The 54441-nt window shown below is 63.1% G+C and carries 58 protein-coding genes and 2 pseudogenes (1 of these 60 only partly in view); 37 read left to right on the forward strand and 23 right to left on the reverse strand.

All coding sequences use genetic code 11. The features are described 5' to 3' along the window. The 3 genes from AC3A5Z_RS21435 to AC3A5Z_RS21445 form a co-directional block, all read left to right on the forward strand. On the forward strand, positions 1 to 528 hold a 528-nt coding region (locus tag AC3A5Z_RS21435), incomplete at its 5' end, for a nitric oxide reductase activation protein NorD (protein ID WP_487521309.1). A 2-nt stretch (positions 529 to 530) separates the two neighbouring features. Then, entirely contained in the window at positions 531 to 704 is a 174-nt protein-coding gene (locus AC3A5Z_RS21440; protein WP_487521310.1) for a hypothetical protein, read from the forward strand. Beyond that, on the forward strand, positions 701 to 928 hold the full coding sequence (locus AC3A5Z_RS21445; protein ID WP_487521311.1) for an NnrT protein: 228 nt from the start codon (positions 701 to 703) through the stop codon (positions 926 to 928). Before AC3A5Z_RS21440 ends, AC3A5Z_RS21445 begins: the two co-directional genes overlap by 4 nt. Positions 929 to 1073: 145 nt before the next feature. Here AC3A5Z_RS21445 and cobA read toward each other — a convergent pair whose 3' ends face one another. The 5 genes from cobA to AC3A5Z_RS21470 form a co-directional block, all read right to left on the reverse strand. Then, complete coding sequence (cobA, locus tag AC3A5Z_RS21450) at positions 1074 to 1883, reverse strand: uroporphyrinogen-III C-methyltransferase (RefSeq protein WP_487521312.1); 810 nt, start codon at positions 1881 to 1883, stop codon at positions 1074 to 1076. Continuing rightward, on the reverse strand, positions 1880 to 2215 hold the full coding sequence (gene nirD / locus AC3A5Z_RS21455; RefSeq protein WP_487521313.1) for a nitrite reductase small subunit NirD: 336 nt from the start codon (positions 2213 to 2215) through the stop codon (positions 1880 to 1882). The genes cobA and nirD overlap by 4 nt, the downstream gene beginning before the upstream one ends. Continuing rightward, on the reverse strand, positions 2212 to 4644 hold the full coding sequence (nirB, locus tag AC3A5Z_RS21460) for a nitrite reductase large subunit NirB (RefSeq protein ID WP_487521314.1): 2433 nt from the start codon (positions 4642 to 4644) through the stop codon (positions 2212 to 2214). Before nirB ends, nirD begins: the two co-directional genes overlap by 4 nt. 250 nt (positions 4645 to 4894) lie before the next feature. Further along, positions 4895 to 6046 carry an ABC transporter substrate-binding protein gene (locus AC3A5Z_RS21465; RefSeq protein WP_487521315.1) on the reverse strand — a complete coding sequence of 384 codons (1152 nt, stop codon included), beginning with the start codon at positions 6044 to 6046 and terminating at the stop codon, positions 4895 to 4897. Beyond that, positions 6043 to 6624, reverse strand: a complete 582-nt coding sequence (locus tag AC3A5Z_RS21470; RefSeq protein WP_487521316.1) for an ANTAR domain-containing response regulator — start codon at positions 6622 to 6624, stop codon at positions 6043 to 6045. Before AC3A5Z_RS21470 ends, AC3A5Z_RS21465 begins: the two co-directional genes overlap by 4 nt. 398 nt (positions 6625 to 7022) lie before the next feature. Between AC3A5Z_RS21470 and AC3A5Z_RS21475 the strand changes: the two genes are divergently transcribed. Next, on the forward strand, positions 7023 to 7862 hold the full coding sequence (locus tag AC3A5Z_RS21475; protein ID WP_487521317.1) for a formate/nitrite transporter family protein: 840 nt from the start codon (positions 7023 to 7025) through the stop codon (positions 7860 to 7862). Positions 7863 to 8333: 471 nt separating this feature from the next. Here AC3A5Z_RS21475 and AC3A5Z_RS21480 read toward each other — a convergent pair whose 3' ends face one another. From AC3A5Z_RS21480 to AC3A5Z_RS21500, 5 genes are all read right to left on the reverse strand, one after another. Continuing rightward, on the reverse strand, positions 8334 to 8615 hold the full coding sequence (locus tag AC3A5Z_RS21480) for a nitric oxide reductase F protein (RefSeq protein WP_487521318.1): 282 nt from the start codon (positions 8613 to 8615) through the stop codon (positions 8334 to 8336). A gap of 3 nt (positions 8616 to 8618) precedes the next feature. Next, entirely contained in the window at positions 8619 to 9140 is a 522-nt protein-coding gene (locus AC3A5Z_RS21485) for a cytochrome c oxidase subunit 3 (protein ID WP_487521398.1), read from the reverse strand. Between the two features lie 228 nt (positions 9141 to 9368). Continuing rightward, positions 9369 to 9524: a hypothetical protein gene (locus AC3A5Z_RS21490; RefSeq protein ID WP_487521319.1), complete on the reverse strand. Its 156-nt coding sequence runs from the start codon at positions 9522 to 9524 to the stop codon at positions 9369 to 9371. Between the two features lie 460 nt (positions 9525 to 9984). Continuing rightward, a complete protein-coding gene (locus AC3A5Z_RS21495; RefSeq protein WP_487521320.1) occupies positions 9985 to 10140 on the reverse strand; it encodes a hypothetical protein in 156 nt (51 codons plus the stop codon). Positions 10141 to 10232: 92 nt separating this feature from the next. Continuing rightward, positions 10233 to 10694, reverse strand: coding sequence for an RrF2 family transcriptional regulator (locus tag AC3A5Z_RS21500; protein ID WP_487521321.1), 462 nt, complete (start codon positions 10692 to 10694; stop codon positions 10233 to 10235). Between AC3A5Z_RS21500 and AC3A5Z_RS21505 the strand changes: the two genes are divergently transcribed. From AC3A5Z_RS21505 to AC3A5Z_RS21515, 3 genes are read left to right on the forward strand one after another with little or no spacing between them, the layout of a single operon-like run. Continuing rightward, entirely contained in the window at positions 10675 to 11226 is a 552-nt protein-coding gene (locus AC3A5Z_RS21505) for a group III truncated hemoglobin (RefSeq protein WP_487521322.1), read from the forward strand. The genes AC3A5Z_RS21500 and AC3A5Z_RS21505 overlap by 20 nt on opposite strands. 24 nt (positions 11227 to 11250) lie before the next feature. Next, positions 11251 to 11946 (forward strand): 5-formyltetrahydrofolate cyclo-ligase, encoded by a 696-nt coding sequence (locus AC3A5Z_RS21510; RefSeq protein WP_487521323.1) that lies wholly within the window; start codon positions 11251 to 11253, stop codon positions 11944 to 11946. A 40-nt stretch (positions 11947 to 11986) separates the two neighbouring features. After that, a complete protein-coding gene (locus AC3A5Z_RS21515) occupies positions 11987 to 12799 on the forward strand; it encodes a cobalamin B12-binding domain-containing protein (protein ID WP_487521324.1) in 813 nt (270 codons plus the stop codon). A 184-nt stretch (positions 12800 to 12983) separates the two neighbouring features. On the opposite strand, the gene AC3A5Z_RS21520 is transcribed toward AC3A5Z_RS21515, so the two are convergent. Then, entirely contained in the window at positions 12984 to 13301 is a 318-nt protein-coding gene (locus tag AC3A5Z_RS21520) for a DUF6968 family protein (protein ID WP_487521325.1), read from the reverse strand. Positions 13302 to 13493: 192 nt separating this feature from the next. Here AC3A5Z_RS21520 and AC3A5Z_RS21525 point away from each other — a divergent pair, with 192 nt between their 5' ends. Further along, positions 13494 to 13976 carry a DUF411 domain-containing protein gene (locus AC3A5Z_RS21525; RefSeq protein WP_487521326.1) on the forward strand — a complete coding sequence of 161 codons (483 nt, stop codon included), beginning with the start codon at positions 13494 to 13496 and terminating at the stop codon, positions 13974 to 13976. 55 nt (positions 13977 to 14031) lie between these two features. Here the strand turns inward: AC3A5Z_RS21525 and AC3A5Z_RS21530 are convergent, their stop codons facing one another. Beyond that, entirely contained in the window at positions 14032 to 14772 is a 741-nt protein-coding gene (locus AC3A5Z_RS21530; protein WP_487521399.1) for a sulfite exporter TauE/SafE family protein, read from the reverse strand. Between the two features lie 451 nt (positions 14773 to 15223). Here AC3A5Z_RS21530 and AC3A5Z_RS21535 point away from each other — a divergent pair, with 451 nt between their 5' ends. The 3 genes from AC3A5Z_RS21535 to AC3A5Z_RS21545 all read left to right on the forward strand — a co-directional run bounded on the left by AC3A5Z_RS21535 (position 15224) and on the right by AC3A5Z_RS21545 (position 17084). Continuing rightward, positions 15224 to 15514 (forward strand): DUF1127 domain-containing protein, encoded by a 291-nt coding sequence (locus tag AC3A5Z_RS21535; RefSeq protein ID WP_487521327.1) that lies wholly within the window; start codon positions 15224 to 15226, stop codon positions 15512 to 15514. A 151-nt stretch (positions 15515 to 15665) separates the two neighbouring features. Next, on the forward strand, positions 15666 to 16076 hold the full coding sequence (rnk, locus tag AC3A5Z_RS21540) for a nucleoside diphosphate kinase regulator (protein WP_487521328.1): 411 nt from the start codon (positions 15666 to 15668) through the stop codon (positions 16074 to 16076). Positions 16077 to 16160: 84 nt separating this feature from the next. After that, entirely contained in the window at positions 16161 to 17084 is a 924-nt protein-coding gene (locus AC3A5Z_RS21545; RefSeq protein ID WP_487521329.1) for a DMT family transporter, read from the forward strand. A 238-nt stretch (positions 17085 to 17322) separates the two neighbouring features. On the opposite strand, the gene AC3A5Z_RS21550 is transcribed toward AC3A5Z_RS21545, so the two are convergent. The 4 genes from AC3A5Z_RS21550 to AC3A5Z_RS21565 all read right to left on the reverse strand — a co-directional run bounded on the left by AC3A5Z_RS21550 (position 17323) and on the right by AC3A5Z_RS21565 (position 20822). Continuing rightward, complete coding sequence (locus AC3A5Z_RS21550) at positions 17323 to 18108, reverse strand: putative bifunctional diguanylate cyclase/phosphodiesterase (protein ID WP_487521400.1); 786 nt, start codon at positions 18106 to 18108, stop codon at positions 17323 to 17325. Between the two features lie 45 nt (positions 18109 to 18153). After that, positions 18154 to 18911 (reverse strand): IS5 family transposase gene (locus AC3A5Z_RS21555; RefSeq protein WP_487521330.1). Its coding sequence is split into 2 segments (ribosomal slippage): positions 18154 to 18587 and positions 18587 to 18911, totalling 759 coding nucleotides; the frame shifts between segments, so codons are not numbered across the junction. A 277-nt stretch (positions 18912 to 19188) separates the two neighbouring features. After that, entirely contained in the window at positions 19189 to 19473 is a 285-nt protein-coding gene (locus tag AC3A5Z_RS21560) for an HU family DNA-binding protein (RefSeq protein ID WP_487521331.1), read from the reverse strand. A gap of 131 nt (positions 19474 to 19604) precedes the next feature. Next, on the reverse strand, positions 19605 to 20822 hold the full coding sequence (locus tag AC3A5Z_RS21565) for a hypothetical protein (protein WP_487521332.1): 1218 nt from the start codon (positions 20820 to 20822) through the stop codon (positions 19605 to 19607). A 317-nt stretch (positions 20823 to 21139) separates the two neighbouring features. On the opposite strand from AC3A5Z_RS21565, the gene AC3A5Z_RS21570 reads away from it, so the two are divergent. The 7 genes from AC3A5Z_RS21570 (at position 21140) to AC3A5Z_RS21600 (ending at position 29125) form a co-directional block, all read left to right on the forward strand. After that, positions 21140 to 22024 (forward strand): recombinase family protein, encoded by an 885-nt coding sequence (locus AC3A5Z_RS21570; RefSeq protein ID WP_487521333.1) that lies wholly within the window; start codon positions 21140 to 21142, stop codon positions 22022 to 22024. A gap of 293 nt (positions 22025 to 22317) precedes the next feature. Then, a complete protein-coding gene (gene repA, locus AC3A5Z_RS21575; RefSeq protein ID WP_487521334.1) occupies positions 22318 to 23463 on the forward strand; it encodes a plasmid partitioning protein RepA in 1146 nt (381 codons plus the stop codon). Next, positions 23453 to 24382: a ParB/RepB/Spo0J family partition protein gene (locus AC3A5Z_RS21580; RefSeq protein ID WP_487521335.1), complete on the forward strand. Its 930-nt coding sequence runs from the start codon at positions 23453 to 23455 to the stop codon at positions 24380 to 24382. The genes repA and AC3A5Z_RS21580 overlap by 11 nt, the downstream gene beginning before the upstream one ends. A 203-nt stretch (positions 24383 to 24585) precedes the next feature. Next, positions 24586 to 25698 carry a helix-turn-helix domain-containing protein gene (locus tag AC3A5Z_RS21585; protein ID WP_487521336.1) on the forward strand — a complete coding sequence of 371 codons (1113 nt, stop codon included), beginning with the start codon at positions 24586 to 24588 and terminating at the stop codon, positions 25696 to 25698. Positions 25699 to 25825: 127 nt separating this feature from the next. Continuing rightward, positions 25826 to 27997 (forward strand): ParB/RepB/Spo0J family partition protein, encoded by a 2172-nt coding sequence (locus AC3A5Z_RS21590; RefSeq protein ID WP_487521401.1) that lies wholly within the window; start codon positions 25826 to 25828, stop codon positions 27995 to 27997. Positions 27998 to 28096: 99 nt separating this feature from the next. Then, positions 28097 to 28570 (forward strand): hypothetical protein, encoded by a 474-nt coding sequence (locus AC3A5Z_RS21595; protein ID WP_487521337.1) that lies wholly within the window; start codon positions 28097 to 28099, stop codon positions 28568 to 28570. Between the two features lie 390 nt (positions 28571 to 28960). Continuing rightward, positions 28961 to 29125, forward strand: a complete 165-nt coding sequence (locus tag AC3A5Z_RS21600) for a hypothetical protein (RefSeq protein ID WP_018065899.1) — start codon at positions 28961 to 28963, stop codon at positions 29123 to 29125. Positions 29126 to 29382: 257 nt separating this feature from the next. Here AC3A5Z_RS21600 and AC3A5Z_RS21605 read toward each other — a convergent pair whose 3' ends face one another. From AC3A5Z_RS21605 to AC3A5Z_RS21625, 5 genes are all read right to left on the reverse strand, one after another. Then, positions 29383 to 31317, reverse strand: coding sequence for a nuclease-related domain-containing DEAD/DEAH box helicase (locus AC3A5Z_RS21605; protein ID WP_487521338.1), 1935 nt, complete (start codon positions 31315 to 31317; stop codon positions 29383 to 29385). Between the two features lie 72 nt (positions 31318 to 31389). After that, the gene (locus tag AC3A5Z_RS21610; RefSeq protein ID WP_487521339.1) at positions 31390 to 31815 is read right to left on the reverse strand and encodes a hypothetical protein; all 426 of its coding nucleotides are present in this window, start codon (positions 31813 to 31815) and stop codon (positions 31390 to 31392) included. Between the two features lie 25 nt (positions 31816 to 31840). Continuing rightward, entirely contained in the window at positions 31841 to 32158 is a 318-nt protein-coding gene (locus tag AC3A5Z_RS21615; RefSeq protein WP_010398640.1) for a DUF4258 domain-containing protein, read from the reverse strand. Continuing rightward, positions 32158 to 33309 carry a helix-turn-helix domain-containing protein gene (locus AC3A5Z_RS21620; protein ID WP_487521340.1) on the reverse strand — a complete coding sequence of 384 codons (1152 nt, stop codon included), beginning with the start codon at positions 33307 to 33309 and terminating at the stop codon, positions 32158 to 32160. Before AC3A5Z_RS21620 ends, AC3A5Z_RS21615 begins: the two co-directional genes overlap by 1 nt. 500 nt (positions 33310 to 33809) lie before the next feature. Continuing rightward, a complete protein-coding gene (locus AC3A5Z_RS21625) occupies positions 33810 to 34130 on the reverse strand; it encodes an H-NS histone family protein (RefSeq protein ID WP_487521341.1) in 321 nt (106 codons plus the stop codon). 425 nt (positions 34131 to 34555) lie between these two features. Between AC3A5Z_RS21625 and AC3A5Z_RS21630 the strand changes: the two genes are divergently transcribed. Continuing rightward, positions 34556 to 34960 carry a single-stranded DNA-binding protein gene (locus AC3A5Z_RS21630; RefSeq protein ID WP_090271194.1) on the forward strand — a complete coding sequence of 135 codons (405 nt, stop codon included), beginning with the start codon at positions 34556 to 34558 and terminating at the stop codon, positions 34958 to 34960. 218 nt (positions 34961 to 35178) lie between these two features. Here AC3A5Z_RS21630 and AC3A5Z_RS21635 read toward each other — a convergent pair whose 3' ends face one another. Continuing rightward, positions 35179 to 35958, reverse strand: a complete 780-nt coding sequence (locus tag AC3A5Z_RS21635) for a hypothetical protein (RefSeq protein ID WP_487521342.1) — start codon at positions 35956 to 35958, stop codon at positions 35179 to 35181. A gap of 207 nt (positions 35959 to 36165) precedes the next feature. Between AC3A5Z_RS21635 and AC3A5Z_RS21640 the strand changes: the two are divergent. The 11 genes and pseudogenes from AC3A5Z_RS21640 (at position 36166) to AC3A5Z_RS21690 (ending at position 44024) form a co-directional block, all read left to right on the forward strand. Then, positions 36166 to 37364 (forward strand): annotated as a pseudogene (locus tag AC3A5Z_RS21640) (DUF932 domain-containing protein). Positions 37365 to 37490: 126 nt separating this feature from the next. Then, positions 37491 to 37931 carry a JAB domain-containing protein gene (locus tag AC3A5Z_RS21645; protein ID WP_487521343.1) on the forward strand — a complete coding sequence of 147 codons (441 nt, stop codon included), beginning with the start codon at positions 37491 to 37493 and terminating at the stop codon, positions 37929 to 37931. A 107-nt stretch (positions 37932 to 38038) separates the two neighbouring features. Continuing rightward, positions 38039 to 38557: a DNA repair protein RadC gene (locus tag AC3A5Z_RS21650; protein WP_487521344.1), complete on the forward strand. Its 519-nt coding sequence runs from the start codon at positions 38039 to 38041 to the stop codon at positions 38555 to 38557. Positions 38558 to 38658: 101 nt separating this feature from the next. Continuing rightward, positions 38659 to 39150: a DUF6878 family protein gene (locus tag AC3A5Z_RS21655; RefSeq protein WP_487521345.1), complete on the forward strand. Its 492-nt coding sequence runs from the start codon at positions 38659 to 38661 to the stop codon at positions 39148 to 39150. A gap of 10 nt (positions 39151 to 39160) precedes the next feature. Further along, entirely contained in the window at positions 39161 to 39538 is a 378-nt protein-coding gene (locus AC3A5Z_RS21660; protein WP_487521346.1) for a DUF6915 family protein, read from the forward strand. Between the two features lies 1 nt (position 39539). Then, positions 39540 to 39737 carry a hypothetical protein gene (locus AC3A5Z_RS21665; RefSeq protein ID WP_487521347.1) on the forward strand — a complete coding sequence of 66 codons (198 nt, stop codon included), beginning with the start codon at positions 39540 to 39542 and terminating at the stop codon, positions 39735 to 39737. Positions 39738 to 39811: 74 nt separating this feature from the next. Beyond that, positions 39812 to 40231, forward strand: coding sequence for a hypothetical protein (locus AC3A5Z_RS21670; protein ID WP_487521348.1), 420 nt, complete (start codon positions 39812 to 39814; stop codon positions 40229 to 40231). Then, positions 40224 to 40868: an antitoxin of toxin-antitoxin stability system gene (locus tag AC3A5Z_RS21675; RefSeq protein ID WP_487521349.1), complete on the forward strand. Its 645-nt coding sequence runs from the start codon at positions 40224 to 40226 to the stop codon at positions 40866 to 40868. The genes AC3A5Z_RS21670 and AC3A5Z_RS21675 overlap by 8 nt, the downstream gene beginning before the upstream one ends. Before the next feature lie 57 nt (positions 40869 to 40925). After that, positions 40926 to 41519 (forward strand): DUF6088 family protein, encoded by a 594-nt coding sequence (locus AC3A5Z_RS21680; RefSeq protein WP_487521350.1) that lies wholly within the window; start codon positions 40926 to 40928, stop codon positions 41517 to 41519. After that, entirely contained in the window at positions 41512 to 42534 is a 1023-nt protein-coding gene (locus tag AC3A5Z_RS21685; RefSeq protein WP_487521351.1) for a nucleotidyl transferase AbiEii/AbiGii toxin family protein, read from the forward strand. Before AC3A5Z_RS21680 ends, AC3A5Z_RS21685 begins: the two co-directional genes overlap by 8 nt. Positions 42535 to 42671: 137 nt before the next feature. Then, on the forward strand, positions 42672 to 44024 hold the full coding sequence (locus AC3A5Z_RS21690) for a hypothetical protein (protein ID WP_487521352.1): 1353 nt from the start codon (positions 42672 to 42674) through the stop codon (positions 44022 to 44024). Positions 44025 to 44051: 27 nt separating this feature from the next. On the opposite strand, the gene AC3A5Z_RS21695 is transcribed toward AC3A5Z_RS21690, so the two are convergent. After that, positions 44052 to 44348, reverse strand: a complete 297-nt coding sequence (locus AC3A5Z_RS21695; RefSeq protein WP_487521353.1) for a hypothetical protein — start codon at positions 44346 to 44348, stop codon at positions 44052 to 44054. 176 nt (positions 44349 to 44524) lie between these two features. Between AC3A5Z_RS21695 and AC3A5Z_RS21700 the strand changes: the two are divergent. The 7 genes and pseudogenes from AC3A5Z_RS21700 to AC3A5Z_RS21730 all read left to right on the forward strand — a co-directional run. Continuing rightward, positions 44525 to 48891: pseudogene (locus tag AC3A5Z_RS21700) on the forward strand (strawberry notch-like NTP hydrolase domain-containing protein). Positions 48892 to 48894: 3 nt separating this feature from the next. Continuing rightward, a complete protein-coding gene (locus AC3A5Z_RS21705; protein ID WP_487521354.1) occupies positions 48895 to 49926 on the forward strand; it encodes a DUF7146 domain-containing protein in 1032 nt (343 codons plus the stop codon). Positions 49927 to 50295: 369 nt separating this feature from the next. Continuing rightward, positions 50296 to 51228 carry a DUF2493 domain-containing protein gene (locus tag AC3A5Z_RS21710; protein WP_487521355.1) on the forward strand — a complete coding sequence of 311 codons (933 nt, stop codon included), beginning with the start codon at positions 50296 to 50298 and terminating at the stop codon, positions 51226 to 51228. Between the two features lie 143 nt (positions 51229 to 51371). Next, the gene (locus tag AC3A5Z_RS21715) at positions 51372 to 51584 is read left to right on the forward strand and encodes an AbrB/MazE/SpoVT family DNA-binding domain-containing protein (protein ID WP_487521356.1); all 213 of its coding nucleotides are present in this window, start codon (positions 51372 to 51374) and stop codon (positions 51582 to 51584) included. Continuing rightward, a complete protein-coding gene (locus tag AC3A5Z_RS21720) occupies positions 51584 to 51964 on the forward strand; it encodes a PIN domain-containing protein (RefSeq protein WP_487521357.1) in 381 nt (126 codons plus the stop codon). The genes AC3A5Z_RS21715 and AC3A5Z_RS21720 overlap by 1 nt, the downstream gene beginning before the upstream one ends. Positions 51965 to 52532: 568 nt before the next feature. After that, on the forward strand, positions 52533 to 53114 hold the full coding sequence (locus tag AC3A5Z_RS21725) for a helix-turn-helix domain-containing protein (protein ID WP_487521358.1): 582 nt from the start codon (positions 52533 to 52535) through the stop codon (positions 53112 to 53114). Beyond that, positions 53101 to 54441, forward strand: partial view of a relaxase/mobilization nuclease domain-containing protein gene (locus AC3A5Z_RS21730; RefSeq protein WP_487521359.1) — the 5' portion only. It continues 993 nt past the right edge of the window; the window shows 1341 of its 2334 coding nt (coding positions 1-1341); it begins with the start codon at positions 53101 to 53103; its stop codon lies off the right edge, out of view. The genes AC3A5Z_RS21725 and AC3A5Z_RS21730 overlap by 14 nt, the downstream gene beginning before the upstream one ends.

Raw genomic sequence — 54441 nt, forward strand, 5'->3', positions numbered from 1 at the left:
GGCGACCGCTCGGTGATCGACACCATGCGCGAGGCGCTGGCGGCCTTGGCCGGCGGCATCAATGTGGCGGGGGACCGGCTGGGCATCTGGGGCTTCTCGTCGCTGAAGCGCGACCGGGTGTTCCTGACCCGCTGCAAGGGCTTCGAGGGTCGCATGACGCCCGAGGTCACCGCCCGCATCGGCAGCCTGAAACCCGGCCATTACACCCGGCTCGGCACCGCGATCCGCCACACCTCGGCGATGTTGGCCAAGGAGCCCTCGGCCCGCAAGCTGCTCTTGGTGCTGACCGACGGCAAACCGAACGACCTCGACCATTACGAGGGGATCCACGGCATCGAGGACAGCCGCATGGCGGTGCGCGAGGCCAAGGGCCGGTGCCAGGCGGTGCATGGCGTGGTGGTCGATGCCGACGGGCAGGACTGGTTCGCCCGCATCTTCGGCCGCTCCGGCTTCACCCTGCTGCCCGACCCCGCCCGCCTGTCGCGGGCCTTGCCCGACATCTACCGATCCCTCACACAGGAGACCTGACCATGCGTTCCCTCACCGCCCTGCTGGTGCTGCTCCCCGCGAGCGTCCAGGCCGCTGCCTTCGACCGTCCCGTGCCGCAAGCCCAGACCGACACCGCCGAGTTCTGGTTCGCCATCGCTTCGGGAGCCCTCATCGTCAGCCTCATTGCCGTGCAATGGCTGGTCAGCCGTAGATGACCCGACAGGCGCGCCTGACCCTGCTGCTCTACCCATTCGGCGCAGGCGCAGCGGCGGTGAACCTGTTCTTTGCCTCGCTCATCCTGTCATGGGCAGGGATGCCGGTGCTTTCTCCGGCGTGGGCAGTGCTCGGGGGCGCGGCGCTCGGATGGCCGGCCACGGCGCTATTTGCGAGGCATATCGGCAGGCTGATGGAGGAAGCCGAGCTCAACGAGCGAACGTGAGCCCTTCCAGCACCAAAAAACTTGCGGCTAGGTTAGGCGATACTACAGCAAGCAATATTCGCAAATGGACAGAACCTGCCGCAGTTTAACAATCAGGAAAACCGGTGGTTGCAGGATCTTTATTGCAGAGAGAAATTTAGATCTGCTACCTGCCTTCAAGCACCACACGCCGGCTAATGCAGGCCGGCGAATAGTCATGATCAGCCCGCGCCCGCGCCTTTGCCACGGTCCAGCGCACCAGCACGACTGCCGGGTTTCCCATTCCCGCAGAAGCAGCCGCCCGGGACATCCCCTGCAAATTGGTCCGCACGCGGCGTTCGTGAGCGGTTTCGACGTGTTGAACGATGTCCACTTCACAATCGGCGGGCGCTCCAGCGTCCAGCAGTTCTGCTTCGACTTCAGCCAAGCGATGCATGGCCATGTAGAGGACCAGCGTCGAGCCTGACGAGAATCCCGCGGCGACGTCGGCCACGGCGCCCGGGCGGCAGGTAGCCGTTGCGATCAGCAGGCGCTCGGTCTGGCCGCGCTCGGTCAGCGGGCGGCTGAGGCTCGCGGCGGCGGCACTGGCTGCGGTGATGCCGGGAACGATCTCGACCGGAATGCCCGCGAGACGGGCCACCTCCAGCTCTTCGCCGGCGCGGCCGAAGACCGATGGGTCGCCGGATTTCAGTCGCACGACGCGCAGCCCTTCTAGCGCCGCGGCAACAATGACGGCGTTGATGCGGGATTGCGGCCATGAGTTGGTACCCACTTCCTTTCCGACAAAGACCGTGCGGGCGGGCGTCAGCGCCAGCACGGCAGGGTCGACAAGTCGGTCGTAGAACACGACGTCGGCGGTGCGCAGCCGCTCCAACGCCCGCAAGGTCAGGAGATCGGCGGTGCCCGGACCCGCGCCGACGAGGGCGATCCGGCCCAGCGGGCGACCCGAGGGCGTATCGGCGGGAAGGAAGCTCATGCTGCCGCCCTCCGCGCCAGAAAGGCGCTGTCGATCAGGATGCGCCCGGCCTCCAGCCGGATGCCATAGGTCTGCACGGACCCCTCGTCCATCCCGGTAGCTAGTCCTGTGTTCAGATCGAACACCCGGTTGTGCAACGGGCAGGTGACCGAGGTGCCGTGGACGATGCCCTCGGACAGCGGGCCGCCCTTGTGCGGGCAGCGGTCATCCAGCGCGAACAGCCGGTCGTCGGCGGTGCGGAACACGGCGATGCAGCCCTGCGCCGTGCGGATCAACCGGGCACCCTGCGCGGGGATGTCGTCCAGCGCGCCGATGTCGATGTATGGACTCATTCCGCGGCCTCCAGCGACAGGTCGGCCATCGGAGCCCATTTCGGAGTTTCGTCCGGTGTCGAAAGGTCCGCCCAGGGGTCTCGGCGGTAGACTGACTGGCTCAGCTCGAACCGAGCGACGAGCGCACGGCGGTTGTCCAGATTGTCGACGACCTGCGTCTTGACCCAGTCGAGCCCGACCTTCGCCACCCATTTCCAAGCGCGGTCCAGATAGCGGGCGTTCTCGCGGTAGATCTGGGTGAAGGCGAGGATAATCTCGATCGCCTCCGCTTCGGTCGCGGCATGGGCCAGAGCCTCGGTCTGCTTCACCTCCATGCCCGCCGCCCCCGCCACGCTGACCTGATAGCCGCTGTCGACGCAAACGACGCCAATGTCCTTGCAGGTCGCCTCGGCACAGTTGCGCGGGCAGCCGGAAACGCCCAGTTTCAGCTTGTGCGGCGTCCAGCTGCCCCACATCAGCTTCTCCAGCCGGATGCCGAGCCCTGTGCTGTCCTGGGTGCCGAAGCGGCAGAACTCGGTGCCGACGCAGGTCTTCACCGTGCGCAGCCCCTTGGAGTATGCATGCCCCGACACAAGCCCCGCCGCATTCAGGTCCGACCACATCAGCGGCAGATCCTCCTTCCGGACGCCCAGCAGGTCGATCCGCTGGCCGCCGGTCACCTTCACCATCGGCACGCTGTATTTGTCGGCGGCATCGGCAATCGCACGCAGCTCCGCCGGGGTGGTGACGCCGCCCCACATGCGCGGCACCACGGAATAGGTGCCGTCCTTCTGGATATTCGCGTGGTTGCGCTCGTTCACGAAGCGGCTCTGCCGGTCATCGCGATACTCCAGCGGCCATTCCGCCAGCAAATAGTAGTTCAGCGCCGGACGACAGGAATGGCAGCCGCCGGAGGTCTTCCACCCCAGATCCTGCATCACCGCCGGAATCGACTTCAGCCCCATCGACTTGATCAGGCGGCGCACGTCCTCATGGGTGTGGTCGCAGCAGGGGCAGAGCGGCTGGGACGTCGGTTTCTCGAAGGCATCGCCGAGGGTGAGGGCCATGACCTGCTCCACCAGCCCGGTGCAGGTGCCGCAGGAAGCCGAGGCCTTCGTCGCGGCACGCACAAGGGCGAGAGTGGTGGCGCCGCCTGCCACCGCCTGTGCAATGCGTCCCTTGCATACCCCGTTGCAACCGCAGATCTCGGCACTGTCGGGCAATGCGGCCACCGCGGCCAGCGGATCGGCTGTGCCAGCGCCTGCCGGGCCGAAGATCAGCGTTTCGCGTAGCCCCGAGATATCGGTCCGGTCCTTGATCAGGCCGAAGAACCATGGCCCGTCGCCGGTCTCGCCATACAGCACCGCGCCGACCAGCCGATCGGCTTCCAGCACCAGACGCTTGTAGACGCCGCGCCCCGGATCGCGGAACACGATATCCTCGCGTCCGGGCTTGTCGGCGAAGTCGCCGGCGGAATAGAGATCGCAGCCGGTGACCTTCAGCTTGGTCGCCGTCTCCACCGGCATAAAGGCCGCGGGGCGGCCCAGCAGGTTCTGTGCCAGCACCTTCGCCTGATCATATAGTGGTGCGACGAGACCGAAGAGCTGGCCGTCATGCTCCACGCATTCGCCGAGCGCAGAGATCGACGGGTCCGAGGTTGCCATGGTTCCCGAGACGATCACGCCGCGCCCGACCTCCAGCCCGGCGTCGGTGGCGACGCGGGTCTCGGGGCGGATGCCCACGGCCATGCAGACCAGATCGGCGGGATAGGTGGTGCCATCCTCCAGCAGCACCGCCTCGACCCGGTCGGTCCCGAGAATGGCCTTGGTGGCCCCCTTGCAATGGATGCGGATGCCGCGCCGCTCCAGTTCCTTCTGCAGCAGGTATCCGGCAGCAGGGTCAAGCTGGCGTTCCATCAGGTGCCCCATCAGATGGATGACGGTCACATCCATGCCGAGGATCCGCAGACCCGCAGCCGCCTCCAGCCCCAGAAGCCCGCCGCCGATCACCACCGCCGACCCGCCCCGCAGAGCTGCGGCGGTCATCGCGCTGGTATCGTCCAGATCGCGATAGGTCACGACCCCCGGCAGATCGCGCCCCGGCACCGGGATGAGGAAGGGGGCGGAGCCAGTGGCGATGACCAGCTTGTCATAGGGTGCGCCGCCCTCCCCCGAATAAACGATCTTCCCCTGCCGGTCGATGCGCGTGACGCTTTCGCCAAAGCGGCAGTCGATCCCCTGCGCGGCATACCAAGCGGTGTCATGGGTGATGATCTCGGCATAGGTCTTCTCCGCCGAGAGCACCGGCGACAGCATCAGCCGGTTGTAGTTGCCACGCGGCTCGGCGTTGAAGAGGGTGATGTTGAAGGCGCCGGGGGCGTCTTCCGTCAGATGTTCGAGCAACCTACCCGAGGCCATACCGGCCCCGATCACCACGAGGTTCTGGGTCATTTCACCTGTCCTTGGCGGTCCCCGCGAGGGGAGTGCTGAATGGAAAAAGGCCGACGACGGCAGGGCTTGGACCATGCTGTCGAGCGGCTTTGCTCTGATGTGGGGGAGCCCCTGACGTCGGGGGGAGCAGGGGTGCGGAACATCGTTGTCCGGCACCGTCACCTTCTTAGATGAACCGCACCCTCGCTCGGGTCAAGCGAGTTGCAAGGCCCCGAACTGCCGGGCCGTCATCTGCCCGATATTTGCGCGCCTAGCGTAGGTCGGGATCAAAAATGGTACCGTCGAAGAAGGCATCTGGCAGCAACATCACCCGGCCCTGCGCCGCCGGGTGCAGGCCGCGCTCCTTCACAGCCCCCTCCAGCCGCGACGAGGCCGCGGGCAGATCGGCCCCCGCCGGTCCGAGATGCTGGCGGTAGAGATCGCTGCGGAACACCTCGCGGGCGATTCTGCGGGCGGCGACAGGCTCCAGCCCATGCCGGGCGGCAAGCCGGCTGCCGATCCATTCAGCCTGACTGCGCCAGGGAAAGGTGGCACAGCCGGAGAAGAACTCGACGATCCGGTCCGCGCTGCGCTCATCGCCGTCCGGTGAGACGACGACGCGGGCGGACAGGATGCGCTCGATGATCTCGGAGGAGAGGTCGAGATAGGTCGGGCGAGCAAGGATCTCCGAAGTGGCCAGCCGGTTTTCCGGCAAGGCCAGCCAGCGACAGGCCCGCCAGACCGCGCGCATCAGCCGACCCGTCAGATCGGGGTCGGCCTCGACCTGGTCGTGCCGCATCGCCAACACCTTGTTGGGCGAGGCGCGCCAGATCGCCGTGCCGGGCAGCAGAAGCTGTGCGACGCCGCGTTCGACCGCGACCGATCCCCAGGGCTCGCCGATGATGAACAGATCGACATCCCCCGCAGCAACCGCCTCCGCCATCATCGGCGGCGGCACGGTGTGGACCTCGATCGTCTCACCCAGCCAGCGATACAGCAGTTCGGCATGCATGGAGAAGGGGAACGGGATGCCGATGCGCAGCGGCTCGCCGACAGCCTGCAAGCTGGCGCGCGCCGCAGTCGCATCCGCGAAATCGAAGGTATAGCCCGTCGTCCGCATCTTCGCCGCCAGCGTCCTCGACACCGCCACCGCCTCGCCCCCCAGCGAGGTTACCATCAGCGCGTCGATCCGCGCAGGCAGCCCGCCCAGCCCCAGCGCGCTCGCCACCGGCACCGGCGACAGCATCGACGCCGCATCGACCTGTCCGAAGGCCAAGAGATCGCGCAGTGCCGACCAGGACGGCGCACGGGTCAGCGAAAGCGCCAGCCCCTCCTCCTCGGCAAAGCCCAGTTCCAGCGCCACGATCAGCGGGGCTGCATCGACCAGCGGCAGGAACCCTGCCGAAACGGCGCTGCTGCTCATCGCAAGAGCTCCGAAGCCGTGAGGATGGCCTGCGCGATCTCGGCGATCTTGCGTTTCTGGTCCATCGCGGTTCGGCGCAGCAGGGCGTAGGCCTCGTCCTCCGTGATGCCCCGCACCTTCATCAGGATGCCCTTGGCGCGGTCGACGATCTTGCGCTCTTCCAGGGCCGCGCGTGTGGCGGCAAGTTCGGCGCGCATCCGCTGGAACATGTGGAAGCGCGCAATCGCCGCATCGAGCACCGGGGTGATGCGTTCCGCCCGCAGCCCGTTCACCACATAGGCCGAAACGCCCGCCTCGATCGCGGCATGTGTCAGCCCACGGTCGGACCGGTCGACGAAGATGGCCACCGGACGCTCCATCGGCGAGGAGGCGAGGCTCAGCTCCTCCAGCATGTCGCGTGATGGGTTGGCGATGTCGATCAGCACGAGGTCCGGGGCAAGCTCGGCGATCCGCCGGGCCAGCGAGGTATCGCTGTCGATCACCGTCAGATCGTAATCCCCCTCCTGCCGCAGCGCCTCGGTGATCAGCGCCGCGCGCTCCGGGATCATTTCGACGAGGACGATGGAGAGGCGTTTCATAGGATATCGGTCCGGGAGGTGTGCTTTCGTCAGGCCATGGAACGCGCAACGGTGCAAGTGGCGGGGCCTGCACACCGCGCGCTGTGCCTTAAATCAGGTCGTTGCTGCCCGAGTTCCGCCTGTTCTGCGGTCGATTTGGGCACGGCAGGTCTGGAGACGGATCGGAGACGAGTTTTAGCTTGCCCGAGGCAGCTGCGTGAGGCCCGCTTATTCAAGACGCCCCGCAAGCTGGCTGTCCCCTTGTCGCAATGGCGCGACACCTTCTCCCGAATCTGCCGCAAGGCAATCAGCAACGGCGCTGTGTGAACGTGGTCCTCCCCGGTTCCGGCGCACGTCCGTTCACGCAGTTCCAGACCCAGTCCGCGCCTCAGCCGCGCCTGACCGAAAGGAATGCAGCCATGTCCTATGTCACCCCGCCCGATTTCGTGAGGAAGATGATCGACGCCGGAGAATCCAAGGTCCACATGGGCACGGTCAACACCCTGATCCGTGCCTATATGGCGGGGGCAATCCTCGCCCTTGCCGCAGCCTTTGCCGTGACGGTGACCGTGCAGACCGGCCAGCCGCTGGTTGGCGCGATGCTCTTTCCGGTCGGGTTCATCCTGCTTTACCTGATGGGTTTCGACCTTCTGACCGGGGTCTTCACCCTGACGCCGCTGGCGCTCCTCGATCGTCGGCCGGGCGTGACGGTCAGCGGCATCCTGCGCAACTGGGGCCTCGTCTTCACCGGCAACTTCGGCGGGGCGCTTACCGTGGCGCTGTTCATGTCAATCATCTTCACCTTCGGTTTCAGCGAGGAGCCGAACGAGGTCGGCCAGAGGATCGGCCACATCGGCGAGGGACGCACGCTGGGCTACGCCGCGCATGGCTCCGCCGGGATGCTGACGCTCTTCGTGCGCGGGGTGATGTGCAACTGGATGGTCTCGACCGGCGTGGTTGCCGCGATGATGTCGACCAGCGTGAGCGGCAAGGTGATCGGAATGTGGATGCCGATCATGGTGTTCTTCTACATGGGCTTCGAGCATTCGGTGGTGAACATGTTCCTGTTTCCCTCCGGCCTGATGTTGGGCGGCCAGTTTTCGTTCATGGATTACATGATCTGGAACGAGATCCCGACCGTCATCGGCAATCTGGTGGGCGGGTTGGTCTTCGTCGGCCTCGCGCTCTATGCCACGCATCACCGTCGCGAGGTAGGCGATTCCGGGGAATCACGGGCCTTCGCCGTTCCGGCCGAGTGACGCTTTTGCGGGTGCGCAGACATCCAACAGGTTGCCGCGCCAAAGCCCACGCCGATTAAGTAAGGTTCGGCAGTGTGTAGGATAGTTGCGTTGCCAAGGCCAATCCAGGACCGCCTGTGCGAACGAATAGCAATTTATGTCAGGCCCTCAGCTTGTTTCCGAATATAGCCCGTTTCGCCGGCCACCACTGACGTTCACAAGCCCGTCTGGTCGATGTGTAATGACCGTCAGCCCTGGATGACCCGGAAGCTGCGCCTCACGTTCATGCTCTCCCCCGTCGCCACGCGCGCGGCGGCGGTGAACCTATTCTTTGCCTCGCTCATCCTGTCTTGGCTAGGTATGCCGGTCCTTTCACCGGGCGTGGCGGTGCTCGGGGGCGCCGTGCTTGGATGGCCAGCCACGGCGGTCTTCGCAAAGCACATCGGTCGATTGATGCATGAGGCAGAGTGCGCCGAACGAGAGTAACTACCGTCAGGTGAGAAGTGGAACCATATAGAGGCCTGCCAGGAGAACCATGTAAAGCAGGAGTATGACGGTGGACCCGCGCAGGACAGGCGGCACCTGTGCGAGTCCAAGGTAGCGGGCCAGGATGATGCGGGCCTTTGCAAGTGCCAGCAACAGGAGCAGGACACCGACAGCCATCCTTGCCGTCTTAGTCAGATCCGCACCTCCCGTGGATACGGCAGTCAACGCCGTGATGCCGGTAAGCCCGACGAGAAACAGCCAGGGTCGCAGCAATGGGGAATGGAACATGCATCACCTCAGGAGATAAATTACCGGGAGCAGGAGCACCCATACGAGATCTACCATATGCCAAAAGGCGGCTCCCATCTCGACACCGGCGGGCGAACAGTTCCATCCGACCACCACGAAGAGCACGATACCGGCGACGACATGGGCCGCGTGGAACCCGGTTAGCAGGTAGTAAAACATGAAGAATGGATGGGTCTCTGTGCCAATGCCCGACTGGATCAGTTCTGCATACTCGCTCGACTTGATGAGAAGAAAGCCGATCCCAAGCAGGGCTGCGAGTGCCAGGAAAGCCCTGGTGCGCTTAGATTGATGAGCCTCTGCGGCTCTTGCTGCAACGGCTGCGAAAAGGCCGGAGGTGACGAGAAGCAAGGTGTTGATCCCCGCCGCACCACGGTGAAGTTGGTCCTGGGCCGCAGCGAAACCTGCAGGGTCCGTCAGTCGGACAGCCATGAAGCCCGCAAGACCAGCACCGAACACCAAGAGTTCGGAGACGATCAGGATCCACATCATCAGATCACCGGGCATCTGATGCAGGATAGAGGGCGCGCGCTTGCTGTCAGGCACTTCCCGCCATTCGGCAGGCCAATCTTCAGGCCAGTCGTCAAGCCGGCCCTCCGGCGGTGGTGATGTGGGCAAGGCGAAATCCTTTCTCGGAAACTCCGCCCATACTGCCTGAAGTTCCTGTGCATCAAGTTGCTGTAAAGCAACCTCGGGAGAGAATGTCAGACCTCAGAGGACACGCAGCATTGAAGATCACGCCCGGCGCGGCCCCCTACCCGGGATGGTGACACCGTCCAGTTCGAAATCCTGCTTGATCGTGTCGCTGTAGCGCAGGATCTCGAGGGTCTGCGTCAGGCGCCGGATGTCCTGCTCGTCCGGGATCTTCTCCGCAGAGATGTGAAGCAGCATCGTGCCGTCGAGTTCCCCACCGGCACACGGTCAGACGTCGGCCAGGAATAGAGCGGGGGTGTCGATTTATTGCGGCTGCGCGGGCATTGCCATCACCGCAGGATCGAAGCGCGCGGTATCAGGATTGGCGAGGATGATGTCCAGCACACCTTGGGGCCGTCGAGCGTCCGATCCTGATCGGCCGACAGCGGAAAGTCATCGGCCTAGCGGTTCCGGAGGCGCTCGCGCGCAACCACATGGTGGCGCCGGTAAATGGCTGCAGGACCGCGCGTCCGGGAACTACACTCATGGTCGCTTTTTGGGTCCAAGGGCACGACTCGGCAGCGCAAAGCCCACGGCTGGATGGTCACCTACGCCAACAGCCCATCGCGAGCCTTTTATTCATCGCCGGCAGTGGCCATTTAACGCGCGGCGTTAACCCCCTTCAACACAGGACCGCCTACCAACCTCCTCGGCCTCGTCAAACCGCCACGATCCAGACCACAGTCAAGCTGACCACAAGATAGACGAGTGTGTTAACCATCCAGCGAATGAGGCAAGCTTCGCCTTCAGGGTCGACCCCAAGACGTTCACAGGCTTTGGTTCCCGGCCACAGAAATGCTTGGGACAATGTCATTCTGAGCTCCTTTAATTGCGCGGTATTTCGCACGGCGTCATTGCCTAGCGCGTTGTTTAAAAGTCAGCACACGGCGGCTCTGTGGGATTTACTCATGTCGAGTTGATGGGTTTTGAGGCTTGTGCCCCTTTGGAAACTAGGGAGACAGACGCGTCAGGCAGCGCGATATCCCGGAGTGTGGAACGGTCGAGGTCGGCCATAAACGCGTTCTTTGCGCTTTGAAGCCGGGTTCTGAGGCGGCAGCATGGGGTGAGGGTGCAGTTGCCCCCGTTAGCGGCAAAACACTCAACGAGCGCCTGACCGTCTTCCAGAAGGCGCACGACGGCACCCAAGCTAATGTCCTGCGGTGCACGAGCCAGAACCGCGCCACCACCGCCACCACGCCGGGTGGACACGATCCCTCCCTGTGCCAACCGCTGCATGATCTTGATCAGGTGATGCCGCGAGAGACTGAACTCATCTGCCAGTTCGGCTGTGGAGAAGGCGCGGCTGGGCGTGCTGGCCATCCGCATCAGCATTCTCAGGCCATAGTCAGTGAAAGATGTCAGCCGCATCGAGGATCCTAATCAGTATTTACAATACCTATTAAACTATCTAGAGCTGAACGCAACCCAGACAGATGGATTCACCATGTCTCCCGATGTGCAGCCCCAGCCGATCCGCTCAGCACGACCTGCGATGACAGCATCCTTGATGGCTGACACCGGACTGGACGAGGCGTTGCTGACCACGCTGGTGCACCGTTTCTACGACAAGGTGCGGGTGGATCCTTTGCTTGGCCCCATCTTTGTCGCGCGCATCACGGATTGGCAGCCGCACCTTGCGCGTATGGTCGAATTCTGGTCGTCCGTTGCATTGATGACAGGCTGTTACCACGGTTCGCCGGTGACCAAACATGCAGACTTGCCGGTGACCTGGGCGCACTTCGAACGCTGGCTCGTGTTGTTTCGCGAAACTGCCGGCGAGGTCTGCCCACCGGCGGGTGCCGACCATGTCATCGCCCGCGCCGAACGCATCGCCAGGTCACTGAACTTCGCCATCGATGACGCTGCACGCGCCCGCAACGGTGCCGTCCCGAAACTATGACAAGGCATTGGCCCGGAACAGATCATGATACCAGATGACACCATAACATACGGCTATGCCTCGCCGCCGTGCTTCGCTCATGAGGTCGACCAGAACCATTTCGATCCCCTTGCGGTCGATCCACAGCAGGAAGAAGACGTAGCGCGATGGCGTAAGGCAGTGCGGGCACGCTTACTGGCTGAACGTGCTGCCCTGCCCGTATCGGAACGTCAGGCGGTAGCAGAAACAATCTCGGGCCGCCTCGACGCCCTCCTGGCCGCTCGCTACCAGAGTATTGAGGGGCTGACGATTTCCGCCTGGTGGCCGATCAAAGCCGAACTGAACCTTCGGCATTGGATGGAAAATCTGCTCGAACGTGGCGCGCGCGTCGCCCTACCAGTCGTGGTGGTGCCCGCGGCTCCGCTCGTGTTCCGCCTTTGGACACCCGATTGCAAAATGGTGCAGGGTTTCTGGAAGATCCCGGTCCCGGCCGATGGGCCGGAGGTCGTGCCGGACGTCACATTGGCTCCTGTAGTGGGTTGGGACAGGGCAGGTTATCGGCTCGGCTATGGTGGGGGGTATTTCGACCGAACGTTGCAAGCACCTGCAATGCGTCCTCTGACCGTTGGCGTTGGGCTCGGTTCTGCGCAGCTTGCAACCATTTTCTCCCAGGAACATGACATCCCAATGGATGCTATCGTGACTGAGGCAAGCACCTTCGTTTTGCGTAGTTGGACTTGAGAGCCTTCCGCGTGTCGCCGACAACCGATCGCCGGCGTCGATGCAGGTAGATGAACTGTGCGCAGGTCGCTGCTTGGTCTCTGTTGATGGTAAGCGTGAATTGGCGCGTCCCGCCATGCTTCAAGAGGCCGCGCCAATGCTAACCCATCACCAAGCTAATCTGGTATTCGCTCCTGCAACCCGTTTCGAACGGCAGGTTGACATGCTTTGCGGTGCCGCACTGGCCGGTGACCCTGACGCCTGCAAGCGGGCGGCCGAGCGGTTGGAACGGCTCGGCGTGACGGCAGAGCAGATCACCGACCTCCACATCCCCGCCTCCGCACGACAGATCGGCGAGCAGTGGGTTCGTGACGAAACCAGCTTTGCCGGCGTGACAATCGCAGTATCAAGACTGCAAGCCCTGCTGCGTTACCTCGAACAAGGCGGGTGTTGCGTCCGACTGGGTGATGCTCATGGTCCCTCCATCCTTCTTTTGACTGCAAATGAAAATGATCACACCCTAGGGGCTATGATCGTCGTGAGTCAGCTACGTCGCTTCGGTTGTTCCGTGCGACTGATCCTCGCGGCGCATCCTGAAGAGGTGAGCGAGGAGACGGGCAGAACACGTTTTGACGTTGTCATGATTTCTGCGGCTCAAGGTGACAGCCTAAAGCCGCTGCGTCGCCTGGTGCAAACCATCCGGCGGTCAACTTCTAGCGATGCTCCGATCGTCATTGGCGGAGGCATGCTCGATAGTGAACCTGACGTCCTGCGTCTGACAGGGGCTGACTATGCCGAGAAAGATCCTCAGCGCGCACTTGCCCTGTGCCGCCTCAGCTTGAAAAAGCGACGATCAGCAAAATTGGCAATGTAGCGATACCTGTTTTTGCAGTTCTCATGCGAGCTTGCGGGAGATCCGGACGACGTTTCAATATTACGCAGAATGGCATCGTCGCAAGGTGGCGGGGATACGGTTCACGAATGCGCACTGTAGCCTCTTCGCGGCACCGGAGCACCGGAGCATGCAATCATCCGGATAGGCCCGATACGATCAGAAATCAAATTCTGTCCGGAATGAAATAGAGCGGCCCGGCACCCCATGTCGGCGGAAGATCCAGGTCCGCCTGCTCCCACAATGTGAGCTTCCCGCTCCGATAGGCATCGCTTTCGACGAGCTGAAGGTGGACGTATTTCATAGCAAGCATCAGGGCCTGAACACCGTCCTCGCCGCAGACTTTTCCGCTGAGCTGACGATCCGGCCAGTCAAGGAACCATTGGCACCGATACTCGCCGCTCGGGCCCTGAGCGGGCATATGGAACCGGGCAACTACTTTGCCGTCGTCTAGCTCAAATCGGCGTTCGACAAAAGGTGTCATCTCAGTCCCGGCGGCGGATGCGGCGTGTCCCTTATGCCCCCGGAGGCGTGCGGCCGCAATTGGCCGGCGGTCCTCGCCGGCCGGAGATTCCCTATCATTTCCGCACGACTGTGCGCATCTCGCGCATTGTGGATCATGCGGAAGTGGTGGAAGCTCAATCACCCATGCAACCGATCCGAACGAGGCTTGCCGATGTCAGAGACCTTGATCGACCGCCGCGCAGCCCTTGCTCTGTTAGCCTCGGCACTGGCGGTCGCATTGATGCCAGCCCCGCTCCGCGCTGCGTCAATCTCCCTGCATGTGGTCAAGGATCCAAACTGTAGCTGCTGCGCGGCCTGGATCAAATATCTCGAACCCCATGGCTTCACCGCGGAGGTCGAGTTGATGGAGTATGAGGCCCTGCAGGCGCACAAGGCCGAGAGCGGTATCCCGGAGACCATGGCCTCCTGCCATACCGCGCACGTCGAGGGCTACGTCATCGAGGGCCACGTGCCGCCGGACGACATTCGTCGCCTGCTGGCCGAGCAGCCCGACGCGGTCGGATTGGCAGTCCCGGGCATGCCTTATGGGTCGCCCGGCATGGGGCCCGAGTCTGAACGTGAGGCCTATGAAGTCCACCTGATCCGTCGGGATGGCAGCACAGAGATTTTTTCGTCATACGACGCTGCTGCATGATTGACGGGGCCTAAGCGCTTCGGATGACCTCCGCTGGCACCTCCCGCGCACGCGCTCAGGCAGGCGCAAAGAGCCGCCAGAAGAACACCGCGCTCATGCTGAAGCCGACTGCGGCTATGACGCCCCTCACCACCGCCTTCGGCAAAGCCTTTGCCAGCGGGGCACCTGTGTAGCCGCCCGCAGTGGCCGCTATCATCATGACCAATGCTTGAGGCCATGCGACCAGACCCGCGGCAGCAAAGACCGCCACCGAAATGGCTGACAGCAGAAAGCTGAGCCCGGTCTTCAGGGCGTTCATGCGGTTCAGGTCCGTCATGCCCCACAGCGCAAACAGCGCCAACAGCACGATCCCGAGCCCACCGTTGAAATAGCCGCCATAGAGCGACACCGCGAATAGGCCGAAGGCCCCTTCCGGCGTCATGGATCGAGCTTTCGCGGCGGCCCATGTGCGCACCCTGTCCCCGAAGAGGAAAGCGAGTGTTGCCCCCGTTAGCAGGAAGGGCACAACTACGGAGAAGGCCTCATTCGACGATACGAGCAGCAGCCCGGACCCGACCAGACCGCCTGCGAGGGTAATCACGATCAGTCGGCGCAGCCTCGCACGGTCAAAGCTGAGTATTTCCTCGCGAAACCCGATGGCTCCGCCCAAGTATCCCGGAAAGACCGCGACGGTGCTGGTCGCATTGGCCGTGACCGGGGGCAAACCGCTGAAGACCAGGGCCGGAAAGGTCAGGAAGGTGCCGCCACCAGCGACTGTGTTCAGAACGCCCGCCCCGAAGGCGGCCACGACCAACATCAAAAGTTCCACGTCACAGCCCTCTGCAGTCAGGTCGACGCCGACCCGGGTGGGGGGCTACTTCAAGGACTGGACGAAGCCAACCCTCGACTAAGGGCGCGCTGGATACCCATCCGCCGATTGGCCGTGGGTCTGCCAGAGGACCTGCCCTTCAACCTGACGCCTGGATTTAGCACACAGGCTTGCAACTCTCGGCCCGAACGGCCATATCAACCCTATGTCGATGTTCTGCATCCATAAGAGGTTCCTGCGTTACGCTGGAAATCTACTGAACCGCCGGTAACCCCGGGCGGTCGAGCGTGTCTGCACGCTTACGCCACGGGGGATGTCTATCACGCCGGTCAAATCTGCCGCCGTCCCGTCATTCGAGCTTCATACCCGCGGGCACTCCTGTCCGAGGCGGGAGCTTTTGCGCGTTCACGCGGCATCAGTAGTCTCGAAGGAGAAGATAATGTCTGCAATTCACCCACGCAAAGCTAATGCCGTTCCGGCACAGAGCGATACCTTCGCCGGCCTGCTGCAGCGCTGGCTTGCGCGTGTCATCACAAGCTGGCAGCGGCGCAAGACTGTTGCTGCCCTCGCAGCCTTGGATGACAGGATGCTGCTGGACATCGGCCTTGAACGAGGTGCCCTTGAGGACTTCGCCAATGTTCTGGTTGAGCGGGAGCGCTGGTTGGCTTCTCCCCCCGTAGAACGGCAATCGGCTCCTGCGGCGGCCGAGACCCTTCGCCAAGCCGCATAGGCGAACCTCTCCCTTAATGAGCGTGCATACCTGCGCCGCCAATACCGAAAGCCCGGGCGAGCACCTTCGGTGCGCGTGCCGGGCACGATCTTTCTCCTGCCCCTGATTGCACCGCAAGGCGCGGCCTCCCTGAATTTGAACTGGAAACCTCATGACCTCCGTGATCAACGCCACACGACTCCCGAAAATCCATCTGGACAAGTCACTTGTCGGGCGGCTTGAAGCCCTCGCCACCTCGATGATGCGGCGCTCTCCGCAAATTGGGGAGCGGCTGATGGACGAGATTGCCAGAGCGAAGCTGGTCGCTCCCGAGAAACTGCGCGGCGACATCGTGACGATCGGCAGTGAGGTCACCTACCGCGACCTTGGCAACGGCAGGGTGCAGACCGTCATCCTCACCTACCCGGAAGACGCAGACATCGATCTGCATCGCGTCTCCGTGCTGACCCCGATCGGCGTCGCCCTTCTCGGTCTCAGCGCAGGCTCCTCCATATCCTGGGTCACGCGGGACGATGAGACCCGGACGCTGGAAGTCGTGAAGGTCATGCCCGCGAATTCGTAACCTCGGCCTGAGCCGTATCCAGATCATCTGCTGAGCCAAAATGCGCGCGGCGCAGGCGCAAAAGCCACTTCCGAGAGCAAGACCATGACAGATAACCCAACACCGCGCCTCAGCTTGCCCGGGACTTCATTCGCCCAAGGGCTGATCTGGATGGGCTTCAGTATGGTCGCGTTCATCGCCATGTCCGTCGGCTCGCGGGAGATGGCGGAAACGCTCTCGATCCAGCAAATCCTGTTCTTCCGCGCCTTGGTCGGGCTTGGTGTCATTCTTGCCGTCGGTCGGTCCCTGCTGCCGGAGGTGCGGCGCATGCAGGCGGTGCCGTTGCATCTGGCGCGTAACATCGTGCACTTCACCGCCCAGTATTTCTGGACCATCGGCGTGGTGCTTCTGCCTTTGGCCTCGGTCTTTGCGCTGGAGTTCACGATGCCGATCTGGGTGACACTTTTCGCCTGGCTTCTGCTCCGCGAGAAGGTTAGCCGATCTCGCCTTTTTGCCACGGTCGGGGGTTTCATCGGTGTCATGGTCATCGTCCGCCCCGGGGCAGGAATGATCGATCCCGCAGCGGGCCTGGTCCTGCTTGCGGCAGCAGGATACGGGCTGTCTCTGATCATGGTGAAGCGGCTCACCGGGCACTGCTCCCCCGGTGCGATCGTCGTATGGATGATCCTGATACAGCTACCGCTGGGTTTCATTGCATCGCTAACGGACTGGCGCCCGGTCAGCTTGACTGACGCGCCATGGATGCTGGTGGCCGGGATCGGTGCGCTCAGCGCGCATTTCTGCCAGGCGCAGGCCCTGAAGCGACTAGAAGCGTCAGTGGTGATCCCCGTCGACTTCCTGCGTGTCCCAATGGCCGCCGTTGTCGGCTATTACGCCTACGGCGAGGCCATCGATCTATGGGTGTTTCTTGGCGGCGGGATCATCCTCTTGTCAAACTTCCAAGCGGTAATGGCGGAGAGGCGCAAGGCTGAGGTCACCGCATCGTTGGGCAGTCCATCGGTTCGCTAATCCCTGGTTTTTGACAGCCGAAACGCGCAAGGTTACCCACCGCCTGTCGAGAGGGTTTCACGTCGGTTTGGTTATTCCGGCCCCTGCCCCGCGCGGCAGGATCCTGTCGTGCCTCGTCACGAACCTGCGACATCAACCTTTATTGGATGATGGCGTCATGCCCGGGCTCCGCCCTGCCCATGCATCGGCGGCAGGAAATGAAAGCGCGCTCTTTCTTACCGGACGGCGAGAATGCATATTAGACCACTTGAAACGGATAGAAGGAGCCGGCCTGATCCGCCGTTGACCTTTTGCCCGCGAGCAGGTCAGGGATACGGTCAACCGGAACTGGGCGACAGATGAGATACCCTTGGATCTCATCGCACCGGGTCTGCAGCCAATCGAACTGGTCTCGTGTCTCGACCCCTTCCGCGGTCACCCGGATCGACAGGGCATGCGCCATGCCACAGATCGCAGACACAATCGCCCGGCTTGACTCGCTGTCCGGTAACCCGGTGATAAAAGAACGGTCGATCTTCAGCTTGGCGAAGGGGAACTTCTGCAGGTAGCTGAGCGCAGAGTAGCCGGTGCCAAAGTCATCAAGTGCCACGCGAATACCCATCTTGTTCAGCTGAACGAAGATGTCCAGATTGCTCCCGCTGTCATCGAGCAGCGCGGCCTCGGTGACCTCCAACTCGAGCCGGTCCGGCCGCAGCCCGGTCTCCTCAAGGACCCGAGCGACCATCGTCGGCAGTTCGAGATCCCTGAACTGCCGCGTAGAAAGGTTCACTGCGACGCAGACGTTGGCAGGCCAATCTGCTGCCGCCGTACAGGCGGTTCGCAGCACCCACGCTCCGATCTGGTGGATAAGCCCAGTTTCTTCCGCGATCGGGATAAAGATCTCCGGCGATACCAGCCCCCTGAGCGGATGCGTCCAGCGCAGTAGCGCCTCGAACCCGCAGATGCGGTGGGAAGCCAGATCATACAGGGGCTGGTAATGAACGGCGAACTCTTCATTTCCCAAGGCGGCGGTGAGGTCCGCGATAAGCGCGGTGCGCTCTTTGAGCCTAGGTTCAGGACTCGTTCTTGATCATAGCCAGAACAAGACAATGGCGGCGAGGATGACGGCGGAGAAGAAGGTTTGCGGGCACCGGTCGTATCGGGTGGCGACCCGCCTCCAATCCTTCAACCGCCCGAACATGATCTCGATGCGATTGCGCCGTTTGTAGCGCCGCTTGTCGTATTTTACGGCTTTCTTGCGCGACTTCCGGCCGGGGATGCAGACCTTTATCCCCTTGTCTTTCAACGCTTCCCTGAACCAGTCAGCGTCATAGCCCCGATCTGCCAGCAGCCAACCCGCCTTCGGCAGGCTGCTCAGCATAGCCGTCGCGCCGGTGTAATCGCTGACCTGTCCGGCCGACAGGTAGAACCCAATCGGTCGCCCCTTGGCATCCGCGACGGCGTGCAACTTGGTGTTCATGCCACCTTTGGTTCGGCCTATCTGGCGTCCGCGCCCCCCTTTTTCACCCCAAGGCTCGATGCCGTGCGGTGTGCCTTGAGATAGGTCGCGTCGATCATGATAGTCTTGTGCTCGGCGCTCTCGGCGGCAAGGCTCATCATGATCCGGGCGAAGACCCCGTTGTCGCTCCAGCGCTTCCAGCGGTTGTAGAGGGTCTTCGCCGGGCCATACTCCCTTGGTGCGTCGCACCACCGCAAGCCGTTGCGATTGACGAAGATTATGCCGCTCAAGACGCGCCGATCGTCGACGCGAGGCTTGCCATGGCTCTTGGGAAAGAACGGCTTGAGGCGCTCCATCTGGGCGTCGGTCAGCCAATAAAGGTTGCTCATAGATCTGGTCTCCTTGCGGAGCCTGAATCACGCAAGCGAGCCGAAATCAATGGGTCTGGAGCCTAGCCGCGGACCTGGCTCCATGCCTCTCCCACGCAGTGGCAAAGGATCGGGTAGCTATAAAAATGCCGGTGCTACTTTTGTACTTGGGGCGCCGTCAGGGCGGGTGTACGTCTGCAAAGGCACGACCGGCTTTAAAATCGAGACGGCAAGCATAACGGTGCCTGGCATTCGCGCCTCCTATCCTGACGCCCTCCGGCCCGGCATCGACGCCACCTCATGCGTTGACGGTGTCCTTCAGCGCCTTGGCGATGGTGAACTTCACCGCCTTGTCGGCAGGCTTCTGCATTTGCTCGCCCGTCGCCGGGTTGCGGACCATGCGCTCGGCGCGCTCACGACACGCCAGTTTGCCCAGTCCCGGCAGCGTCAGAGCACCACCTTGCGCCATGGTTTCTGAGGCGACGTCGGTCAGAGCCGCGAGCACGGCATCAACGTCCTTCTTCGCCAGACCCGATTTGTCGGAGAGCGCCGTCACCAGCTCGGTCTTGGTCATCGTCTTCATGCAGTCTTCCTTTGCTTCAGTTGGCCTTGCGTTGAGTCATGGATACCGGTTGCCCACCCTGGTTGCCACCCGGCCCCCGGGACTGATGAGAGCCATGTCGCCACGCAGGCAAGGAATGCACAGTTATCCGCTCAGTTCCGCGGCCTGATCCCGGCCAGGATGTCGTCGGCCTCAGTCATCAACCTGTCGAGATCCGCCATGGCCAGGTCCATGCCTTCCTTGCTGTCCGCGCGGAGCGACGTCCGGCTGGCGGGATCCGCCGTGCGCAACCCGGCGAAGTCCGCTGCAGCCTCGGGAGCAATCGGACCCTTGGTCGATTGCAGGGCGGGACGAACCTCCTCTGCCGGCCGGGACCGCGTCGAGCGGACTCTCAGCCGATCAGAGAGCGAAGCAGTCGCCCACAGGCGGGCGGAGCGCCGCGGCGTGATCGAGGCGACGACGCCCTGCCCCACGAAGTCCTCGATCAATGCCAGCGCCGTTCGCCGCGTGACGCCGATGCCGTCCATGATCATCGCCGAAGAGAAGACCGGGTGTTCCGGGAGCCAGCGCGCAAAGTCGGCGTGGCGCGCGCGGCCGCGCCGCCCCTCCCCTGCCCTCTCCAGCAAGTCGACGTGCCGACGCAGCTGGCCGACCTGACCAAGATCCCACGCCAGGCTTTCCGCGACGAGGCCCGCGAACTCGATCATCGTGTCCGGGCGGAGCGGCGACCAGATTCTGAACCCCCGTCGGGTCAGCGTCGTCGATGGCGTGACGACCCAGTGCGCATCCACACGCCCGATGATCGTCGGATCATCGTCAATCCTGCCCTGCCGCACGCCGAGGCTCTCCGCGCGCAAGGCGCCCTCGACTGCGGAGAAGATGAGCCGTTCTGCCACGGGCGAATGCCGTCCGGACCGCCAGGCATAGTCGGCCGAGGCCCGCAGCGCACCGGCGATCGGTGCCCCACGGTATCGCAGCGCGCCTTCGATGATCTCCCTGAGCTCCCCGTCGGTCAGCACCTCCGGCTCGTCACGCCGAACCCCGATCGGCGCAGCGGCCTCCTCGATGCGGCGCAGTCCTGCTACAGGCTGGCCCAGCACATCGCCCGGCTGCCGCAGGATCCGCAGGATCGCAGCGGCCTGCTCCAGACCGCGCGGATCCCCCTCCCCTGCCCTGTTCAGCGTCATGCGGGCGATCAAGTCACCCTCGTTCAGGCGGACATCCTCCAGCCCGACGCTTCGAACGGCTTCGCCATATGCCGCCTCGATCCGCCAGAGACGGCCGGTGGCAGGCTCGGCAAGAAAGATCGCTTCCAGCCTGGCGGCGGCGATCTCGCACTTGAGGAGCGTCAGGAAGGCGCTGGTGGGCATAAAGTGCCTTTCAATGGTAGGCTGCATCAGCCTAAAAATATTAACAACTTGTCTATAGTAAATATATTCTTTCGGTCCTTAAATCCACTTGCTTGCGCGCTCGAACGGCAACGAATTTGACCTCGTTAAGAAAATGTCGCGTCGCGCTATCCCAACGCTTGAGAGCCTCAGGCTTCTGACGCTGAGGCACTATAAATCAGTGCCTTTCGACGAAAAAACATACGCTTTGCCCGCAGTGGGATCGTTAAATGCCAGTTGCCACCGTTTACAAACGGTCGTTTATTAGTGGTATATGAAACTGCAAACGGCCTGTTTTGATGCCCCTGATCGGCTATGCGCGCGTCTCAACCGAGGATCAGACCCCCCTGCCCCAGTCGCAGGCCCTGAAATCCGCAGGCTGCGTCGAGATCCATGAAGAACAAGCATCGGGAGGGAACCGCGCGCGGCCCGTGCTGGCCCGCGTGCTCGAGCGGATCGCCAAGGGCGACACGCTGGTGGTGGTGCGCATCGACCGTCTGGCGAGGTCGCTTTCGCATTTGCTGCAAGTGATCGAGCGGCTGGAGGCGAAAGGCGCCTTCTTCCGCTCGATCATGGACCCGATCGACACGTCCTCGCCACAGGGCAAATTCACACTGCAGGTCCTGGGTGCCGCAGCCGAGTTTGAGCGCGCCCTGATCCGCGAACGCACCAAGGCCGGGCTGGCCAGCGCACGGACCAAAGGCCGGGTTGGCGGAAATCCGGGCCTGCGCGCGCGGGATCCGGCGGCGCTGCGCAAGGTGCGGTTGGCACGGCAGGATGGCTACATGGAACGCCTGAACGAGACGGCACAGGACTGGGTTCCCCATGTTCGCCGCCTGCGCCCGGACTTGGCCTGGGAAGACGTAGTGCGCATCGTCAACGGCCCCCTGCCCCGCGAGCGCCAATGGACGCAAAGCCGCCTTTTGCGCGCGGTCAACGCCTATGTCCGGGACGGCTTCCTACCGCCCACGGTACTGGACCGCGCCGGCCGCCGCGAAACCGACGACCGCCTGCCTGCCATCGTCGCCGCCATCAAGGGCGCGGACCCCGACATCACGCTTCAAGCGATTTGCACCCGGCTGGAAGCCATGCGCGAGCGAACACCCCGCGGGCGGACAAGCTGGCAGCCGTCATCCGTGAAGATGCTACTGGAGAGGGCTGAGAGACTGGGGCTGCTTGCGTGAAGTCGTGGGAATCGGTCGCGCGATTCTGAAGATCTGCGTTACGTAGGCGTCGACAATACATGTTGTGGCCATAACATCGCGGGCTACGAACTGTTGAAGTGCTCCGCGAACAAGGTTACCCAAGGCTCTGATACTTCACAGTTTTTTCTCGTCAGAAATCTGCCGCCTCAACGCTTCTAGGCCGCTCAACGGATTGGATTGGATTTACTCACCAAAACTGTTAAGGTCTGCAAAACAATAAAGACTTGAGGGCAGTGATGAGCGGGATACGGGCCTCTCAAAGATTCGATGTCATGTCCAAGCGGCTCGGGAGCCGGTTGCGTGATCATGCGCAGGAGACGTTCCCACCGGATGCCCAGAAGGGTCTCCGTCGCTTCGCGATGCGGGAAGCCGCCGATCTGCTTCGGATCAACCAGAACACCTTCCGCCATCATGTGTCAAATCTCGAAGGCTTTCCGGAGGGCGTGCTCGAGGGTGGCAACCGCCGCAGCTTCTCTGCCGAGGACATGGTCGAAGCCCAACGCGTCCTTCTTGAGACGGGTAGGATCAAGCCCGATGAACACCCTCACAGAAGAGCCGGCGAACCGTGCCAGGTCGTGACGATCTTCAACCTGAAGGGCGGCAGCGCAAAAACGTCGACCGTTGCTCATGTTGGTCAGCTTCTGGGCCTTCGCGGCTATCGGGTCCTGCTTATCGACCTCGACAGCCAGGCAAGTCTGACAAACCTGTTCGGGGTTACCCCTGAGCTCGATCCGGACATGCCGACGTCCTACGATCTGATCCGATCCGAGGGGCCCCTGCCCGCCTCAGATATCATTCGCAAAACGAACTTCCCGACAGTGGATCTGATCCCGGCCTCCATGGACATCATGGAGTACGAGTTCGAGGTCGCTTTGAGCTTCAGACACGGCGCCACCACCTTCCACAGTCGGATCCGTGAAGCGCTTGAGCCTGTCCTGAGCCGATATGATGTGGTGATCTTCGACACCCCGCCGCAGCTGAACTTCTCGGTGATCTCCGCCCTCTTTGCTTCCACTGGGGTCCTGATCCCGCTCAACGCGTCCATGCTTGATGTGATGTCTCTGGCAAGCTTTCTCGGCATGGCGAGCAACCTGATGGGCGTCGTCGAGGCGCATGCTCCCGAGCACGGCCTGAACTTCGTTCGGGTGCTGATCACCCGGTACGAGAACACCGACGGTCCACAGGTCCAGATCTCTTCTCTGCTTCGGACGGTCCTTGGCGATGCGGTCCTCCCTGCCGAGTTCCTGAAGTCGACGGCGGTAGGTGATGCCGCAAACACCCAACAGAGCATCTTTGAGGTCGAACCTCGCGACGTGAACCGCAGAACATACGAGCGTGCGATCGAGTCCGTTTCACGCGTGACCGACGAAGTTGAGCGCGAAATCCTCAAGGCATGGGGGCGTAGCCATGGCGCGTAAGGTCTTCGGGGACTCACTCAAGAACGCGATGGGTAAAGCGTCAACGTCGGATGAGGATGCGGATATCGATCTGAAGCGCACGAGCCCAACTGTCGCTCGAGCGCAAGCATCGGTGTTGGAAGAAGACAAACACGCCACGCGCTTGATCGACCCGAGCACTGTGCGAATGTCCGCGGTCATGGATCGCATCGATCCGAGCGATGGCCTCGAGGAGCTCGTCGCGTCGATCCGTGAGCACGGGCAAAAGGTTCCGGTTCTTGTCCGCCGAACCCAGGATGGCGCACTCGAGATCGTCTATGGGCGCCGCAGGCTTCTCGCCTGTCGTGAACTTGGTCAGAAAGTGCGCGCCACGGTCATGGAGATGACCGAAGAGGAAGCACTGATCGCCCAGGGCGTAGAGAACAATGCCCGCCAAGACCCCTCGTTTATCGAGAGGGCCCTGTTCGTCGCTGGGATCATTCGGGAACTTGGTAAAACTGACGAGACACGCAAGAACGCCCAGACCATCGCCTATCGGGCACTTCAGATCGACGAGTCGCTCGTCTCGCGGATGAACCGTATCGCCACCGGCATTCCGATGGAGCTGATCCATGCAATCGGACCTGCACACGGCGTTGGTCGGCGAGTCTGGGAGAAGCTTTTCAGGCTGTGCGAGAAGGACGTCGCGAGAGCCAGAGAAGTTGCCCGTGAAATCCCCCGCAACTTGCCAGGCCCAGACCGACTTGACGCAGCGGTTACGCTGCTCACGGCCGCCAAGGCAACTACACCCAAGGTTGAGCAAAGTGAGCGCGTGAAGATCGGCCGCAAAGGCAACCGCATCACCATCGATGTGGACGCTGACCTTGCCCCGCGCGTTGAAGACGCCATCCGGAAGCTGATCAGCGAGCTTCTTGACCGCGGTCAAGATGGCCCAGAGTGACGACCCCGTGTCTTGACCGCGGTCAAGACATCAAGAGCAACGAGCAGCAAACGAAAGGAGGACCGGCTAGAAAAGGAAAGACCCCCCGAAAGCGGTGCTTCCGAAGGGCCTCAATCAGTCTCGACACCTGATTGATACCCCCAAAACGAATCGAGTTCAACACCGCTCGCGGTGACCGGGGAAGCTTTTTCTTCCGAAACACCATGAGACATGTAACCCAAACACGAACCGCCATGGCGGAACCGAGAGCTATTGCCTGCCCTACTATCTACGAACTTCTGGGACCGGTACGCGCCCTGCGGAAAGAACTTGGCCTGACGAGCAACGACATCACGGTCTTGACGGCCCTGATCAGCTTTCTTCCCCGTGATCGAGAAACCACAAATGGTGAGACCCCACCCAAACTTACCGTTGTGTTCCCCTCCAACGCCTCCTTGTCTGAACGCGCAAACGGCGTCGATGAGAGGACCCTACGTCGCTGCTTGGGCCGTCTTGACGCAGCCGGCCTCATCGACCGGAAGAAGTCGGCAAACGGCAAACGCTTCCCCCTGCGGTATGGCGGCATCATCCGAGACGCGTTCGGGATCGACCTGAACCCACTGATACAGAACCACGACACACTGGCGGCCGAAGCGTTGAAGGTTGCGGAGAAGCGTGAACGCCTTCGCTCCCTCAGGGCAGAAGCACTAGCACTGCGCGCATCCCTCCTTCAGGACCAGCGCCTCGACGAAGCGCGGTTGTCCTCACTCGGAGCGATCAGGAACATCCTCCGACGAGCAACCCTCACGGTTGATGCAATCTTGCAGATCATCGCTGATCTCCGCGAACTCGGAGCGAACGCCGCGCAGAGCTACGGAGAGTGCGAGAGTTCAAGCGCGGCCTTGGACGAAATCCAATCACGCGACCAAGCCCTCAGCCATAACTGCACGCGCAAAATGTCCGCCAGAAACGGACAAAATGACCGGCAGATAGAGTCCATAAAAAAAGAACTTTTTAAGAAAGACGCGCAGACAAAGCAGACCAGTGCAGACCAACACATTGCGGGGCCTTCCATGAACCGGGACCCTGCAAAAATGTCATGGACAGACTTCACACATGTCTCTGACTTCTTTCCAGACCCACCTCGAACAGGAGAAGCCCTCAACCGCGTTCTCCTCGATATCGGGCGATTGCTTAGAATACGCCAAGAAAAGCTGATGCGTGGCCTCCAGAAAACCGGCGCTGGAAGGCTTCTAGTGATCTTAGATTACCTGTTGGGAAAAGGAGAAACGATCAGGCAGCCTGAGGCATACTTTGAAACGATCCTGGGCGCATAGAACATGCAGCTTTGACTTCTTGACCGCGGTCAAGAACGCCGAAGAGAGTGAAAGCTTGGGGGTTTGAGGGGTGACGGGAGGTGAGATCGGGAGATTGGCTTCCGGCGCCCGTCGTGGAGAAGATCTGATGGCGAAAGCAGCCCAGAAAGTCATCCTGTCCCCCTCACGGGACATCCCCTTCGACAAGCTCGTGCTGAGCCAGTCCAACGTGCGTCGCATCAAGGCAGGCGTCTCGGTCGAGGAACTGGCCGAAGACATCGCGCGCCGCGGCCTGCTGCAGGGCTTGAACGTCCGGCCCATGCTCGATGCCGATGGGGTCGAGACCGACATGTTCGAGATCCCGGCCGGTGGTCGTCGCTTCCAAGCGCTGTCGCTACTGGTGAAGCAGAAGCGGCTGGCGAAGTCGGCGCCGATCCCTTGCATTGTGCGGGATGCTGCGTCGGAGATCCTCGCCGAGGACGACTCGCTGGCGGAGAATATGCAGCGCGTTGCCCTGCATCCGCTCGACCAGTTCCGTGCGTTCCAGGCCCTGCGCGAAAAGGGCCAGGGCGAGGAAGCGATTGCGGCAGCCTTCTTTGTCACGCCGCAGATCGTGAAGCAGCGCCTGAAACTCGCTTCCGTGGCCCCTGCCATGCTTGAGGTCTTTGCCGAGGATGGGATGACGCTGGAACAGCTGATGGCCTTCACGGTGAACCCGGATCATGAACGTCAGGCGCAGGTCTGGGACGCGGTGAAGAATTCCTGGAACAAGGAGCCCTATGCCATCCGGCGCATGTTGACGGAAACCTCGGTCCGGGCTTCAGATCGTCGTGCGGTCTTCGTCGGCGTCGATGCCTATGAGGCGGCAGGTGGCGTTGTGCTGCGCGATCTCTTCCAAGGCGACGATGGTGGCTGGCTCGAGGACCCTGCTCTTCTGGACCGGCTGGTGGCTGAGAAGCTTCAGGCTGAGGCCGAAGCGCTCGCCACAGAGGGCTGGAAGTGGATCGAGGTGGCGACTGACCTGCCCTATGGCTACAGCTATGGTCTGCGGCGCCTGGCCGGTGACCCGGCACAAATGACCGACGAGGAAAGCGCTGCCCACGCTGTGCTCCTCGCCGAGTACCGGGAGCTGGAGGAGGAATACTCCGGCCAGGACGAATACCCCGAGGAGATCGACGCTCGGCTCGGTCAGCTGGAAATGGCGATGGAAGCGCTCGAGCAGCGGCCGCTGATCTACGATCCGGCCGAGGTCGGGCGCGCGGGCGTCTTCGTCACGCTGGATCGGGATGGCAGCCTTGCGGTCTATCGCGGATACGTCCGGCCCGAGGACGAGCCGCGCGAGGAGTCCGCGGTCCAGGATGGTGGTGGCGCGGATGCCATGGGGCAGGGGGGTGATGTCGGTGTTTCGGGCTGGAATTCGGCAGCGACCTCCGCTGGGGGCACCGTCATCACCTCGGGTGGTCAACCGATCGGCGCGGATGCGCCCGAGGAGGAAGACGATGGCGCGCTGAAGCCGCTGCCCGAGCGGCTGGTAATGGAACTGACGGCCCACCGGACCCTCGCGCTGCGCGAAGCCATCGGGCGCTCGCCGGACGTGGCGCTGACGCTGCTGCTCCTGAAGCTGGTGACGGATACCTTCCGCACCTCCTCGTCCTCAGGCAGCTGTCTCGAAGCCTCGGTGCGCCATGTGTACATGTCGGCGCAGGCGCCCGATCTGAAGGACAGCGTCGTGGCCAAGCTGGTCGACGAGCGTCACGCGGCGTGGGAGGCCGATCTGCCTCTCGGCGACGATGTCGCGCTCTGGGACTATATGACCGTGCTCGACCAGGGCAGCCGTTTGGCTCTGCTGGCGCATTGCCTCAGCTTCGGCGTCAACGCGCTCCATGAGAAGGTGAACCCCTATGGTGCGGGCATCTCCGCCAGCGGTCTGACACGCCGCATGGCCCATGCCGATCTGGTGGCGCGTGCTGTCGATCTCGACATGGTCGAGGCGGGCTGGGAGCCGACGGTCGATGGCTATCTCAACCGTGTGCCCAAGGCCCGGATCCTCGAGGCCGTGCGCGAGGCGAAGGGTGAAGGGACCGCGCAGCTGCTCGATCACCTGAAGAAGGGCGAGATGGCCACAGAAGCCGAGCGGCTCCTCAAGGGAAGCGGGTGGTTGCCCGAGGTTCTGCGCCGGGTCGATCTGGTCGCATTGGGCGGCGAGGTGATCGCAGAAGGGCAGGGGGAGGACGCTGGACAGCCCGAAGAGGTCGATCTCCCCGCCTTCCTGACTGCCGGTCTGCCGGAAAGCGCCGCGTCAATGATGGCTGCGGAGTGATCTGAGCCATCCGGGGGCGGGGAAACCCGCCCTCATTACAACAAAACACCGCAATATCAATATGATGAATGCGAATACTCGCATTCGGGATGAGAAATCATGTCTGCAACGAACATCATCAACTCAGCCCCTCTCGGGGCACTGATCCGCTACACCGACGGCAGTGCCAGGCCGCCGGCGCGTTTCACGAAGAAGCTCGCGGCCTGGGAGCGCTCGAACGGCGTCGGCCGTCTCGTGAAGAAGGAACCGCCCCGGGTCTATCCGACCTGGACTGCTCCGGCCTCCTTCACGCTGCATGAGGGAAACTTCTCCTCGGACTGGGTCATTCTTGTCACCATTATGCGCAGCCATTCGGCAGACAGCCGACTGAACTTCGAAGTGGCCGAGGAACCGAAGCCCGGGCAGGTGCGCGTGCTGCTGGACTTTGGCGGCAACAGCGAACTGCTGCATCTGGCGGAGTCCGTCACCGCAGCGGAGATCTGGATTGCGCGGGAAGGCTATCGCAATGCACGGTTCGAAATCGTCGGTGCCGAGGACGGCGATAGGGCAGGGGGCGCGGACCTGGCCGCCTGAGCCCTGACAAGGCGTGAGGGGCCCACCCACCGGCAGGCCTCTCACTTACCACACCCTCGTCCCGCGAAATCGCGGGGCGCCGAAGGTTCCATCCCCCAAGACGGTAGCCATCGACCAGTAGCATATGCCCTAGAGGCTGGCGGTGTTCCAGGCATCAGCGGGACAATCGGCTCCTGACGTTGGGGCACCATCCCCCGCTCGCCATTCCCTTCCTTGCCCCGAATCCTGTCTTCGAGATCAACCCGCGAGGGGTCGGACTACGGGCAAGCCCGTGCCGCCGGGTCAATTCGGGCGAGCCGAACGCACCCGGTGATGTCAGCCAGTCTTCGGGCCTTCGGGGTCCTGTCGCGCGGGGGATGGTCCCCCGCCTCCAAGACAGGAGCCAAACAGATGTCCCGCAAAGATGCACACGCCTTCGCCGCCTCCCTCGCCGCCACGCTCATGGTCTCGATCGTCGTCTTCCAGGCAGGGGATGGAACCTTCGGCGCCGTCCCCGCCGATGAAATCGACGGCGACGAGGTCGTGATCGTGGGAGAGCACGATCCCTTTGGGTGAGGCTTCGGCCTCACTTCTCTAGGGTCCAGGCGCGGCGCAGGCGCGCCACTGGGCCTATCGCCGATCGAGTTGCCGGCGAGGCCGTTCAAACGCGCGCCAGTCATCGACTCGGCACTGTTCTTGGTGCATTCGCGTTGGACGAAACGCTGACGGACGGCAGCACAGCGTGGCGGCCGCGGCAATTCCGTTGAAGCGGCGTTATGTACGTCGCAGCGGAGGACCTGCCCTGCGCCTTGTTGCGGGCCACTGCGCAGATTTTAGGTGCCGCCATGCACGTGCGGTCGGGCCATGTCCTCAAAGATCGGCCAAGTCCTTCCATAATCGGCTAGTTGAGGAGCCGAGCAAACTACGGTGATGTAGCTACCGCGTACATCCCGCTTCAGCCGCGTGATCGCCGCATAGGCCCCAGCCAGATCCTCGGATCGGATGGCTTTGTTCAGATGTAGGACCAACATTCGGCTTTCCCACCCCTTGAAGCTGTGAATGGTGGCGGCCTTGACGCGCGGCTGGCCCACAAAGAAAGCCATCTTTCGACGATCCTGCTCGAGCTTACCTTCCGCAAAGATGTGCGTGCATGAAATCCCGTAGGGCTCACGATCCAGCTCTTCAACGATCTGCCGACCAACTTCATGGCTCTCGGTCAGCAGGACGATGTCCGAATTAGACAGACCCGAGGCCAAGCCAGTCTGCTTCATGAAACTCAGGACAGAATTGACGCAGGTGTTCGCCGCCTCCTGCTCATCACACTGAGTCCAGCGCAACTCGCAAGGATAGTAGTCAAGCTCGTCATTCTCCGGCTCTGGGATGATGCGTGTCGCTTCGGGCAGGAACCGCTTTGCGAAATCCTGACTCAGCGTCAAGAGCTTCGGTGGAAGCCGATAGCTGACATCCAGTGTCGCCCACTCCCCTGCGAACCCCGCCCCCGTCATCGCCACTTCCGTCCAGCTTTGCGCTGATCCGTAAAGGTCTTGCGAGCTGTCGGCCACAAGCAAGGCCTCGCCGCCGGGTCGTAACCCAGCACGCAGCGCATTCCACCAAAGGGGCAAGTAATCCTGACCCTCATCTACTAAAAGTGCGTCGTATTTCTCTTCATCCACCAAGGCAGTCGCCGCTCTTCGTGCAAGCGCTGGCACTTTGTCATTTAAGATCGGCGGCAAAATGGGCTGCAGTCTTCTTTGTTCTTCCCGCGCCGGCAGCTTCATATTCGTGATCTCAGCAACGGGCTGCATAATAGCAGCGTATTCATCGCTGAACGCTTCAGAGATCTGGCAGACATCCCGGCACCAACTATGAAAATGCGTGAAGGTCAAAGTGCCACCGCGCCGCCCTCCCTTGCGCGCCCGCGTCACCAGATCGCGCAAGTAATGCCAAAGTGTCATATTGAAGGTGACAACCAGCACATCCTTGCCTTCATCGACCAGCTTGGCGGCCTTTGCAGCAAGCACCAGGGACTTCCCTGAACCAGCAGCCCCCTTCAGGCGCCGATAGCCGCTTTTGGTCCGCGTCTGCGCCAGTTCGCGTTGCTTCTGATCCATTTCCAGCGGCATTCTCTGGGCCTGAGAGAAGTCCGGCTCGACCAACCATCCGCGTAGATCATCTGCCAGGTCAGGGCGCATATAGGATTTTCCCTTGCGATTCAGAAGGGGAAGCAGCGTTTCGACACGGCCCTCAGCCAGCTCACGACGGCCGATGACGGGCCAGTACTCATGGCGCCTGTCGTGCTCTCCCGAGCGCAGGAACGGCTCTTGCAGTAGTAGAACCCTTTCCCGGTCTGCCGCGGTGAAAGCCAGGGCTCCGTTAATCGTTCCAAAGCCATACTTCTCAGCCAGACGCGGGCAATAGACCGAGTAGATCGCTTCCTTGTAGCGCCGGATTTTCGCGAAAGGATTTTCTATACGAAAATCACGGCCATCCGCCCCTGTCGCATAAAGCTCTTTCCGCCGACTACTGTATTCTTTGACAAAATAGGGCATCGCATCAAGGTTCCAGTCCTTCACCTCGATGACGCCGATCCCCACATTCGGCTCAAGCAGTACGAAATCAGGCTTCAGCCCGTTGAAATACGGCTGAAGATAAATTTCCCACTCTGGAGGCAACTTGTCATCCAGCATGTCAAGCACGCGCAGCTCGCCAGCCGTCAAAGGTTGGCGTAAGTGGGGGTGCTGATCGCGAGGCGGTTCGATAATGCGCATGGCTACTCTCTTAAGGACGAAGTTCGTCCGAAATATGGTGGGAAATATCGGTGCAATACGCAGCGGCGCCACTCAAGCAGCGGCGACAAGGGCACCGTTTGCGCAAGCTAGCCGTCCAGAAGAGCTATTCAGTCGCGCTGGTCGGCTCAGAATGGCCGCCATCTCGGCCGCAATAAGCGCAGCGCCTTCAAAGAAGTCGCTCAAGCTAGCTGTGGCGCTAAACTCAAGAAACTGCCTTCCCTTTGCATCTTCATCCAACCAAAGATCCACCTGCGGATCCGCCAGGTTTTCGACACTGACTGCCATAGCCTCGATAAGGCGCGCAGGATCCGGAAAGACGGGTCTCCCCCAACCATCCCACGCCGTTGCTGTTTTCAAGGCGCCACCCGTCTGGCCATAGGTCAGGCGCAACAGCGTGAATCTGCCTACTTCGATGCGCCATTGGCGCTTTGCATGGTGAAACTTGGTCGATTCAAGAATGAGAACATGCTGGGTCATTAGGAAATCTCCACGCCAGAGGATGTTAGTGATATTTGAACGAGGGGCGGCGACGGCTGCTGACAAGACGGCGGTCGCTGGCATGGTAGCAGGTCACGACCTCGCCCTCATCGCTCACCACCGCTTGCAGCCGCGCAAGACTGCGCAATGTTCCCTCAGATGCGCCTTCTGCTGCCAACCTGCTTAGGTCCGCTCTGGACAGTTGAACATAGGAGCAGCCTTGGCCAGCATTGTAGGTTCTGCCATGTTCCAGCAGAATGCGCATGGCTTCTGCAGAGACTCCGCGCTGCGCGAGCCGGCAGATGGCATGCCGGCTGTAGCGATAGGCTGATTGCACCTGCATCACACAGCCTCCTTGTCAAAGGCCCGCTTGCTGGCCTGACGAAGCCGCTCCAGCTCCTCTAGACGCGCGACCTGACGCGCCTGCGCTTCTGCGGCCGGATCCGGTTTGCCAAGGAGGCCAAAGTAATGAGGGGAACAACCCTTCTTCAGCACACGCTCTGCATTGAAGGGATCGGCGTAGGCGGCATCGCGCTCCTCGGCAGAAAGGCCTTCTGCAATATGCCCCTCCGGCTCGAAGTAGCGCGCGGCCAAGAACTGATACTCTGCGTCCAGCTCAGGGTTGTCGGCCGCATAGGCTGCTTGCCAGGCGGACAGTTTCCCCAAACTTTCTTGACGCAGCTCTGCTAGCTTTGCGTCTCGCGCACTCTCCTGGCGCAGAACCTCCTCTTCGACGGCCCGCATGCCGAAACGCTCTAGGGTCTCGCGAGCCGGCAGGCGGAGCCGACCGGTCGTAAAGTCAGAAACCCTCTCTGCATCCTCTTCTGCAAGAAGCGACAGGATTTCAGGGTCGACGTTGAAGCCGACGGCCTTCAATGGCGTTCCGGCATCGGGTTCGTGCATGGATGTCGCATCCACGATCCCCTTGAGGTCTTGACACAACCGCCGCAGCGCCACCGCGAAAAGGTTGCGAGGTGTAGCGTCTTCAGATTTTGCCGCGATGCCAAAGCACTTACGCTGGCCAGCGGCGCGCTGATCAAGGTTAAACCCTTCCCCTTCCTCAGCATTACCACCGATGTGCACATACAGACCGGCCTTCTTTGCAGTCCGCCACGCGTCCAGATCCTGCTCCGGGACCCGGATGGCATGACCGGCCAGGATGGAGAAGAGAACGGGGGCAATCTCGATAATGTCGCGCTGCGTCACTGCGTAGCGTAACCCCATCACCTCAAAAGCATTGTACGATGCAACCGAAACAGAGGCATGGATGGCCACCCTCCCATCGGGCACGTCAACGAAATTCTTGTAGAACGCGACCGGCTCACAGCTCAAAAGCTCTGCGATGATGCGGAGATCTCGATCCTTCGGGACGTTCCCGCCACTCATCCACCGGCTGACAGTCCGCGCATCCTTGCCTGTCGCTTCCTTGATGTCCTTCTGTGTGACACCACGAGCTTTCATCAAAGCTCTGAGCTTTTCCCGATCCAACGCCATTCTGATACACCTCCGTAGCTGTCCTCAAGGTGCCAGACATTTATTGATATTGTTAGATGTCATATTTTGGCGGGATTTCGGCCGTTACTCGCCGTTAAGTTCCGAATGGAAGAAGTTTTGAACAGAACGTTGGACAAAAAGTGTCATAAAAGCCCGTCGAATATGCTTCAGCAGGATACTGATTCGAACAATCGCATCCACGGGCGGCCAAGACTGAGCTGCGGGCCGAGTTGATCGACCAGCATTATGCTATCAGGGGGCTGAAGTCTGACGGTCGGAGAGGCTGGTCAGCGAGTTTGGCGGCCGCAACTGACAACTGGAGGAAGGCCGGGATCGCAGATGCGGGTCATCGCGCCATTGTCCGGCAGGTTTGTCCGCATCGACGTCAGCAGCGGCAGCGACCTGCTGTGCGATAGAATGTACGGCCGCTTCGAAGCGGTACCTTGCAGCATCGATGATGGTCGAATGTCCGTTAAGGGCCGATCGCGTAGGTCAAGCCTTCAACTGATGGCTAGGTCGCTCGTGGTCTTTCCTGCCTCCAAAGCCTCAATGAACCACTGCGGTTTCCTTCCCCGGCCGGACCAAGTGAGAGCCGCGTTCTCAGGGTGACGGTATTTCGCTACGGCAGGCGCGCGGGTGGCTCTCGTCTCGGTGCCGACGAGTTCGGCCAGGGAGTAGCCCAGATCCCGGGCGAGAGCTTCCACCTTGGCGCGGGCTTCCGCCTTCTGGCGATCCTCGAATGTGGAGATCGCCCTGGCGACGTCCTTCTGCATTTTCTTCAGCTCGCTGAGCGACAGTGCCTCGAGATCTAAATCAGCCATTGATGCGGTCCGTGTCCTGAATGATCCGGCATCGATAGCCTGTCGCGGCAGGGGGCCGCAACTCCCGGAAGGCTGGGGCAGGGGTGGCAAAGGCTGTTGATCGCCGTTTTCGCCGCCAGGGAGGTGCTGAACTGGGGGTCAGACAGTCCGGATCGGCAAGGTGACAAGTACTGGCATGGGCTCCCCGCGCATCTCTGTCTCCTGGGCCATCCCTTCGACTGACAATCCCCTAATCCCGTTCGGTCTCCTGCGCGCAACCCCGCGTCAGTCCGGGCCGTGTTGCCCCTTTGGGGCTGCCCGCTCCACCCCGGTCCTCTGGGGGTTTCCGGCGTCCGTTCCGTCCACCGTGCACGCGTCACCCGACGGGCTTTTTCCGGGTCTTGTCGAAGGGACGGTCCCGAAGACAGGACACATAGGAGCTTACCATGCAGAACATCGTCATCCTCGCCGGCAACATCGGTCAGACCCCCGAAGTCCGCACCACCCAGGGCGGCACCAAGATCACCAACTTCAGCCTCGCCACCTCCCGCCCCCGCCTCTCGGAAGGTCGCGTCCTGCGCGACGAGAACGGCTACCGGGTTATGGACACGGAATGGCACCGCATCACCTGCTTCAACGGTCTCGGCAAGACGGTCGCGGAGCATTGCGAAAAGGGCATGAAGGTCCTTGTCCACGGCCGCATCCACTACACCAAGTGGATCGACAGCATGGGCAACGACCGCTACGGCTGCGAGATCATCGCCGAGAAGGTCGACTTCCTGAGCCGCCCGAAGTCGGCCGAGAACGAAAACCCCGAGCTGGTCGACCGCGACGACGAGATTCCGTTCTGACGAACGGGGCCTCCCCCTCGGGCCCGGCGGGGAAACCCGCCGGGTTCGCTGTGCAGCCGCACGGCAGCTTCGAGCCCCTGAGCTGACGGTCGGGCATGGCGCGGTAGGATCATGGCCGCGGCTGGTACAGCATCGAAGTCGCAGACGAAATGTGCTACGGCGGTCGCTGAGCGATGCTGTGCTGCGGTCGGCGGAACGGCCTATTTGCCGCTCATTCATTAGGTCGAATGACAGGCCTGAGTGATCACGTGCTCAATGTACCTCCACTGCTTCCCGCGGAAGAACTGTCCATAGAGAGCCGAGGCTTGTATCCCGACGAGCCGTAAGGCCCTATCGGGCGTCCATAACTCTGTGTTTTGAACTTCAGTAAACTGCCAGATCGCGCAGCCGCTCATTCCGCCGATCGCCGGGCTGCAAAACCGCTCCCCTGAAAACGACACCCCCTCGCGATCGAGTACCAGAAAGAGGTCCAGCTCCGCTGAGACTGGTTGACGGGCACTTTGCGGAGCCGTTGCCATGACAGAGGTCCGATAGCTCGTTGGTTTCCCCGACAACTTCATGCCATCTTTCTTCAGCGTAGCTGAAGGGTAGCCGACCAAGAGGACATCTTCGGCCAATTCAGGATCCTTACCGATGGAAATGTCTACAGCCCGCCAGCCCTGCTTCACGATGGTGTGGACTTCAGGTTCTTTGATCTCGATGCAAAGGATGTCGACATCTACACCAGGAGCATCAACCGGTTTGAATAAATTGGAGATCCCAAGAGTTTGAAGGCTTGAGCCTTCAGGTGACCTTGCGATCGCAAGGTCCGCCGGATCGCAGCCATCAAGGATATGACGAGCGGTTAGCAAAAACAGCCTGTCCTTGCAGTTGATGAAAATCCCGGTAGCTAGGTGATCTGCGTCATCATCCGCTATCGCCATAAAGATCGGAACGGATGAACGAAAGCCGAAGTCCTCAATGGCCTTTTTGATTTGATTATCGATTTCAGTCTGCATCTCTCCATCCCCCTATTGCCCTGACTATTTAGCCTGAAAACCAAAGGGATGCATCACTTCAGGGAAACACAGCCCCCGCGAACGTCCACTTTGTCCCGCACTGCCGACACTTGTGCTCCGGCTGAAGAGTGAGAGGAGTGCCGGTTTCCCGGTGACGGGTTGAGGGCTGGGAGAGTGGCTCCCGGCGCCCGTCGCGGGAGATAGCCGATGGGCGTTGTGGAAGTTCTGGATCCGGTCGCACCTGTGCGGCCAGGTGGCTGGAAGGTGGATGTGAGCCGGGGTGAGCGGAACGGGCGGGTATTGTCCGAATGGTTCACCGGCCGGATGACGAGCGGTATCTGTCGCTGGATGATCTTTGGGCCAATGTGAAAGGCCGCTCCGAGCGCAGCCGCAGCCGGGTGGTGCAGACCGCCGACATCCGGGTCGAGGCTGCGCGCGACAGCGCTGAACGGCTGCACCTGGTCCTGCCGAAAGCGCATGAGCCGGTTGCGCCCACGCACTGGGCCTTCGGCCAACTCGCCAGCATCGTCGGTGCTCCGGCCTCCTACCTGCGACAGCTGCCCGCGCCGCTGGCGGGCATCAACCTGCAATACGGCCTGACCAACCACCGCGCCGAGCAGGTGAAGACCTTCGAGACGGAAGACGGCCGCACCGAACTGCGCGCCGTGACCGGCCCGGACTACGGCCGCATCCATGACCACGAGTTGGTCGAGGCCGTGCAGCGCATCGCGGGCAACGGTACAGGCGACACGCGCTGGAAGGTGCCGGGCGTGCTCGATTGGTCGACCGGGGTCTACAACCCTGATGTTGAGATCAGCCGCGACACGACCACCCTCTATGCCTCGGACCGCGACGTCTTCCTGTTCCTCGTCGACGATCACAACCCGATCGAGGCGGGCCGCCTGCCGGACGGCTCCCCCGATCTCTATTTCCGGGGCTTCTATTGCTGGAACTCCGAGGTGGGGGCGAAGATGCTCGGCATGGCGAGCTTCTACCTGCGGGCCGTGTGCCAGAACCGTAACCTGTGGGGCGTCGAGGACTTCCAGGAGATCAAGATCCGCCACTCGAAATACGCCGCCTCCCGCTTTGCCCATGAGGCGGCTCCGGCACTGACGCGGTTCGCCAATTCCTCGCCGCAGGGCTTCGTGAACGGTATCAAGGCGGCGCGGCAGCAGATCGTCGCGCGGACGGATGAGGACCGGGATGACTTCCTGAGGAAGCGCGGCTTCTCGAAGGCGGAGTCGGGCAAGATCATCGAGAAGGTGCTGATGGAAGAGGGCCGCCCGCCCGAGAGCATCTTCGACTTCGTGCAGGGCATCACGCGGCTTGCCCGCGACAAGACCCAGCAGGATGCCCGCCTCGACATGGAGGGGCGCGCCAAGAAGCTCCTCGACCGGGTCGGCTGAGGCCGAGACCTACAACGCGACCGCCTGCATCCCCGGCGGTCGCGCTTGCCCCTTCCACACGCACGCTAGTGGCCCCGCCCCGATAGGGCAGGGGGCTTCTGCCTGCGCATTTCAGCGAGAACTCCCATGACCCCCCAGGAGGAAACCGTCATCCTTGAGGCCCGTGACATCCTCGGCCGCTACCTGAGCCAAAACCCGGTCATCGGCAGTTGGCAGGCGCTGATGGACTATTGTGCTCTGACCGTCCGCGGTCCGATCGAGCGCTTCCACGTCCTCTACCTCGACCGCAAGAACCGCATCATCTCCGATGAGCTTTTCTCGACCGGCACGGTTGACCATGTCCCGGTCTATCCGCGCGAGGTGATCAAGCGGGCGCTGATACTGAACGCCAGCGCCCTGATCCTGATCCACAACCACCCCTCGGGCGATCCGACGCCGTCGGAGGCCGATCTCAGCATGACCAAGGAGATCCAGAAGGGCTGCAAGTACCTCGGGCTGACGCTGCACGACCACATCATCGTCGGCGCCGGGACGGAGCTGAGCCTGCGAGCTTTGGGCAAGCTTTGAGGGCCTGTCGGACCCATCGCCGCCGCCCCTTCGAGGAAGAGGGCGGCGGTTTGGTCTTTGACTGTGAAGCGGGGAGAGAGGCTTCCCGCGCCGTCGGAGATCTCCCCATGTTCGACCTGCCAATGCCCATCCTCCCGACCGCCTACGCGCGTGGCGTCACACCGCACTTTTCGACTGCCGACGCCGATCCCAATCATCCCTTCGCCCTGACCCTGTCGCGCCGCGCACCGGCCGACCTGATGTCTGGCCGCGCCGCGCCGCTGGTGCTCGCCCGCTTCGCGACGCTGGCCGAGGCCATGCAGGGCGCGATCGACCATGCCGAGAGGATCGCCCCGGATGCTGCGCCCCAGCTTCTGGCGATCCTCGATCGCGAAGAGCGGCTTGTTCTGGCTGGTGCCGCCAGTGACCACGCCGTCGCCTGGTGTCACCCGGTGACGAGCGCGGCCGAGGCGCGGGGCGTCGTCACCGAGGCGAGCCAGCTGCGCGCGCAGGCGGTTCGTGCCGCCGATTGGCGCGAGACCGATCTGGCGCAACGGCTGCGCCACCGCGCCGATCTTCTTGATGCACGGCTCGTCGACCCGCTCTGGCGCGCCTTCGCCGCCCGGGCGCTGCAGGTCGCGGCGTGAAGCCCGAGAGACAGAGAGGGGCAGGGGGGATTTGGAGCTTGTCCGGGGGAGAGAGATCGCCCGGCCCGGCTTCGATCCTTTCCCTTTACCGGAGACACACGATGACCCTGACTGAACCCACGCTCGCACCGCCGATGGCACCCCCGACCGTCGACATTGCGCAGATTTTCGCGGCGCATGCCGAACGCGCGGCCCGGATCGAAGCGCTGCGCCCCGGCAACAAGGATCGCCTCTTCGACGGCCTCTCGGCCGCCGGCATCACCCATGTCACCGTGACCTTCGATGGGGCCGGTGACAGCGGCCAGATCGAAAGCATCGGCGCTTGGTCCGGCGAAACCGCCGTCGATTTCCCCGCGACCGAGATCGCCTATGCCGCACTGACCTGGGACGACCCCGAGGTCGAGATGCGGCAGCTCTCGCTGGAAGATGTCGTCGAGCAGCTGGCCTATGACTTCCTCTCCGACACCCATGGCGGTTGGGAGAACAACGACGGCGCTTACGGCGAGTTCTGCTTCGACGCCGCGGCCCGCTGTATCCACCTCGAGTTCAACGAGCGCTTCACCTCGTCCGAACTCTACACCCACCACTTCTGAGGGGGCGGCGATGGCACATCCCTATCACCACGCCCTGTCCTCGGTGAAGAAGTGGGGCGGCACGGTCGACGATTTCATCGCGGTGCATTCCTGGTTTGATGCAAGCAAGGAGATCACGGCGGACTTCCGGCACCGGGCGCTGCGCCACCATGCGGAGGGCATCTTCATGGCGGAGACGATTTTCGGTCCGACCCTCACGCTCTCGACCGGGCGCATCATCCCGACCCGCTGGGTCGGCGAACAGCATGTGAAGGAAGATCTCGGCTTCATCCCGAGTTTCGCCGACTGGGTGAAGGCCATCCGACCCGAGCCATGGATGGGCCAGGCCGCGCGGATCGAGGCGCTGGTCGATCCGCATCTCGCCTCGCCCGTGGTCGAGGTCGCCTGACATGACCGATCCGGCTTATCAGCGCCTCGGCCTGCCAGCGACGGCCTCGCCCTACACCGTCCTGCGCGCGGCGGTCCGGGCGCTTCATCCCGACACCCGGGCTGTTCGCGGCTTCCGGACGGCGCGCAAGCGCTTCTACCGACAGATGCTTTGCGAGCATGCCGCGCGACAGGCGGCGGGCGACAGTCCCAGCGGCTGATCGCCCCCAACCACCCCCTCATCCCGACACAACGCCCGGCCTCTCGGCCGGGTCTTCACATTCAGGAGGTCCCTATGGCGGATTACTTCACCCATTTCTCGTGCCTGCTCGACGTCGGCACGCCCGACAAGGCGGCCCGCGCGCTTGCGCTGTTCGAGGAACTCCGCGCCGCGGATCAGGACGCCGACGACCCGGAGGTCGCGGGCTTCACCCTCGCACGACACGATGCGCCCGAGGGCAGCACTCTCTGGATCCATGACGACGACCACGGCGATGTCGAAGCCGTCATCCGCTTCGTGCTGCGCCTGGCGGACGAGCTCGACCTCATCGGCCTCTGGGGCTTCCAATACGCCCTGACCTGCTCCCGACTTCGCCTCGACGCCTTCGGCGGCGGCGCGCATGCCATCGATCTCGGTGCTCGCAAATCTATCGGCTGGACCAGCACGCACGAATGGCTCGCCGGCGCCCTCAACGGGGAGGACGTCGATGCCTGAGATCATCTGCACCACGGTCTACCAGTTCCCCGAACTCTCGGATGCCGCCAAGGAAAGGGCCCGCAGCTGGTATCGCGAACTTGGCCCCCACGACGAGTGGTGGGACGCGGTCTATGAGGATTTCGAAAGGGTCTGCGAAATCCTCGCCATCCGCCTGAAGACCACCCCCGTCCGCCTGATGGGCGGCGGCACGCGGGCCAAGCCCTGCATCTGGTTTTCAGGGTTCTGGAGCCAGGGCGACGGGGCCTGCTTCGAAGGCTATTGGTCCCACGCCAAGGGTGCCGCCGCGCGCATCCGGGATTACGCGCCCACGGACGCGACGCTGCATAGCATCGCTGACCGGCTGCAGGCCATCCAGCGGCGGAACTTCTACCAGCTCGCCGCTGAGGCCAGCCACCGTGGCCGCTACTATCACGAATACACCATGTCGATCGACGTCACGCGCGACAGTCTGACCTGGCAGCCGCCGACCCTCGATGCGGAGGAGATAGTGACCGAAGCGCTGCATGATCTGGCACGCTGGTTCTACTGCCAGCTTGAGGCTGAATACGACCACCTGACCTCGGACGAGGCCATCGAGGAGGGGATCATCGTCAACGAGTACACCTTCACCGAAGCCGGGCGGCGGTTCGGGTGAGCGCGCACGGTTGAAAACTGTCAGAAAACCGCGTATGTTTCTGACAAAGGAGCGATCATGGAGCGCATGGCCGAAAGCATTATGAATGTCGCGACGACGTTGCCGGAGGGAGTGCCTTTGGCAGCGAAGGGGCTCCTGCACCTCGGCTCGCGCGCGGCGGTCGATCAGACGCTGTCGCGTCTGGCCGCGCGCGGCGAGTTGATCCGTGCGGGACGCGGCCTCTACATGCGCCCCGTCCAAACACGCTTTGGTCCGCGCAGTCCGTCCGCTGAACAGGCGATTGAAGCGCTCGCTGTGCAGCGGGGCGAGACGATCGTGCCGAGCGGTGCTGCCGCAGCAAACGCTTTGGGCCTGACCACGCAGGTGCCGGTCAAGTCGATTTACCTCACGTCGGGACGAAGCCGTGTGCTGAACCTTGGCCGGCAGGCAGTCGAACTGCGTCATGCGCCGCGCTGGCAGTTGGCCCTTGGGAGCAAGACCTCGGGCCAGGCCGTCCGTGCGCTGGCATGGCTCGGGCCGGATGAGGCTCCCAAGGCCCTGCAAATCCTGCGATCCAAGCTCACGGAGACGGCAAAGACCGAACTCGTGTCCGCCGCGCCGCAGTTCCCGACTTGGCTGGCACGATTGGTCGGAGAGATGGTCCATGGCTGAGGCATTCCTGCGCCTCAACGCCAAAGACCGGCTGGATGCTCTTGGCGTCGCAGCCGATCGGCTCGGCCGACCAGCCCATCTCCTCGAAAAGGACGTCTGGGTGGTCTGGGCGATCCAGCAGCTGTTTGGATCGCCCATTGGCACAAACCTCGTCTTCAAGGGTGGCACCTCTCTGTCGAAGGCCTACCAGGTCATTGACCGGTTTTCCGAGGATGTGGATCTGACCTTCGATATCAGAGCGCTGATCCCGGATCTGCTCGAGGGCCGTGAAGACGCCATGCCCGCCACATCCAGTGAAGAGCGTCGCTGGTCGAAACGTGTTCGACACGCCTTGCCTGAATGGGTGGCCGGGACCGTCCAGCCGATCCTGCAGCAGGCGATTGATCGGGAAGGGATCGATGCCAGGCTTCGGACTGACGGCGACAAGCTGTTCATCGACTACCCACACCTCGCGCGCGGCACGGGATACGTTTCTCCGAGCGTGATGCTGGAATTCGGCGCGCGTTCTACAGGAGAGCCCGCATCCCCACGCGATATCGTTTGCGATGCCGCGTCTGTGATCGAAGGCGTGGAGTTTCCCACAGCCCGCCCGCGCGTGATGCATGCGGAACGGACGTTCTGGGAAAAGGCGACAGCGATCCACGTCTTCTGTTTGCAAAACCGTATGCGAGGGGATCGCTTTTCTCGCCACTGGCATGATGTCGCCAGGTTGGATGATGCGGGCATCGCCGCTGCGGCCATCCAAGATCGCGCGCTTGCTACCGCTGTCGCCCGGCACAAGACGATGTTCTTTGCAGAGAAGGCGGCGGATGCCACGTGGATCGATTACGGCGCCGCAACCTGTGGTCAACTCCAGCTGGCCCCAAGCGGTGCAGCCCTCGACGCTCTCGCTGACGATTACCGCCGGATGGCCGAGGACGGCCTGCTTGCAACGACACCAGAGCCCTTTGGCGACTTGATGGACCGCTGCGCTGACATCGCCAGAAGGGCCAACGCAGCTTCCAAATCTTCCTAGATCGCTACTCCCACTTGTTCCCGCCTACGTCGTTATCCGCTTCGTGCGGCGCCTTGCCTTAGGCAGGGCGGAGGCATGGCCTGTGAATTTCAAAAGTCTTATTGAGAACAGAAGCCTGTGGTCGCCGGACATTGAGAATGGACATATCGCGCGAGGAGCTTTTTGCGCTCATTTGGGAGAAGCCGACCGTGGAGGTCGCGCGTGACATGGGCATCTCGGACGTTGCCGTTGCCAAGCTCTGCGCGCGCCTTCAAGTGCCGAAACCGCCCCGGGGATACTGGGCGCGCGTAGAAGCAGGCCAAGCGCCACGGCGTCCTCCGCTTCGGGCATTTCGCGAGGAAATCGAGGAGCGCCGGAAAGCCCTCGCGCGTCCGCGACCGCGTCCGGGCGCCGTCAGTCTGTCGCCGATTCAGCGTAAGTTCGTCGATCAGGCGCTTCTGGAGTTCGTGGCGAAGGGGGGCGACCTTGGGGCCACAAAGGTCGTGTCCAACGAGATCAGGGACATTCCTCCCGACATCGCCACACAGCTGCTGCTCCTCATCCAGAACCGCTACCTCGTCTGGGTCAAGAATGGCGATGTCGATGTCGCGTTGAGCCATGGCGTCACGCAAAGCCTTGCGGGTCTTGTCGACAAGATGCTTCCGGTGGCAAAGCCACAGGTCCTTGTTCTGCCCCGCGCCGACCGCTGCTTCGATGAGGACCGGAAAGAACCGTCCATCCTGATCCGACTGACGGCGCATTTGCAGGAGCGTATAGCCCAGCTGGCTATGTTGGTGCGGGATCAGAAGCTTGCGCATGTCGTCATGCCGCTCGTCACCCTCGATCATGCGTGGTCCGCGCATCATGTCTATTCTTCGGAAAACTACACGACAGCCCGCAGTCAGCTTTGCGTATCGGCCACCGAACTCTGGGTGGATTGCACCATGACCGCACGGCATCACCGCGGCGCTGACACCGAGACCTTCAAGACCGAGAAGGTCGCCTTGCGGGACATCATGCCGATCGATCTGATGCCATCGAAGGAAGTGGACATCCCACCAGCGCTCGGCCGCGTGCGGATCAGACAGCATTGGCCCCGTCTACGGGCCCTGATCGAAGCTGAACGTGTGCACGAGATGTTGGAGCGCAGCACCTATGCCTTGGAGCGGGATATCCCGGACGATCAGATTGCCATCGCGGACCGCATCTGGTTCGGGGGAGAGCGTCCGATGCTGAATGCGCGCAGGGCATGGGAGCGCTTGTCCGACGAGATGGAGCGTTGGGGAGAAGAGATCGAGGCCGAACGAGCCGATTTGTGCTGCTCCATTCTGGGCATCGCCGTGGGCGACATCCTGGTTCAATCACACAAGGGCCAGATCACGCGCATTCAAGTCTCTCGGACTAGCATGAACATCACCGAAAACCGGTCATTTTTCATCGTCGAAGGACCACGGTTTCGGAAGGATGGCACGGCAGGCAAGCGCACCGAGACCATCTGGATCGACTTCTGAAGGAAACGCGGTCCCGCTGATCCGGGTCTACTTGTTCCCGTCGATCCACTTCGACATCAGCCCCTTGTCGCGGAAGCATTCATCCGGGACGGCGCGGCGCTTGATGCGGGCGAGCTTCTCCGCGAAGGCGACCTGCTTCGAGGTCGGCAGCCGGTCCATGTCGGATACCGGCTTCAGCTGGGCCTGCGCCTCGATCCAGGCGCTGAGCGACCGGCGGTCCTGCTGGACCTCCCAGGGCAGGAGGGTCTGGTTACGCAGGGCGAGGGAGCGCGCATAGGCGATTTGCTTGGGCGCTGCGGGCAAGGCATAAGTGGTGCTGTCCATCGGGAAACTCCCTTGCTGGCTTGGTCCCCAATATAGAACATAACAGGAACAAAATCAAGCCAAGCGTCCGGGCGCGTCGGCTCGAGAGGAAGAGGGGGGCCGGGGAAGATCAGGCCTGAGGGTGCCCGAGAGAGGGTGTCCGGGCCTGAACCTGTCCCTTATTCCGGAGTTTCCCGATGACCTATCTCGCGCCCGTTGCGCCTCCCGTTCCTGTTCTATCTCGCGATCACGCCCCCGCTCTCGCGATCCTCGCCGTCGCCGAAGCACTTCAGCCCGATCTGGCCCAAGGCTTTAAGATCGACGCGCTGCGCCTCCGCCTCGAGATGGAGCGCGCCTTTGGCGGCTCCGATGCCGATGGCGCCTGGGACTGGAAGCTGGCCTATGAGGCGGGCGAGGTGGCGCTGGTCCTCTTCCTGCGGAAATTCGGCCGTGCACTGCTCGCCCGGGCGGGCTCGCCTGCCGCGCTGCTGCCGATCCTCGCCAAGGTGACGTGCCTCTTGCCGACGCACACCCGGCGCTCGGAGGAGATGGAACGGTTCCAGCAATTCTCGACGCCGCTGCCCATGGGGCTCGCGGCCTTGGCGGCTGCGCAGATCACCCCGCGGGACCTCGTCCTCGAGCCTTCCGCCGGGACCGGGCTTCTTGCGATCCTCGCCGAGATCGCGGGCGGCAGTCTCGCGCTGAACGAGCTGGCCGACACCCGCGCCGACCTCCTGCGCCTCCTCTTTCCGGAGCGACCCGTCACCACCTTTGACGCCGCGCAAATCGACGATCATCTGGACGCGGGCTTGCGCCCCAGCGTCATCCTGATGAACCCGCCCTTCTCGGCCGTGGCCAATGTCGATGGCCGCAGTACCGAGGCGACGGCGCGGCATCTGCGCTCTGCTCTTGCGCGCCTTGCCCCCAGCGGGCGACTTGTCGCGATCACCGGCGCAAGCTTCGCACCTGATGCGCCCGCCTGGTCCGGGACCTTCGGCCGACTGACCGAGAATGCCCATCTGGTCTTCACCGGCGCTGTATCGGGTGCTGCTTTCGCCAAACACGGGACCAGCTTCGAGACCCGGATCTCGGTCTTTGACAAGTGCCGTGGCGGTGAGCGGGGTGGCATAACGGCTGATCTGGCGCGGCCGATGTCCGTCGATGCGCCGCAACTCCTCGCCCGGATCGTAGCAGAGGTCCCGCCACGCCTCGAGATGGATGCGGACGATGTCGCACGATCCCGCGCCACTTCCCCCTTCCCGGGATTTCCTGCCCGTGCGTCTGGTTCCGCGGCTGGGAAACCGCGTGCAACGCCTTCGGCCAGCGTCGCATCGAAAGTCTCCGCGCCAGATGCCGAGGACCTCGCCTACACTGTGCGGGAGACGGCCGACGATCTAGGTGCCGCGCGCCTTTCAGACGCGATCTACGAGTCCTTCCGTCTGCAAGCCATCGACATCCCCGGCGCGGCCTCGCACCCGACAAAGCTGGTGCAATCGGCGGCGATGGCCTCAGTCGCGTCCCCGAAACCCTCCTATCGCCCGAAACTCCCCGCTGCCGTCTTGCGCGACGGTCTGTTGTCTGACGCGCAACTCGAGACCGTGATCTACGCGGGCGAAGCGCATGGCGCGTATCTCGCGGGGTCTTGGACTGTCGATGAAACCGGAGACGTCGTCTCTGCCGCGCCCGACGTTGCCGCTCACGCCATCCGCTTCCGGCGCGGCTTCTTCCTCGGCGATGGCACCGGGGCGGGCAAGGGCCGTCAGTCGGCCGGGATCGTGCTCGACAACTGGTGCCAGGGTCGCCGCAAGGCGCTCTGGATTTCGAAGAGCGACAAGCTGCTGGAGGATGCGCAGCGGGACTGGTCGGCGCTCGGCCAGGAACGCCTGCTCGTCACGCCCCTGTCGCGCTTTGCGCAAGGCCGCGACATCCCGCTGAGCGAGGGCATCCTCTTCACCACCTATGCCACGCTGCGATCGGAAGAGCGCGGGGCCAAGAAATCCCGCGTCGACCAGATCGTTGACTGGCTGGGGGCGGAGTTCGACGGGGTGATCCTGTTTGACGAAAGCCATGCGATGGCGAATGCCGCAGGGTCCAAGGGCGAGCGTGGCGACACGGAAGCTTCTCAGCAGGGCAGGGCGGGCCTGCGCCTGCAGCACAAGCTGCCCAATGCACGCGTGGTCTATGTCTCGGCCACCGGTGCAACGACCGTCCACAACCTCGCCTATGCGCAGCGTCTCGGGCTCTGGGGCGGCGAAGATTTCCCCTTCGCAACGCGAGCCGAGTTCGTTGAGGCCATCGAGGCAGGCGGGGTGGCGGCGATGGAGGTCCTTGCCCGCGACCTGCGGTCGCTCGGCCTCTACACCGCCCGGTCGCTCTCCTACGACGGCGTCGAATACGAGATGCTGGAACACGCGCTGACCCCTGAGCAGCGCGGCATCTACGATGCCTATGCGGGGGCCTTCGCCATCATCCACAACAATCTCGCCGCCGCGATGGAGGCCGCCAACATCACTGGGGATTCTGGCACACTGAACCGGCAGGCCAAATCCGCGGCGCGTTCGGCCTTCGAATCTGCCAAGCAGCGGTTCTTCGGCCATCTGCTGACCAGCATGAAAACCCCCACGCTGATCGCCGCCATCGAGGCCGATCTGGCCGCAGGCCACGCAGCCGTCATCCAGATCGTCTCGACCGGCGAGGCGCTGATGGAACGCCGCTTGTCGGATATCCCGACCGCGGAATGGAACGACATCCGTGTCGACATCACCCCGCGGGAATACGTCCTAGACTACCTCGCCCATTCCTTCCCGGTGCAGCTCTACGAGCCCTTCACCGACAGCGAGCGCAATCTGTCGTCCCGGCCCGTGGTGCGCGACGGCCAGCCAGTCGAATGTCGAGTGGCCGCCCGCAGGCGGGACGCGCTGATCGAAAAGCTGGCCAGCCTGCCGCCCGTTCCGGGAGCGCTCGACCAGATCGTCCAGCGTTTCGGCACCGACCTCGTTGCCGAGGTCACGGGTCGGTCGCGCCGCATCGTGCGCAAGGGCGAGGGTCATTTGGCGCGGCTCGTCGTCGAAAGCCGGGCGGGGTCTGCCAATCTCGCGGAAACCGCCGCCTTCATGGATGATCAGAAACGCATCCTGATCTTCTCGGATGCGGGCGGCACGGGGCGCAGCTATCACGCCGACCTGGGTGCCAAGAACCAGCGCCTGCGGGTCCATTACCTTCTGGAGCCCGGTTGGAAGGCAGATGCTGCCATCCAGGGCCTCGGCCGCACCAACCGCACAAATCAGGCGCAACCACCCTTGTTCCGGCCGGTGGCAACCGATGTGAAGGCGGAGAAGCGGTTCCTCTCCACCATCGCGCGTCGCCTCGACACGCTCGGGGCGATCACGCGCGGTCAGCGCCAGACCGGTGGTCAAGGGCTGTTCCGGCCAGAGGACAACCTCGAGTCGCCCTATGCCCGCGATGCGCTTCGCCAGCTTTACCGCCGCATCTATCGCGGCGATGTGGCGGGCTGCTCGCTCGGGGCCTTCGAGGATGCGACGGGACTCAGCCTGACCGATGACAACGGGCTAAAGGACGACCTGCCGCCGATCACCACTTTCCTCAATCGCCTGCTGGCGCTGACGATCGACATGCAGGCCGTGCTCTTCTCGGCTTTCGAGGAATTGCTCGACCAACGGATCGAGGGGGCCGTCGCCGCCGGGGTCTACGATCTCGGGCTCGAAACGCTGCGCGCCGAGAGCTTCCGCGTGACAGATGCGCGGGTGATCTACACGCATCCCGGCTCCGGCGCGGAAACCCAACTCCTCACTATCTCGGAGAAGCGGCGCAACACGCCGACCTCGCTGGCGGATGCGCTCGACTGCCTTGACGACCCAAAAGCACGCCTGCTGCTCAACAGCCGCTCGGCCGGGCAGCCGTGCAGGTGCCCGCCACAAGCCTGATGCTGGACGACGGCACCATCGAGCCCCGTTTGCGGCTGATCCGTCCGACGGAGGCAAGCACGGTTCCGGCCAGAATGATGGACGATACTCACTGGCTGGAAGCCGACCGTGCGGCATTCGCTGCCGCCTGGACTGCGGAACTGGCTGAAGTGCCGGAGTTCTCGGAAGCCACGCTCCACATCGTGGCGGGCCTCTTGCTGCCGATCTGGAAGCAGCTCCCCCAGGATGAAACCCGCGTATACCGGCTGCAGACCGATGACGGCCAGCGCATCATCGGGCGAAGGGTTTCACCCGCCTGGGTCGCGACGACGCTGGCAGATGACGCGCCAAAGCTCACGGGGGCGCAGGTCCATGCCCTTGTTCTTGAGGGTAAGACCGTCGTGCGGCTCGCCGAGGGAATGGAGTTGCACCGCTCCCGCGTCATGGGTGTAAACCGGATTGAACTGTCGGGCTTCACTGAAGCGGTGAAGGACCGGCTCAAGGCTGACGGTTTCTTCTCAGAGATCATCAGCTGGAAGCTGCGCCTGTTCTGCCCGACGGATGCGAGCGGGCTCAAAGTGCTGGATCGCCTGATCGCGCGTTGTCCTGTGACGGGACTGCATGCACGGGGAGGGTCCTGAGCCATGTACTCCGAGACCGAAGATCTGATCCGCGCTCTGGCAGAAAATGCCGAAGGCGTGTGTCGCGCCTACCTTCCCGCCGGTCGGCGGGAAGGGTCCTACTGGATCGTGGGCGATCTGCAGAACAACCCCGGCCGGTCGCTCTTCGTGCGGCTGGCCGGGCCCGCGTCGGGGCCGGGCGCGGCAGGCAAGTTCACCGACGGTGCCACAGGCGAGCACGGTGATCTTCTCGACATCATCCGCGAGAGGACCGGGATCTCCCGCTTTCCCGAACTTCTGACCGAGGCGCGGGCGCATCTTGGCCGTCCGCAGCTGGTCCTCCCGGATGCACCAGTGCCGAAGAAAGCCAAGGCCCCCGGTGGTACACCAGCGGCGGCGGCGCGGCTGTTCGTAGCCTCGGTGCCGGTCGCAGCCACGCTTGCCGACACCTACCTCCGCTCTCGGGGACTGACCCAAGGCGGCAGGATGAGCGCCCTGCGCTTCCACCCGAAGTGCTGGCATCGCGATGAGGGCCAGACCCGGAGCATCCCCAGACCAGCGCTAATCGCCGCGGTCACCGATGGGGCAGGGGCCCTGCAGGGCGTGCATCGCACCTGGCTGGCGCCTGACGGACAGGGGAAGGCTCGGGTCGAGACGCAGCGACGTGCCATGGGTCACCTCCTCGGCAATGCCGTCAGGCTGACCCCACATGACGACATCCTCGTGGTCGGCGAGGGCATCGAGACCATGCTGTCCCTTGTCGAGGCAGTGCCGGGTCTTTCCGTGTTGGCTGCGCTTTCGTCGGGTCACCTCGGGGCAGTCCTGCTGCCGGAGGGGGTGCAGCGCCTCTACATCGCCATCGACCGCGATCCTGCCGGGCAACGCGCGGCAGAGAGGTTGAGCGCCAGAGCAACCGAGGTCGGGATTGCCGTTCGGGTGGTGGAGCCGCGGCTCGGGGATTTCAACGATGATCTCCGAGCGTACGGCAAGGACGCGCTGCGCCAGCATCTGGAAGGGCAGATCGGGCCAGAGGATCGGCATCGTCTGTCCGGCTGACTTGCATCGCGCAAGGGGCAGTCCGGGATAGCGGGGCAGGGGTCACGGATCCTTGTCATGGTTCTGGACCGTCGCCTTCGCCTCTTCCCGGGTAAATCTCATCCACCCGTCCCCCGAGCGGCCTTCAAGAGATGGGCAGGCGGCCGTCAAAGGGGCCGCCCCTTCAAGGACGGGGGGCAACTGATTTCCGCCGGCGGGGGCGAGCCCCGCCTTTGCATCGCGAAGCAAATCAGCCGCCCCCCCGTCCTCCTCCACATGCGTTCCGGCCCCGAAAGGGGGTGAAGGGGCGTCCCCCGTGACGGCTTTCGCAGCCCATGAAGGCCGCGCGGGATGACGCGCGGACGAGACAGGCCCGGAGGCAAGAAACCGATGACCATCCACACCCACGACGACGCGTATGAACCCGCCCATACCGCATCCCAGACCGCCCATGCGCTCGACGAGCTGCAGCTCTACGGCTACCGCCCCTTTGACGAGCCCGATCCGCGCCCGATGCCTGATGGGCAGCGCCTCGCGGTCGCCGTCGCCGCCATCTTCGACGCCCTCGTCGCAACCCTGGAAGACACCCGCATGGAACCCGACCTCGAAGAGGTGCTCTGGGGCCAAGTCAACCTCTTCCACCGCGCGACGGCCCGGATCGAGCGGTCGCTCGATGAAAACGAGCAGGCGCAGCGCCGCCTCCAGCGCGAGCAGGACGGCTCCGAGGTGAAATCCACCGAACTCGAGCGCCTGACGGCGGAAGGCCTCACCCTGATCGAACGGCGCAACTGCATGGACATGATGCGCGATCACGCTGCGACCGAGTTTGTCCATCACACGGGCTCCACCTGGCGCCCCCGCACCGGCTCGATGGTGAACCGCCAGCACATGACCGCAGCACTGATCGACAGCCGCGACTTCCTGGCCGCCAAGCGCCGCGCGGAAACCGAGGTGATGTTCCCCGCAGGCCCCAAGGTCGCCCTCACCGGCGGGACCGACTTCAACGATCACCGCCTGATCTGGGGCAAGCTCGATCAGGTCCGGACCAAGTATCCCGACATGGTCCTTCTGCACGGTGGAAGCCCGAAGGGCGCGGAACTCATCGCAGCCAAATGGGCCGAGGCGAGGGGCGTGACGCAGGTGGCCTTCAAGCCCGACTGGACCAAGCATGCCAAGGCCGCGCCCTTCAAGCGCAACGACGCCATGCTGGACGTACTGCCGGTGGGCGTCCTCGTCTTCCCGGGCAATGGCATCCAGGAGAACCTCGCCGACAAGGCCAAGAAGCTGGGCATCCCGGTCATGAAGTTCGAGAAGGGGGCATGAGCCCCCTTTTCTTTTCTCGGGGAATGCAGTCCCGGCACGGCAGGCGCGCGCGGTTTCAGGAGCGGGTCCCGTCAGCAACGCTGGCTTGACTCTCTGGGGGCACACTCTTACGTTTTTGGCATCGTCCAAGGAAAGGTACGACAATGTCAGAGACAGCCACACTGTCGTCGAAGTTCCAGATCTCGATCCCCAAGGCGATCCGCACGGCCCAGCACTGGGAGGCGGGTCTCACCTTTGCCTTCATCCCGAAGGGCACGGGTGTCCTGCTGGTTCCCGTCCCCAAACGCGACGCCTTGAAGGGCCTGGCCCGCGGCGCTGCCGCGACGGACTATCGTGACCGGGCCGACCGTTTCTGATGGTCCTGGTCGATACCTCTGCCTGGATCGAATGGCTGATCGGATCGCCAACCGGGGAACAGCTCTCGGAGCGTTTGCCGCAGCAATCCGACTGGCTGGTGCCAACCATGGTCCAGTTGGAACTTGCGAAGTGGCTGACGCGTGAAGTCGGAGAGGACAAGGCGGATCAGGTGATTGCCTTCACCCAGGTCTGTCAGGTTGTCCCGCTGGAAACGGACATCGCGCTGGCGGCTGCTGACGCCTGCCGCACGCACAAGCTCGCGACCGCCGATGCGATCATCTTTGCCACGGCGCGGGCCCGGGGCGCGACGCTTTTGACCTGCGACGCGCATTTCGAAGGGCTGCCCGGCGTGGATTTCATGCCGAAGACGAACGGCTGAGATCAGCCGCACCATCACGCTGGCTTCCATGGTAGAGACCGGCCCCGCCTCTGGGTCACCTGGCGAATAGATGCTGCCAGTACCGCGGATGTCGCCGCGCACCGGTTCCGCTGAGCGCGTCCATCTCGACGACGTCCTGCCGATACCGGGTTGTCGTCGCGAAAACGGTCGCGCCTATCACCGCTCACATGTTGGACGGCGCCGAAGATCTCATCGGAGGCCAGCAGGAACCGCCGCTCGAGAGCTTCGTCGGCCGCGTTGTCGAAGCTGCAACTCGGCGGGCCCGGTAGGGGACCGGTTCCATCGCATGAGCGATAGAACCCCCCTTCTATAACTCACACGGGCAGCGACCGCGTTCGTCCGTCAAGAGCTCAGGGGGCACGGACCGCAGAGCGGGCCGTTCTTGTGAGAGAGGCGAGAGCCCCGCGTCCCTGCGGGCCGCGGGGGAAACGGACACCAAGGCTGCCTCCACCTTACGTAAGTATATTGTTGACCCATCATTTATACAAACGTAAGGTGGAGGCAGCCTTGGTGGAAGGTGGCAGGAAATAGGGGGTCTTTCTTCCGCATGTCCCGAGCAAAACGCCTGACAGAGATGGAAAAGATGCAGATCGTCCGCGAGGCCGCGGAGGGTGTGTCGACGACCGATCTGGCGACGCGGTTCGGGGTAACGGCGCGGGCCGTGCGCTACGTCCTGAAAGCCGATGCCGAGCGCCAGGCAGATGCCGCGATCCCGGTCTCCGCTGTCAGCGTGAAGGTGACCACCGCAGAGCTCGCAGCCCTCGACGCGGTGCTGGCCTCCGCCGGGATCGAGAGCCGGGCCGAGGGCCTGCGGCGGCTGATCCAGGCGGCAGGTGGGGTGTTCGTTCCGGACGCCCAGTTGGCGGCCGAGATGGCGCGCACCCGCGCCTCGCTGCACGAGGTCGGCAACGGGGTTGCGCAGATCGCCAAGCAGATGACGCTGGCCAATCGGCAACGGCAGGGGGCTGGCCCGGAGTTTTCGGAACTGCGTCTTGCGCAGATGCGCGGGCTGGCGCGGTTCATCCTCGATGCCGCCGACGAGATCGATTTGGCGATCAGACGTCGTCGCACGGCGATGCAGCTCGAGGCCACGGCCGCGCTGCGGGAGTTTGCGCATGCGGCTGAATGATGCCGTCCATGCCGTCACTGGCGAAGTCTTCCGGGATGGCTGGAGCCGCGTCCGGGGCTCGATGCAAGGGCTGCACGTATCCAAGCAGACCCAGCTCATGCGCGCGGCAGCGGGGCACCGGCCGGCGGTCTTCAAGGCGATCCGGAGCGGCGGTACGCATACCAAGTCGCAGCTCGCCAATCAGCTCGAGTACCTCACCACCAAGTCCACGCATATCGTCGACTCAAGCGGGTTCCTGGATGGCAAGCCGAAGCTCGAGGTGGGCGACATCAAGGACCTGACCGAGCGCTTTGCCAAGCGGTGGGATGCGGGCTTCAAGCCCAAGCTTGGACAGACCACCCATATGCTCATGTCCTTCCCCATCGGCACGCGCGGCGAGGATGTGCGCGACATCGCGACGGATGTGGCCGAGCGGTTCTTCCAGACCGACGCGGGGCATTTCGATTACATCATCGCGGTGCATGAGGACCGCGATCACCCGCATGCGCATCTGGTGCTGAACCGCCGGTCCCAGGAAGGGGAGTTCTTCTTTCTTGGACGCAACCATCGCTTCAACTACGACGATTTCCGCCTCGCCATGGTCGAGGAGGCGGAGAAATACGGCGTGCGTCTGGAGGCCACGCGACGGGTGGATCGCGGGGTCGTGCATTACCCGGCCCGCACAAGCGAGGTCTACGCCGCCAAGGACGAGGGCCGAGCGCCCCGCGAGAGCGACCGCGTGGGGGAGGACCTGACGCGGACGCTGGCCGAGATCGCCAATACCAGAACCATCTACCATGCGCTTGCGGTGGAGGCCTCCCGCGAGGCCCGCGAGGACATCGCCGATGCGCTCTTCCGGGCGGGCGAGGTGCTGGCCCGGGGCGGGCAGGTGGAGCGAGCAGGAGACATCTACATGGCTGAAGGGCAGTCGTTCGAGGACCTGAGAAGCCTCTATGCCGAGAAGCTCGGGCGGGTTCAGCGCATGATCGCTGAGAAACCCGATGCCGACCGGCCCGCCTTCGAGAAGAACCTCAACGCGATCCAGAGGCAGGTCCAGCACATGCAGCCGCTTGGGCTGCGCTCGAATTCGCTGATCGAGCCACCCTCCGACGGCGGGGTCTATTCGGAGGCCAACATCCAGAAGAGCGAGCTCGAGCGCCTCGCGGAGCCGCGCCTGCGCTCGCAGATCGACACCGCTCTGCGCGGGACCGGGATCAGCACGTCCGAGGTCGTGGCGCGTATCCAGGCGGGTGCCCCGAACGCGGCGCTGGAGCATCAATGGATCGCCGCGGATCTCTCCAAGGTGGCCGAGGCGCGGGATCTCAACCTCGAGCGCCGCGCCGATCTC

It is taken from the genome of Cereibacter sp. Soil_C_27 (genome assembly GCF_057657095.1).

What these genes read in the sequence shown, in the direction of transcription:
- AC3A5Z_RS21440 (WP_487521310.1), top strand. Translation starts at nt 531, where the DNA reads ATGCGTTCCCTCACCGCCCTGCTGGTGCTGCTCCCCGCGAGCGTCCAG.
- AC3A5Z_RS21445 (WP_487521311.1), top strand. Translation starts at nt 701, where the DNA reads ATGACCCGACAGGCGCGCCTGACCCTGCTGCTCTACCCATTCGGCGCA.
- cobA (WP_487521312.1), bottom strand. Translation starts at nt 1,883, where the DNA reads ATGAGCTTCCTTCCCGCCGATACGCCCTCGGGTCGCCCGCTGGGCCGG.
- nirD (WP_487521313.1), bottom strand. Translation starts at nt 2,215, where the DNA reads ATGAGTCCATACATCGACATCGGCGCGCTGGACGACATCCCCGCGCAG.
- nirB (WP_487521314.1), bottom strand. Translation starts at nt 4,644, where the DNA reads ATGACCCAGAACCTCGTGGTGATCGGGGCCGGTATGGCCTCGGGTAGG.
- AC3A5Z_RS21465 (WP_487521315.1), bottom strand. Translation starts at nt 6,046, where the DNA reads ATGAGCAGCAGCGCCGTTTCGGCAGGGTTCCTGCCGCTGGTCGATGCA.
- AC3A5Z_RS21470 (WP_487521316.1), bottom strand. Translation starts at nt 6,624, where the DNA reads ATGAAACGCCTCTCCATCGTCCTCGTCGAAATGATCCCGGAGCGCGCG.
- AC3A5Z_RS21475 (WP_487521317.1), top strand. Translation starts at nt 7,023, where the DNA reads ATGTCCTATGTCACCCCGCCCGATTTCGTGAGGAAGATGATCGACGCC.
- AC3A5Z_RS21480 (WP_487521318.1), bottom strand. Translation starts at nt 8,615, where the DNA reads ATGTTCCATTCCCCATTGCTGCGACCCTGGCTGTTTCTCGTCGGGCTT.
- AC3A5Z_RS21485 (WP_487521398.1), bottom strand. Translation starts at nt 9,140, where the DNA reads ATGCCCGGTGATCTGATGATGTGGATCCTGATCGTCTCCGAACTCTTG.
- AC3A5Z_RS21490 (WP_487521319.1), bottom strand. Translation starts at nt 9,524, where the DNA reads ATGCTGCTTCACATCTCTGCGGAGAAGATCCCGGACGAGCAGGACATC.
- AC3A5Z_RS21495 (WP_487521320.1), bottom strand. Translation starts at nt 10,140, where the DNA reads ATGACATTGTCCCAAGCATTTCTGTGGCCGGGAACCAAAGCCTGTGAA.
- AC3A5Z_RS21500 (WP_487521321.1), bottom strand. Translation starts at nt 10,694, where the DNA reads ATGCGGCTGACATCTTTCACTGACTATGGCCTGAGAATGCTGATGCGG.
- AC3A5Z_RS21510 (WP_487521323.1), top strand. Translation starts at nt 11,251, where the DNA reads ATGATACCAGATGACACCATAACATACGGCTATGCCTCGCCGCCGTGC.
- AC3A5Z_RS21515 (WP_487521324.1), top strand. Translation starts at nt 11,987, where the DNA reads ATGCAGGTAGATGAACTGTGCGCAGGTCGCTGCTTGGTCTCTGTTGAT.
- AC3A5Z_RS21520 (WP_487521325.1), bottom strand. Translation starts at nt 13,301, where the DNA reads ATGACACCTTTTGTCGAACGCCGATTTGAGCTAGACGACGGCAAAGTA.
- AC3A5Z_RS21525 (WP_487521326.1), top strand. Translation starts at nt 13,494, where the DNA reads ATGTCAGAGACCTTGATCGACCGCCGCGCAGCCCTTGCTCTGTTAGCC.
- AC3A5Z_RS21530 (WP_487521399.1), bottom strand. Translation starts at nt 14,772, where the DNA reads ATGTTGGTCGTGGCCGCCTTCGGGGCGGGCGTTCTGAACACAGTCGCT.
- AC3A5Z_RS21535 (WP_487521327.1), top strand. Translation starts at nt 15,224, where the DNA reads ATGTCTGCAATTCACCCACGCAAAGCTAATGCCGTTCCGGCACAGAGC.
- rnk (WP_487521328.1), top strand. Translation starts at nt 15,666, where the DNA reads ATGACCTCCGTGATCAACGCCACACGACTCCCGAAAATCCATCTGGAC.
- AC3A5Z_RS21545 (WP_487521329.1), top strand. Translation starts at nt 16,161, where the DNA reads ATGACAGATAACCCAACACCGCGCCTCAGCTTGCCCGGGACTTCATTC.
- AC3A5Z_RS21560 (WP_487521331.1), bottom strand. Translation starts at nt 19,473, where the DNA reads ATGAAGACGATGACCAAGACCGAGCTGGTGACGGCGCTCTCCGACAAA.
- AC3A5Z_RS21565 (WP_487521332.1), bottom strand. Translation starts at nt 20,822, where the DNA reads ATGCCCACCAGCGCCTTCCTGACGCTCCTCAAGTGCGAGATCGCCGCC.
- AC3A5Z_RS21570 (WP_487521333.1), top strand. Translation starts at nt 21,140, where the DNA reads ATGCCCCTGATCGGCTATGCGCGCGTCTCAACCGAGGATCAGACCCCC.
- repA (WP_487521334.1), top strand. Translation starts at nt 22,318, where the DNA reads ATGTCCAAGCGGCTCGGGAGCCGGTTGCGTGATCATGCGCAGGAGACG.
- AC3A5Z_RS21580 (WP_487521335.1), top strand. Translation starts at nt 23,453, where the DNA reads ATGGCGCGTAAGGTCTTCGGGGACTCACTCAAGAACGCGATGGGTAAA.
- AC3A5Z_RS21585 (WP_487521336.1), top strand. Translation starts at nt 24,586, where the DNA reads ATGAGACATGTAACCCAAACACGAACCGCCATGGCGGAACCGAGAGCT.
- AC3A5Z_RS21590 (WP_487521401.1), top strand. Translation starts at nt 25,826, where the DNA reads ATGGCGAAAGCAGCCCAGAAAGTCATCCTGTCCCCCTCACGGGACATC.
- AC3A5Z_RS21595 (WP_487521337.1), top strand. Translation starts at nt 28,097, where the DNA reads ATGTCTGCAACGAACATCATCAACTCAGCCCCTCTCGGGGCACTGATC.
- AC3A5Z_RS21600 (WP_018065899.1), top strand. Translation starts at nt 28,961, where the DNA reads ATGTCCCGCAAAGATGCACACGCCTTCGCCGCCTCCCTCGCCGCCACG.
- AC3A5Z_RS21605 (WP_487521338.1), bottom strand. Translation starts at nt 31,317, where the DNA reads ATGCGCATTATCGAACCGCCTCGCGATCAGCACCCCCACTTACGCCAA.
- AC3A5Z_RS21610 (WP_487521339.1), bottom strand. Translation starts at nt 31,815, where the DNA reads ATGACCCAGCATGTTCTCATTCTTGAATCGACCAAGTTTCACCATGCA.
- AC3A5Z_RS21615 (WP_010398640.1), bottom strand. Translation starts at nt 32,158, where the DNA reads ATGCAGGTGCAATCAGCCTATCGCTACAGCCGGCATGCCATCTGCCGG.
- AC3A5Z_RS21620 (WP_487521340.1), bottom strand. Translation starts at nt 33,309, where the DNA reads ATGGCGTTGGATCGGGAAAAGCTCAGAGCTTTGATGAAAGCTCGTGGT.
- AC3A5Z_RS21625 (WP_487521341.1), bottom strand. Translation starts at nt 34,130, where the DNA reads ATGGCTGATTTAGATCTCGAGGCACTGTCGCTCAGCGAGCTGAAGAAA.
- AC3A5Z_RS21630 (WP_090271194.1), top strand. Translation starts at nt 34,556, where the DNA reads ATGCAGAACATCGTCATCCTCGCCGGCAACATCGGTCAGACCCCCGAA.
- AC3A5Z_RS21635 (WP_487521342.1), bottom strand. Translation starts at nt 35,958, where the DNA reads ATGCAGACTGAAATCGATAATCAAATCAAAAAGGCCATTGAGGACTTC.
- AC3A5Z_RS21645 (WP_487521343.1), top strand. Translation starts at nt 37,491, where the DNA reads ATGACCCCCCAGGAGGAAACCGTCATCCTTGAGGCCCGTGACATCCTC.
- AC3A5Z_RS21650 (WP_487521344.1), top strand. Translation starts at nt 38,039, where the DNA reads ATGTTCGACCTGCCAATGCCCATCCTCCCGACCGCCTACGCGCGTGGC.
- AC3A5Z_RS21655 (WP_487521345.1), top strand. Translation starts at nt 38,659, where the DNA reads ATGACCCTGACTGAACCCACGCTCGCACCGCCGATGGCACCCCCGACC.
- AC3A5Z_RS21660 (WP_487521346.1), top strand. Translation starts at nt 39,161, where the DNA reads ATGGCACATCCCTATCACCACGCCCTGTCCTCGGTGAAGAAGTGGGGC.
- AC3A5Z_RS21665 (WP_487521347.1), top strand. Translation starts at nt 39,540, where the DNA reads ATGACCGATCCGGCTTATCAGCGCCTCGGCCTGCCAGCGACGGCCTCG.
- AC3A5Z_RS21670 (WP_487521348.1), top strand. Translation starts at nt 39,812, where the DNA reads ATGGCGGATTACTTCACCCATTTCTCGTGCCTGCTCGACGTCGGCACG.
- AC3A5Z_RS21675 (WP_487521349.1), top strand. Translation starts at nt 40,224, where the DNA reads ATGCCTGAGATCATCTGCACCACGGTCTACCAGTTCCCCGAACTCTCG.
- AC3A5Z_RS21680 (WP_487521350.1), top strand. Translation starts at nt 40,926, where the DNA reads ATGGAGCGCATGGCCGAAAGCATTATGAATGTCGCGACGACGTTGCCG.
- AC3A5Z_RS21685 (WP_487521351.1), top strand. Translation starts at nt 41,512, where the DNA reads ATGGCTGAGGCATTCCTGCGCCTCAACGCCAAAGACCGGCTGGATGCT.
- AC3A5Z_RS21690 (WP_487521352.1), top strand. Translation starts at nt 42,672, where the DNA reads ATGGACATATCGCGCGAGGAGCTTTTTGCGCTCATTTGGGAGAAGCCG.
- AC3A5Z_RS21695 (WP_487521353.1), bottom strand. Translation starts at nt 44,348, where the DNA reads ATGGACAGCACCACTTATGCCTTGCCCGCAGCGCCCAAGCAAATCGCC.
- AC3A5Z_RS21705 (WP_487521354.1), top strand. Translation starts at nt 48,895, where the DNA reads ATGTACTCCGAGACCGAAGATCTGATCCGCGCTCTGGCAGAAAATGCC.
- AC3A5Z_RS21710 (WP_487521355.1), top strand. Translation starts at nt 50,296, where the DNA reads ATGACCATCCACACCCACGACGACGCGTATGAACCCGCCCATACCGCA.
- AC3A5Z_RS21715 (WP_487521356.1), top strand. Translation starts at nt 51,372, where the DNA reads ATGTCAGAGACAGCCACACTGTCGTCGAAGTTCCAGATCTCGATCCCC.
- AC3A5Z_RS21720 (WP_487521357.1), top strand. Translation starts at nt 51,584, where the DNA reads ATGGTCCTGGTCGATACCTCTGCCTGGATCGAATGGCTGATCGGATCG.
- AC3A5Z_RS21725 (WP_487521358.1), top strand. Translation starts at nt 52,533, where the DNA reads ATGTCCCGAGCAAAACGCCTGACAGAGATGGAAAAGATGCAGATCGTC.